We start from the raw sequence: 57671 nt of genomic DNA on the forward strand, positions 1-57671 counted from the left end.
GATGCGCAGGGCATCCAGCTCCGGACCGTCCTGCAGACCCTCGGCCGGGCCGAAGGAGCGCTCGGTGAGCTCCGGAACGTGCCAGGCCACGCTCAGCCCCAGCCCGGCCGCGATCAGGTCGGCGGTCTCCGCCGCACGGCTCAGCGGCGATGAGACGATCGCGTCCCACGTGTCGCGGGACAGGGCGGCGGCAGCCTCCCGCGCCTGGCTGCGGCCGACGTCGTTCAGCGGAATGTCGGTGGATCCCTGCAGCCGGCGCTGCGCGTTCCAGTCGGTCTGGCCATGGCGTATGAGCGCAAAAGTTGTCAGGGGCATGGTTCCATTGTGCCCTGAGCCGGTGTGGACCCGGTTCCGCGGGCCGAAGGTTCCTCAGCTGCGGCTGGCCAGGACAGCCTGCAATTCTCGAAGAACTCGGTCCATCCGTTGCGGTTGGATGGGTGTCTCGTACTTCTGTTCTGACTGGCGTCAGTGGGCTCGCACTCAGCCGTTGCTGCCGGCTTGTGATGGCCGCAGCGGTCGTCTCTTCCGGGATGACTGGGCACTTCTTCAGTAGCGGCTATTGACACCGGATCCCCCCGGCGGTTAGCTTAGCTCTACTTCTTATCGATCAGATAAAAAAGTATCTCCCAACATTGAGGACCGGCAGGCAAGTGCTCGTAGGAATCGACATTGGCGGCACCAAGACCCACATCCTCGTGGCAGCGCCGGGTATCGAGGACGTGCACATCGTGGTGCCCACTGCCGAGTGGCAGCGCAGCTATCTTCTGGGGGACAGTGCCAACGCCGAACGCCTTGTTGCCCTTTACGCCAGGCACATTGGTGCCCGTTCCGGAGTTCCGCTGGCAGTGGGGGCGCACGGGTGCGACACGGCAGCCCAGTGCGAGGCTTTCCGCGCCCAGCTGGAACTGGTGCACCCCGGCCCGGTGGAGGTGGTCAACGATGCAGAACTGCTTGGCCCCGCCGCCGGCACGCAGGACCCGGTCCTGGCCGTGATAGTCGGGACGGGGTCCATCGTGGTGGGAACAACGGCCGATGGCGGCAAGGTCACCGCAGGCGGCCATGGCTGGCTTCTCGGCGACCCGGGAAGTGCTCCCGGGCTCGCCCGTGAGGCGGTCCGCGCCGTCCTGCAGGCCCGTGACGAGGGCATGGAGAGGGAAATTCTGGCAGAACGGCTCCTGGCCCACTGCCAGGCCGCCGATGAGACGGAGCTTTCCTACTTTTTCGCCAGCGACCTGCGGATCACCCGGTGGGGGAGTATGGCGTCACTCATCTTCGAATGTGCCAAGGAAGGCTCGCCCCTGGCGATGGCCGTCGTCGATGCCGCAGCCGTGGCTTTGGCCGCCGACGTGGGGCGGGTCCGGAAGCGGGGCGCCCGAGGAGGCACTGTGGTCATGGCCGGGGGCGTTGCTGTGAACCAGCCGCTCCTGGTCCAAGCGTTTGAACGCCACGTCGCGGCAGACCACCCCGAACTCAACGTGGAACTACTGACTATTCCTCCTGTTTGGGGTGCCCTACAGCGCGCCAAACACCTGACAGAGACGTCACCAATAAGAATGAAGGAGAGCAATGAACATCACCAGCCTATTGGTTAGGAAACCGCTGGCCATCGGGGCCGGCCTGCTCGCGGGGGCGTTGGCGCTCGCGGGATGCAGCGTGACCGGCGCCGGACCGTCCGGTGGGGCCACCGGCAAGGGCACCGGAACTGTACATGCCCTGTTCATGAAGCAGGCCGGCTACTCCGAGGACGACGTCGCCAAAATGGTCGGCGAGTTCGAAAAGAAGAACCCGGACATCGATGTGGAGCCCACGTTCGTGTCCTACGAAGCACTCCACGACAAGATCGTCACGGCCGCCCCGGCCGGCACCTATGACGTGTTCCTGACAGACGTCATCTGGCCTGCCGAGTTCGCCTCCAAGGGAATCGCGGCAGACCTCACCGGCCGCATCCCTGGGAGCTGGAAGACGGATGTTTTGGGCGGCGCCCTCGACACGGCGAAGTACGAGGACAAGTACTACGGTGTTCCCCTGTTCCCCTCCACCAAGCTCTTTTACTACAACAAGGACCTCGTAGCGAGCGTCGGAGCGAGCGAAAAGGACTTGCAGACCTGGGACGGAGTCCTCAAGGTTGCCGAGAAGATCAAGGCTAAGGGCAAGGTCGAATTCCCGCTGTCTTGGAGCTGGTCCCAGGCAGAGGCGCTGGTCTGTGACTACGCCCAGCTGCTGGGCGCTTTCGGAGGCCGTTTCACCGCCGACGACGGCAAGCTTGCCGTCAACAGCCCCGAAGGCGTTGCAGCGCTGCAGTGGATGATGGACAGCGTCCACGGCGGACTGAGCAACCCGTCCTCCACGACGTTCCTCGAGGACGACGTCACCAAGTCCCTCGCACAGGGACAGACTGCCTTTGCGCTGAACTGGGAATCGACCCTTCGGGACCTCGATGACCCGAGCATCTCAAAGGTGGTGGGCAAGATCGGCGTCATGCAGACTCCGGCTGGCCCCTCGGGCGACCGTCCCGGTGTCAACGGATCCATGGCACTGTCTATCGGCTCGCACTCAAAGAACCAGGATGCGGCCTGGAAGTTCATCGAATTCATGAGCAGCCAGGAAAACCAGGAAAAGTATGCTGCGAGCTCCATGCCGAGCTGGAAATCGAGCTACGACAAGCCCGAGGTCACCAAGACGAACCCTGAGGTATTCAAGGCCGCCGGCGCGCAGTTCGATAACCTCATCTCCCGCCCTGCCATGAAGGACTACAACCGTGCTTCGCAGGCGCTCCAGGTCGAACTCCAGAACGCCCTGCTCGGCAAGAAATCTGCCCAGCAGGCAATGGACGACGCCGTAGCCGCTGCAAACAAGGAATAGAACGGTGTCAACTGCCACGAAAACACCCGTGCCCGCCGTCGCCGCTCCGCCAGTGCGCAGGAGGCGACTTGAGAATCACGGAAAACTGGCCTTTTGGCTGCTGCTGCCGGCTGCCGTCGCGGTTTTCGGGGTAATTGTCTACCCGATCCTCCGGACCCTGCTGATCTCGTTTTTCCAGGTGGACTCGGTCTTGGCAGTTGACACCCCCTTCGTGGGGCTTGGAAACTACGCCTCGGCACTGGCAAGCCCGGGCTTCTGGGCTTCGATGGGGCGCACCCTGTACTTCACGCTGACATCGACGGCGCTGGAGTTGGTCCTGGGCCTTGGGCTCGCTGCGCTGCTCAATGCGCCCATGAAGTTCCGCTGGCTCTTCCGTGCTGTTGTCGTTGTCCCGTGGGCAGTTCCGACGATTGTGAACGCCGCCATGTGGAAAGGCATCTTCAACGCAGAGTACGGGGCCTTCAACGCGGTTCTCCTGCAGCTGGGCCTGATTGACCACTACCAGGCCTGGCTGGGGGATCCGTTCACCTCATTGAACATGGTCATCGTTGCCGATGTGTGGAAGACGACGCCCCTGGTGGCTTTCTTCCTGCTGGCAGGCCTGACGTCCATTCCCAAGGAGCTTTACGAGGCGGCACGCCTGGACCGGGCCGGCTGGCCGCGGATGTTCCGGTCCATCGTCCTGCCCCTGCTGGTGCCCTCAATCTCCATCGTCGTCGTCCTGAGGACAGTAGAAGCTTTCAAAGTCTTCGACATCATCTACGGCATGACGCGAGGCGGGCCGGCAAACGGTACCCAGACCATTGCCTACTACACCTATGTCACCGCCTTCTCCGACCAAAATTACGGCGTCGGATCCGCGCTGTCCTACCTCATTGTGATGGTGATCCTCATCTTGTCCACTATTTATCTCCGCGTTCTGCGGCGGTCCGGAATGAGCCTGGTATGAGAAACGGGCGCCGCAACTCCGTCCTGATCCACCTGGCTGCCATCGTGGTGGGGCTTGCCATCATCGCGCCCTTCGCGCTCATGGTGATCGCCAGCATTTCACCCCAGAGCAACCTCATTTCGCGCCCGCTGCAATGGATACCATCCACGCTCTATCTGGACCGCTACCAGGAAATATTCACCGGCGGGGCAAACAGCGTCGGCTCCGCATTCCGGAGCGCCTTCGCCAACACGGTGATCGTTGCCAGCGGAACTGTAGCCATCTCCATGGTCGTGTCCATCCTCGGCGCCTATGCCTTCGCCCGGTTGCGGTTCCGTTTCCGCGGAACCGTGCTGATGATCTTCCTGGCAACCTATATGCTGCCGCAGATCGCGTTGCTGATCCCGCTGTACCTGGCTCTGAGCGCCCTGCAGCTGCTGGACACGAAACTCGGACTGATCATCGTGGACTGTTCGCTTGTCATCCCGTTCACGCTGTGGATCCTGAGCAACTACTTCGTCACGATTCCCGAAGAGCTGGAAGAAGCTGCCCTGATCGATGGGTGCGGCCGCATGGGGGCACTCTTCCGGGTGGTGCTGCCAAGCGCGAAGCCCGGTATTTTCGCCGCACTGATGTTCTCTTTCCTGCTGGCCTGGGACGAGTTCATGTATGCGCTGATCTTCACGTCGTCGGATGCGTCCAAGACCCTGACAGTCGCGATTTCCGAGTTTGCGGGCCGATACACCACGGACTTCGGACTGGTAGCAGCCGGAGGCATACTCGCCGCCCTGCCGCCCGTCATCATTGCCGTCATTTTCCAGCGATACATCGTCAGCGGCATGGCCGCCGGCGCAGTGAAAGGTTAATACAGTTGAGAAAGATTTCGTACGCGGATGCTGTGTCTTCGCAGCCTGAAAACCTTCGGCGTTCACTCTCCGGCCAGCTGGAGGTCCTTGCCGGCCTCGACCAGCGCTGGCTCCCCGGTGATACTGTGGGCGTCGTCGCCATGGGGGCCTCCACCCATTCAGGCCAAGCGCTCTTGACCGCACTCGGCCAAGCAGGTCTCCGGGGAGTGAACATCACGGCATCGGACCTGGCGCTTATGCGTGAAGGGTTTGAGCCTGCCGACCACTACGTGGTGGTCTCCGAATCGGGACTCAGTCCTGAACCGATCAGCGCGGCGGAAAAACTGGCCCCCGGCCGCAGGATTGGCATCACGAATGTTCCCGATGCGCCGCTTTCCGCAGTCGTGGACCATGTCCTTCCCCTTGGCGGATTCGATGATTCGGCTGTCTACACCATCGGGTACACGGCTACGCTGCTGGCCTATTCCCGACTGCTGCGCGCACTTACAGCTGGCGATGAAGGCCAGCCGGGATTCTTCGACAGCGAACGCATTCCGGCGCTGGTGTCCGAGGTCCTCGCCAACTACTCCGGTGCCGGGCCGAAGGCCGCCGAACATCTGCGCGAGGCACGGACGGTGGATTTTGTGGGCCGCGGGTACTCCTTGGCATCGGCGGGGGAAGGGGCCCTGATGTTCCGCGAAGCCCTTCAACTACCAACGGCATCCTTCGATACCTACCAGTACCTGCACGGCCCCATGGAACCCCTGGGACCCTCTTCCGGGCTGGTGATCTTCGGTGACGGACGGGAACTTTCCCTGGCAGACTCCGTCCTCGACGCCGGCGTCAAGGTCGTCTTGATTACGGCGGCGCCAGGGGAGGCCATCGCCCGGCCTGAACACCCCAACCTGATGGTCGTCGAGATTCCGGCTGAAGCAACGGACTTCGCGCGCGCTATTGTCGAAGCAGTTATCGTGCACCTTATTGTCGGTGCCGTCGCGGAAAACACTGGCCTGGCCATCCAAGGCTTCCGGTACCACCAGGACGATACGAAGCTGCAACCCGTCAACCGGACCGCTTAGGACAGATCGGAAAGTGTCGAGAGCCAACGGGAGCACCGCAACCACAAGTACGGTCTCCAAAGTCAACCGCACGGCCATCATTGAGACCCTCAAAGCCCATGGTCCGCTCTCGCGCGCCGGGATAGGTGAACTTACGGGGCTAAGCCCGGCAACGGTCAACCGGTTGACCGGGAACCTCATCAAGGAGCGCCTGGTCGAGGTCGAGGGCCAGAAGGAATCGACTGGCGGCCGCCCTCCCCTCATCATCCGCTACACGGGGCGGGCCAGGCTCGTGGCGGCGATCCAGCTGGCCACCGATAAAGCGACCGGAATCCTGGTGGACTTCGACGGCGAAGTGGTGGAACGGCACCAAGCGGAGTTTGGAAGTGAGGAACTGGGCGGTGCTAGCGCGGAAGGCGGCGCCGGGGGAGCGCGCCTGACCGTGACGCTCGGACTTCTCGATGCCCTGCTCGCTGCCGCCGAGGCGCAAGGCAGGCCATGCCTCGGCGTCGGCGTCTCAGTCCCCGGCGTGGTGAGCGGGCCTGATGGCGTCGTTAACAGCATCCCCGAACTGGGGTGGTCCAAGCTGCCGTTGGGAAAGATCCTGCGGGAGCGGACAAGCGTTCCGGTCTTCCTGGAAAACGATGCGAATGCCATGGCCTACGGCGAACTCCAACGCGGTGCGGGGCAGCACACCTCCAACTTGGTGGCACTGCTGCTGGGCAACGGCCTGGGTGCCGGTATTGTGACGGACGGCGTACTGCACCGCGGTGCGCGGTCCGCCGCCGGTGAAGTCGGCTACATGCTGATGGAACGGTCCTCGCTCCGGCGTTCGTACGGTGAGCTTGGCGACCTGGAAGACAGAGTGGGCTCCCAGGCCCTGACCCGCGAGGCCAGGAAAAAGGGCATCAACGTTCCTGCCGGCACACTTCTTACGGCCCATGACATCCTCCTGCTTGCGGCCCAAGGGTCCGAACCTGCGGCGAGCGAATTGGCGGACGGGATCCTGGACATGATCTCTATGGCGATTGCAGCCATGGCGATCATCCTCGACCCCGAAGTGATCGTGGTGGGCAGTGGCCTTGCCACCAACTCAGACCTGATCATTCCGGGCATACGGGAGCGCCTGGAGGGGAGAATCCTCGAGGTGCCCCACCTGGTGCCGCCCGCCTTGGGCGCCGACGCCGTGATCATGGGCGCCGCTGAACTGGCCATGAACTCCGTGAGCGGTTTGACCTACTTGGCACACCACGGCGGGTAAGCCGCCCGGAACCACAATCTTAGCGAGGCGCAATACAGTGCAAATCATTCTGTGCAAATCAACCCATGATGTAGGCCGTCGCGCCGCGGACATCATTGAGGCCCGGCTCCGGCAAGGGCCAACCGTGTTGGGACTGGCCACAGGCGGCTCTCCCGCCCTCACCTACCAGGAGCTGATTCGTCGGCACCGCGAAGAAGGCCTGAGTTTTAGCCGCGTCAGCGCATTTACGCTCGACGAATACGCAGGGTTGCCGCCCGCCCATGTCCAGTCCTACTACTCCACAATCCGGAGAGAATTTGTGGACCACGTCGATATGCCGCTGGAGCGGCTCTACACGCCTCAGGGCGACGCCGCTGATTTGAACGACGAGGCCGCCCGGTATGACCGGGCCATCAGTGCCGCGGGCGGAGTGGACGTACAGGTACTCGGTATCGGCACGAATGGGCATATCGGGTTCAACGAGCCGACATCATCACTTCAGTCCCGGACGCGGGTCAAAATGCTGGCAAGCCGGACACGCGCCGACAACGCGCGTTTCTTCGAGGACGAGGCAGAAGACGTACCCCGTTTGTGCCTGACCCAGGGCCTGGGAACCATAGGGGAGGCGCGGCAAGTGGTGCTCGTGGCCCTTGGAAGCAACAAGGCGGAGGCCGTCCGGGCCATGGTTGAAGGCCCCATCAGTGCTTTCTGTCCGGCATCAGCCCTCCAACTGCATCCCAATGCCACGGTGGTGCTGGATCCGGCGGCAGCGGCGGACCTGGCGTTGGCCGACTACTACCGTGAGGCGCAGGAGCTGCACGAACAACTGTTGTGAGCGGGGCGGCGCTGCGCCAGGTGTTGGCGGAGCTTGACGGGGTGTAGAGTCCGCGGACCGTATGTGTGGAATCGACCGTGTTGCCCTTCGCAAGGGAGACGGTGAGCGCGTGTGAATCCAAAGGTGTGAATCCACGGTGCCGACGGCATCCCCAACAGAAGTACGAGACAACCGTCCAACATCCCGAACAACCGGCCCGGTTTAGGAGACACGCCCTAGCCTCCAGCGTGATACTCCCGCAGGAGGTCAGACCGTGATGGGTCCTTGAGCTTCGCCATCGCTGCGAGCTCGATCTGGCGGGTGCGTTCGCGGGTCATGCCGCAGGCTTTCGCGACCGCGTCCAAGCGTTTGCCTCCGCCGCCGGTCAGGCCGAAGCGCAGCGCAATGATCCGGGCCTCCCGTGTCTCGAGCGTGTCCAGTGCGGCCTGCACCTGCGCCTGCATTTGTTGGTGGAAGAGCTGATCGGCTGCATCGGGGTCCGAGGGATCCAGCAGCTGTTCGGCCAGGACTTCGGTTCCGCCCCGGCCATCGGGGACCTCGGCGTCCAACGACTCGACGGGCTGACCGACGGTCAGCAGGCATTCAATCTTGCCGATCGCGTTGCCGGTCATCCGGCTGAGATCTTCGGCGCGGCAGACCGCGCCCGTCAGGGCGGCCGACCGTTGTGCCGACCGCAGTTGCTGCAGCTGTTCGACGACGTTAGTCGGCAGCCGGATGAGCCTAGCCTCGCCTGCCAGCGCCCGGGTGACGGCGGCCCGGATGCTCCAGGCGGCGTGGGTGGAGAACCGGAAACCCAAGGTGAAATCGAAGGTGCGGACGGCCCGGTGCAGTCCCAGGTTTCCTTCCTGGATCAAGTCCTCAAAGTCGAGGCCGCGCCGGGTGTAGCGCTTGGCGACTGACACTACGAGGCGGAGGTTGGCGTGAAACAGCGCGTCGAAGGCACGCCGGCCCAGCAGGACGATCGTCGTAAGCTCTTCCTCGTCCTGACCGGACCGCACTGTGCCGTCCGCCAGGAGCTGTTCCGCGAAAATACCTGCCTCGATCTCCCGCGCCCGGTCCACCTCTTGCTCGGCGGTGAGCGGGCCGTAGCGGCTCAGCCGGCGCAGATAGTCCGCGACGCCGTCGTCGTTAACCAGGTCAGCCATGTCATCCCCTGCCGGACGGTGCAAGCTTCTAACGGCAGATTAGGGGGCCGGTGTGACATTACTTGCGGCCTCAACCGGCGGCATCTTGACTCCCGAGACGCCCGGGTTTAGCTTCAGCCTTAACGAGGCGATTCGCCCCTTCTCCACTACTTAGGCACAGGTTTTCCCGGTGCCGCGCGCCAGCCCTCCAACGATGGCTGCGGCGGGTTGGCGGGCCATTCCGGGCAACATGCCTGGGGGATCTAATTCGGTCTCTCGCCTACAAGGAGCAGGAAATGTCGGACGGTATTGGACTGATAGAGCGGTTTTACAGGGACGTCGTGGAGAGCGGAAATCTTGCCCTCATTGATGAGCTGGCGACGGACGGCTACGTCGATCACGAGGAAGGCCTTCCCGGGCAGCCTGCCGGCAAAGAGGGCGTGAAATTTTTCGTGAACACCATGCGGTCGGCCTTCCCGGACATCAAGGTCAAATCATTTGAGCCGTCGATGGTCGCGGGCAGCATGGAGGCGTGCCACGTCGTCCTTGCCGGGACCCACCGCGGGGACATGGCCGGCGTCCCGGCCACGGGCAACAGCGTCGAGTTCGACTGCACAGACATCATCCGGGTCGAGGACGGCAAGGTGGCCGAACATTGGGGCACCACCAACAACCTGAGCCTGATGCAGCAGATCGGCGCGGTGCCTGTCGGCTGAGCGGCGCACCTAGACGGCGGCGGGGGCCAGCGGCTCGCCGTTGAGGTACTCGAGCCGCCAGCCATCGACGGCGTGGTGGTGCGCCAGGTTCAGCACGGCGTTCTCGATGCTGGGCAGCGGGCGGCCGGCCACCCGGCTGAGGCTCACCCGCAGCAGCGAACCGTGCGCCACCACCAGGACGCGGCCGCCGCCGAACTCCTCCGCCAGCGCCTCCAGCGCGGCCAGGCCGCGGTCCGCGGTGGCGTCCTCGCTTTCGGCGCCGCGGAAACCGCCGGCGATGCGCAGCGCGTCGAGTTCGGGGCCGTCCTGCAGGCCTTCGGCGGGGCCGTAGGACCGTTCGGCCAGTTCCGGCACGCGCCGGGCCACGCTGAGCCCGAGCCCGGCGGCGATCAGGTCCGCGGTCTCCGCAGCACGGCTCAGCGGCGAGGAGACGACCGCGTCCCATTCGGTCCCGGACAGGGCGGCGACGGCGTCCCGCGCCTGGCCGCGGCCGACGTCGTTCAGCGGGACATCGGTCGATCCCTGCAGCCGGCGCTGCGCATTCCCGTCGGTCTGGCCATGGCGGATGAGCGCAAAAGTTGTCAAGGGCATGCTTCCATTGTGCCCTGAGCTGGTCTGGACCCTGTTCCGCGGGCCGAAGGTGCCTCAGCTGCGGCCGGCCAGGACAGCCTGCAATTTCTCGAATGACTCGGTCCAGCCCTCGCGGTGCAGGGCCAGCCGTTCCTCCGTCACGAACGGTCCCTGCGAAAGGACGAGGTGCGTGCCGTCGCCGGCGCTCAGAAGCGAGAGGTCTGCGACGGTTTCCCGGTCGTCGGGCGCCGGTTCCCCCCACCTGAAGGTGTAGACCAAGCGCCAGGGAGGGTCGATCTCCAGGTATTCGCCGGAGAGGTGGAAGGGTTCGCCGTCCGGTGGCGTCATGCGGAACCGGTACCGGCCGCCTACGGTCAGGTTCAGTTCCGCCGCCGGAATGGTGAAGCCGTCCGGACCCCACCACGTCTTCAGTTCCGCCGGGTCGGTCAGCATCCTGAAGGCTTCCGCCGGGCTGGCGTCGAGCATGCACTCCAAGTTCAGGACCAGCCCGCCGGGTTGCGCACTGCCGGTTTCGCCGTTCATCGTCCCCACTCTGGCATCCTGTGCGTGCCAGCGGAAGCGGCGCGGGCTGGAAAGAGGGCTGACGGCGCGAGCTGGGGGCGATGAGTGGTAGGCGGCTCGCTTTGGCCGCAGCGATGGATACACGTCGGATATCTGACATCCTCTTGACAGGAGGAGAGGCGGAGTGTCCTATTGGATAGGCCAGTCAGCCTGTGACTCAGAACACGCCCGTTGGGCAGCGTCGAGCCCACTGAACATGGCCTTCGTTTTTCCATATGTCTAGTGACTGCCGGATAGACGCTCGGACGCCGGAGTCTGCCGTCCCCGTCATCCACGGTCAGCCGCAAATGAGGAGTAGCTATGTCAACTGTGCCGCAGCAGGCCCTACCCGGAGCTAAGAGTTCCCAGGTTCGTCGAAGAAACCTTATCCAGCGATTCACTGACCTTTGTGTACGGTACGTTGAGCGTTTCATGCCGGATCCGTACCTTTTCGCCGTCATCCTGACGCTTGTTGTGGTGGTCATGATTCTGCTCTGGGTGCCGAATTCCTCCGGCTCCGGAATCATTCAAAGCTGGTACCAGGGTGTCTGGGGAACCAACAACATCTTCACCTTCGCTCTTCAGATGGTGCTCATTCTGGTCAGCGGCTACACGCTCGCAGAGGCGCCCGTGGTTAAGAAGGGCCTCAACTGGCTTGCTTCCAAGCCTCGGAACCAAGTCGAAGGGGCCTTGCTGTGTTTCGGGGCCGCCGCCGCCGCCAACCTGCTCAACTGGGGCCTTGGCCTTGTAGTCGGTGCGCTGCTGGGACGGCGCATCTTTGCCAGGCTTTCCAACGCAAACTTTGGCTACATGATCGCCGCCGGCTACATGGGCTACATGTTGTGGACCAATGGGCTCTCCAGCTCGATCGCTTTGGCCAACACAGATTCAACAAGCAAGCTGAACGTCATTTACACGCTCACCCACCAATTGGTGCCGTTGGACCTGACGATCCTCCAGCCGTACAGCTACGTGACCGTCCTTGTCGCGATCGCCGCCCTGGCGCTGCTCATCTGGAAGATGGCCCCGCACGAGACCGACGAGGTCGACCGTGACGCGCTGCTCGCTGCCGAGCCTGCTGAGGCTCCCCGCGACGACCGCCCGCGGACTTTCGCTGACCGCCTTGAGGGGCTGTGGATCCTGAACGTCGGCCTCTTCCTGGCCGGGGCAGCGTATTTCGTGATCAGCGGCTTCGCGCTTAACATCTCATCGATGGTCATGCTCTTCACCATTTTGGCGGCCGCCCTGCACGGCACTCCAATCCGTTTCATCCGCGCCTTTACCGAAGCGGCCAAGACCTGCGGCCCGCTTCTGCTGCAGTACCCGCTCTACGGCGGCATCGTGGGGCTTCTGGCCTACGCACCGGACGCCCACACAAGCCCCCTCCAGGTAGTTATCTCCTCGGCCATTGTTGCCGGGGCCTCGGTGGCGACCCTTCCGTTCCTGAATTTCCTCGGCTCCATCCTTATTTCGCTCTTTATCCCCTCCGGAGGCGGGCACTGGGCGGTTCAGGGACCGATCGCCGTCGAAACTGCCCTGCAGTTGGGCCAGTCATCGCCGGCCTACCTCGGGAAGATCTCCATGTCGGTCGCGGCCGGTGAAGCTGTCGCCAACATGATCCAGCCTTTCTGGCTGCTTCCGGTCCTGGCCATCGCCAAGCTGAACGTTCGCAAGGTCATGGGGTACACGGTGGCCGCTTTCCTCGTCGGGTTCGTGATCTTCGGTATTGCGATGTTGGTGCTGCCGTATGTCTAACCTGAAGCCGCCCCAGACCAACCTCGCGGAGGCCCCCGGCCTCGCCATCCTCGCTGACGTTGCCGCGGGCCGAAAAGCGGTCTCGGAGACGGCCCGAGACTTCCTGGACACCATTCTTGTCCGGGAGCCCGAAATCAAAGCCTTCGCGCACCTGGACCCGGAGGCCGTGCGGGCGGCTGCAGCTGAACTGGATCGAATCGCTCCGGGCGACCCGGGGAAACCCCTTCTCGGGCTGCCGGTCGGAGTCAAGGACCTCATCGACACGGAAGACCAGCCCACGGAATACGGTTCTCGGTTGTTTGAAGGCAACCGCCCCGGCCGTGATGCGGCCGTGGTCCGTACGCTGCGGGAGGCGGGTGCGCTGCTGACCGGCAAAACCGTTACGACGGAATTCGCCCTCTTCAGCCCTGGTCCAACGAGGAACCCCTGGGACCTGCAGCGCACGCCGGGGGGATCCTCGAGCGGCTCGGCGGCGGCCGTGGCAGCGGGGATGCTTCCCGTCGCCCTCGGAACCCAGACGGCAGGCTCCGTCATCAGGCCCGCCTCATTCTGCGGAATCGTGGGGTTCAAACCGACGTTCGGCGCGATTGACCGGGACGGGGTTTTCCCAATTAGCCCAACCTTGGACACGGTGGGGCTTCTCAGCCGCAGCGTTGCCGACACAGTGGCGGTCTTCGATGTTGTTCGGACCAGTTCCTCCAGGCGCGGCGCGCGGCGTGCCCCGGATTCGGACCGCGGGGTCGAGGCGGCCAAGGGGCCGATTCGAGTCGGTTTCGCCCGGCCCGTCGAATGGGAACAGGCCGACCCTTCGACACGGTCAAGTATCGACGCGTTGAAGCTTCAGTTGATGGGCAGCGATATCGAAGTTGTGGAAACGATACTTCCCGCCGATTTCGACGGGCTGACCGCCGCCCAGTGCCTCATTATGGATTACGAAGTCAGTGAAGCGCTCCGGAGCCGCTGCGAAGAGAACCCTTCCCTGGTGAGCAGCAGCCTGATGGAAGTGATAAAGCGAGGTGCAGCCATCTCGGCAGCTGACTACTCCGGGGCCCTGAACCTGGCCGCCCGATGCAGGCCCATGCTTCCCGAGGTATTCGACGGCATCGACGCCCTTCTGGTTCCGGCGGTCATCGGTGAAGCACCGCTGGGCACGCAGGCAACCGGGAACCCGCTGTTCTGCCGTTCCTGGACCCTGCTCCACTGCCCGGCCATATCTCTACCCCTACTGCAAGGACCCAACGGGCTGCCTGTCGGGATCCAGCTGATCGGCAACCTGCACCGGGACGACGAACTGCTCGAAACAGCCCAGGCTTTGATGGACTGGAACCAAGCATCGGCCTCGTAACCAAAGCACAACGACGGCGGCCTGACCGGCCGCCGTCGTTGTGCTTGCGCGTACGCCGCGACAAAGGCTGCCCTTAGGCCTTGGGCGCGTACGCCTTCGGGAGCTTCAGCCCGCGCTCGTCCATCACGGTGCGCAGCCGTGTTGGGTAGTCGGTGATGATGCCGTCCACGCCCAGGTCCATCAGCCGGTTCATGTCCGCGGTGGTGTTGACGGTCCACGGGATTACCGGCAGGCCGAGTTCGTGGGCGTCGGCGATCATTCCCGGGGTGACGGAGCGGAAGGTGGGGGAGATGGCGTCGTAGCCCCGGGCGGCCGCGGCCTTGGCGAGAGATCCGCCGTAGGTGTCGATATCGATCCCGCCGAGGTTGGGGCTTGCGCCGGGCTGGCCGACCTCAAGCCAGGCGTCACCGCTGGAGAGGGCAACCAGTGGTAGCTCCGGGGCGAGCTGCTTGGTCAGGTTCAGCGAGGACCAGTCGAACGACTGCACAGTGGAGCGCTCCGCCATGCCCGAGGCCTGGATCTCGGCGACCACGGCCTTGGTCAAAGCCACCATGCCCGGGCCGCCGGACTTGCCGTCCTCGACCTTGGTCTCGATGTTGAAGCGGACCTTTTTGGCCTCGGCGTCGCGCGCCAGCTGGAAGACGTCCGTGAGCTCCGCGATCCGGTTCCCTTCGATCACGTCCTGCTCGGAGAAGCCTTTCAGCTGGGTGAAACCGCAGTCGAGCGTCTTGATCTGGGCCAGCGACAGGTCCGCCACCCGGTCCCCGACATACGGGAAGGCGGGATCGCCCGGGGCGGCCGGCGCGGTGTCCTGGCACTTGTCGGCCTGGATGGTGTCGTCGTGCCAGACGATGATCTTGCCGTCGGTGGTCAGGTGGGTGTCCAGTTCCAGAGTGCTCACGCCCAGCTTCAGTGAGTTGGCGAAGGCAGCCAAGGATTCCTCGGTCCACTCACCGCGGCCTCCGCGGTGCGCCTGCAGGTCGAAGGAACCGTTGCGCTCGTTGGTCTTGATGCTGGATGTTGCGGTTCCCGCGGCGTTCGACGCGGCGTTCGACGCGGCGTTCGACGACGGCGCGGAGCCGGCGTCGGTGTTGGAGGCGGCGACAGCGGGGCTGGCGAGGGCGGCGACGAGCGCGGCGGCCGCGGCAGCAGTCAGGACTGTACGCATGGTGATGGTTCCTTCCGGGGTACGGATACCGGCGTTGAGCCGAAGACCCGACCACGCTAGGGAACGCAGGTGGAGCGCCGTGTTCCGTGAGCTGGACTCCGGGTGAACTGTGGGCGCCGAGTGGCAGCCGAAGGCCCGGTTCCTCACGTGGCTAGATGCCGGTGGCGCCCGTGTCGGTTCCACTCAGGGTGTCGATGTAATCCAGCGTTTTTGGACTGACGTGCCGCACCGCCGCGAGGGCCTCACGGACAACGGTTCTTCTGGCCGGGTCCTCCAGGGCGTCCCGGAGTTCCATTACCGTGTCGATGCCCTGGCGCTCGAACACGCACGTGATTTCCTCCATCTGGGCCAGACGGCCCGGAGAGGGCCAGTCGATGACGTCGGAGAGCTTCCCGTTATCGAGGTGCTGGCGGAATCCGCTGGTCGTGGCGGCATCAGGCCAGGCCGCAATGAGAGCGTCGACCCGCGGTTTGACGGTCTCGTGGTAGTTCTGCCGCCGCTGCAACGTGGCATCGACAATGATGGCCCCGATGTGGTCCCAGCCGCGACTGACGTCGGTCGAGGCGTCGCTGCCGGGTGAGGCGGCTGGCGCCGGAAGGTTGGCGGGATCATTGTCGATAGTCATAAGTGAATACTTCCACGTGCCGGTGATGAGTGTGTGTTCGCGTCAGCCGGGACCGGGTTTCTCGGTGGCGAGCCCCGCCTCGATCGCGTCCAGGTCCCGGACGGCGTAGCGGAGGTGCTCCCATTCCTCGTTGAGGATGGTGTGCAGGCAGGAGCGGACAGTCACCGGTTGGTCGGGGGCCCACGGATTTCGGCGGGTCGAGGACAGGTCCGCCGCGGTGACGGTGGCGAGGTAGCCCCACACCATGGCTGCCCTCTCTGCCCGGACCTCAAGCACCTCGGCATAGGACGGTGCGACTGCCGAGAAGACAGCCAGGTCGTACCCGTCGGTTTCGTACTCCGCGTTGGGTTGACCGAAAGGGTGGTACGGCTGCTCCAGTTCGAGGATTCCCCGGCCCAGCCAGGTGTCCGTGGCCATGACCAGGTGGCGCAGCGTCTGGGCGAAGGACCACTCGCCGTCCACGGAGATATCAACCGTGCCGGCAGGCATCGCCGCAACCCGGTCCAGCGTCGCCTGCCAGGTCCGCTCCAGCACGGCCCAGGCGGCACGTAGCCCCTCCGGGTTGCCGGCGCGCCTCTCGGCGCGGCCGGGGAAGCGGCGGTTGAGTTCCGCCTCGACGAAGGGGACGACGTCGACGCCGTTAATGCGCAGGGTGTTCCCGCCGTCGAACAGCCACGGGGCGTCAATGTCCGCCCCGGCAGCGTCGGCCGCCCGCATCACCGCCCCGGAAAGGTCCGAGCGGATGAACCGGGCGCCCCGCAGGTTCACGTCGGTGAAGTGGGCGCCCTGGAGGTCGTCGGACTGGGTGAAAGCTGCCATGCCAGCACTCTGCCACGGCTGCGTCAGCCGCGCAGCACCCGGGCGGGGTTACGTGGCTGCAGCCAGCGGTCCTCGGATTCAACCGGACACCAAGCCCCTATTTTCCGCAGGACCGGATCGGTCCATAATGGCCACATAAGCTTCGGGGACCCCTTGCACTGGTGATGGGTGGCGCGGCGATGAAGAGTCCCAGGTGGCCGCCCCGTTTCGGCGCGAGGGGCGGTCACGGGCTCCGGGCACAGATTCCGGGGACCGAAACCGGGGGGAGCAACGCCATCACTGCGGTCATCAACGCACAGATTGGAATCATCATGCTCAGCAACTCAAGCATCATGGCTGTCCTGCCGGCGAAGGACATTAACCGGGCGAAGGATTTCTACCGGGACAAGCTGGGAATCGAGCCCTCCGAGTCCATGGAGGAGGGCACCGTGATGTACAACTGCGGCCAGGGGACCCGGTTCCTGCTGTACCAAACAGAGAATGCAGGGACAGCCAAGAACACCCAGCTGGGCTGGGAAACAGACAACCTCGAAGCCGAGATGGAGGAAATGCGGGGCCGCGGCGTCGTCTTTGAAGACTACGATTTTCCCGGCCTGAAGACGGAAAATGGCGTCGCCACCGCCGACTGGGGGAAGGCGGCCTGGTTCCTGGACAGCGAGGGCAACATCCTCAACATCGCCCAGCGCTCGTAGTTCGGCGTCTGGCAAGCGGCAACGAGCAACGAGGCAAAGCAGCGCTGCCGCCGCCAAGGAATCCGAACGGAACTGGCTCCCTGCGCTAAGCCGCCAGCCCGCTCGGCAGTTCCGCTGCGTGCTGTGGGGCCCGGGTGGCGGCGAGCTGCTTCGCCAGGTATTTGGCGTCCCGGCACACGCCGGGGAGGGTTTCCGATGCTTCGGCGAAGATGAGCTCCTGACCCAGCAGGTACAGGCCCGGCAGGGCGTCCACGATCCCGCGGTGCTGCTGCTCCCGCCAGTTCGCGGGCAGCGCCGGGATGTCCAGCCAGGGGTAGGCCTCGGTGAAGCCGGTGCACCAGATGACATTTGCCACCGGCAGGCGCTGGCCGCCGTCGAGCATTACTTCGCCGTCCTCAACTCCGGTGACCCTCGGCACCAGGTGGACCCCGGCGGCACGTAGGTCCGCGAGCTTGGTGCGGATCAGCGGCCTGGCCATGGCGGCGATCTTGGGCAGCATCTTGCGTCCGACCGGCGTGCTGGTGGTCAGTACGTGCAGCCCGGCGAAGCGGACCACCGGGAAGAAGAAGCGGGCCGCGGTCCGGCCGTGCCGGAACGGGATCTCGCCGCTCGGCTTGCCGGCCAGCCAGGTTTCGTGGCTGCGGCTGGTCTCTAGGGCGATCTCCGCCCCGGAGTTGCCGACCCCCACCACCAGGACGGGGCCGGGCTTGAGCTGGGCCGGGTTCTTGTAGTTGTGGGAGTGGAGTTGCACGACGTCGGACGGCAGTTCCGCCGCAAAGCCCGGCGTCCTGGGCAGCTGGCAGGCGCCGGTGGCGAGGACGACGTTTGCCGCCGTCCAGCGTTGCGTCCCGGCCGTGACATGGAACCGCTGCCCGTCGTGGCTCAGCCGGGTGACGGCTGTGTTGGGCCGAATGGGCAGGTGGAACCGGGAGGCGTAGTCCTCCAGATAGTCCGCCTGCTCGTCCTTGGTGGGGAAGGCCAGCGGATCGCCTGGGAAGGGCCGGCCGGGCAGGCCGTTGTACTTGGCGGGGGTGAACAGCCGCAGCGAGTCCCAGCGGCTCCGCCACGCGTCGCCAACCCGTGTGCCGGCGTCGAGAATGACAAAGTCCCGGCGCTGCTGCGCCAGGTGGTAGCCCAGCGCCAGACCGGACTGTCCGGCGCCGATGATGACGGTGTCGACGGCGCCAATGCTGACTTTGCCAGGGCCGGCTTTGCCAGTGCCGACGACGCCGCCGGTGTCAGCTGCTGGGGTGGTGTTCATAGTGGGTGCCTCCTTGGTGTTGCATGTTCAGTGGGTTGGTAATGAACGCTGTGCCTGCTGGGGCGCCGGGTGGCCTGCGGGTCCGGACCGGAAGCGCAGGTACCAGATGAGCAGCAGCGCGGAGGCGACGACGTAGAAGGCATGCAGCAGCCAGATCGGCCCCAGCGGGAGGCTGAAGACGTAGACGGAGTGCACAGCGTTGGCGACGTTGCTCAGCGCGAGGTAGCCGAGGCTGTAGGAGTCAAGGTTCTTCGTGTGGAGGGCCTTGAGCAGCATGGGCAGGTAGCTCACGGCGAAGAGGCCGGTGGAAACCATTCCTGCGAGCACTGAAACGTTCATGCATTAACGCTATTTTTCGTTGCGCCGCGGCGAATCGGGCGAATCACCCATTTCCCGTGGGCCGGGGAGAAGCTGGGAATGGGTAGTTTTATGCAGGGCGGGAGGTCAGAGCGAGGCCGTGCTGGTAGGCGTAGGCCGTGACCGCGGCCCGGGAGGTCAGGCCCAGCTTGATGAAGATATTGCTCAGGTGCCGGGCCACGGTTTTTTCGCTGATGAACAGCTCGGCGGCGATGTTTCGGTTGCTCAGCCCGGCGGAGACCAGCCGGACCACCTCGGTTTCCCGGGCGGTGAGCGGCCCGGCGTCGGCGGCGTGACGGGCGTCGTCCCGGGTGGTTGACGCCGGGGCTGTGCGGACGTCCGGGGCTCTTGGCACCGATTGCCCAAGCCCCGCCAGTTCAAGCCCGGCCAGCGCCGGCGCGGCGCCCAGCTCGGAAAAGACTGCCCGGGCCGCCTCACGCTCCAGCCGGGCGGATTCCGCATCGCCGAGCTCGGCGCACAGTCTGGCCAGGAGGGCGCGGCAGCGGGCCGCTTCGAACGGTGCGTCGAGGCTGAGCCAGCGGGTCCATGCGCGGCGCAGCGGGACCAGGGCAGCCCCGGGGTCTCCGTCGTGGAACAGGACAGCGGCTTGGGACTGGTCGGCGAGGGCGTGCAGCAGGGGCATGTCGATCGAGGCGCACAGCGAGTCCAGCTCCTCGGCGGCGGCCCGTGCTGCCGGTGCGTCGCCTGCCGCCAGTTCGATCTCCACCCGGGCGGCGAGCATCAGGCGCCGGTAGGCGGGGTCGATGCCGGCCATGGCCTGCCGGAGCATGGACTGAGCCTGGTCCGGCCTGCCTTGGGCCAGGCGCAGGAGGGCCAGCCCGGGCTGCGCCGGGAAGCCGGTGTCCTGGGCGTGCAGGTAGGAGGCCTCGGCGTCGTCGAAGTCGCCCCGGAGCCGGTGAATTTCGGCCTGTTCGTAGAATCCGCCGTAGGTGGCCATCCGGTCGCCGCGGACGGCGAGGTCCTGCGCCGTTCTGGCCGCGTCGATCGCCTCGGTCCAGGCGCCGTGCAGCCGGTACAGCTCGGCCCGGTGCATCTGGCACTGGCCGCTGAAGACCACCAGGTTCTGTTGCGCCTCGCACCACCGGTCCAGCGCCCGTGTCCACTCGTGCGCGCGCTGCAGGTCGAAGGCCAGACGGCAGGTCTCGATCACCGCGCAGTAGATGATCCCGGCGGGGATCGGGGAGATTTCGCCGACGGTGACGGCCACCATGGCCTCGTCGAGCAGGGCGAGACCGTCGTCGAGTTCCCCCAGCATGATCTTTGCCTGTCCGAGGCCCAGCGTGCCGAGGGCCGCCGAGTCAGCGTCGCCGCGTGCCCGTCCGAGGTCCGCGGCCCGGGTGAATGCTTCCGAGGCGGTGGCGCCGTCGCCCTGGTAGAGGGCGCCCAGCCCGACAGGGACGGACAGCAGGCCCTCGAAGGGGCAGGGCTCAGGCAGGTCCTCGACGATCCGGCGGGCCCGGGCCAGCCACCCGGCGCTACGGGCCGGTTCGCCCAGCAGGATGAGGTTCATCCCGGTCCAGACGGCGCAACGGGCGGCGGCGGCGTAGTCGCCGTCGGCGAGGTATTTCAGGTGCGCCCGGGACAGGATGTCCACTCCTTCGGCGCCCCGGCCGGTGAGGATGACGGAGATGGCCAGCTGTTCCAGATCGCCGGCCGGAAGTTCGGCGTCGTGGTCGGCGGCGGTGTACTGCCCGACGGCGTCCGGCCAGCGCCGTGCGGCGTAGGCTTCCCGGCCGCGTGCGAGTGTCGACATCGCGCCTCCCCGTTCCCGGTGGCGGGTCTGAGCCTGTGGGCGCTGCCCGGCCGGCCCTCCCGGAACCGGTGGTGGGCGGCGTGGCCCGTCATCTGCTTTTCAGGCTACCGCCGGGGTTGAGGGGCGGCAAGGTGCGGGCGGGGCGCTCGCTGGCCCGCCCATTCACCACGACGGCGGCGCCCGGGTTGGTCACATGTCTAGGGCTGGTTAGCGTCGGGTTTCCTGCCCCGCAGGTGTCGGTGGTGTAGCTCGTAGCTGTCGAACACGTCAGACGAAGTGGTTCCGGAATGGCCGAACTTGCCGCGAAGAACGTCCGCGAGTCCATCGAGCGCGGCGTGGAGCATCCGTCCGGCGAACTGGAGTTCAGGGTTGTCGCTGCGTTGGGCCTGGGATGCCAGTTCCTGGGCGTAGGCGACTGTGGCCGGCAAGGAGCCGCGCTGCTCGACCTCACGGAAATAGTAGGTTTCATGGAACGCAAGCAGATCGATGCTCACCAGAGCTACGTTTCCGGCCATTGACTCCAGCAGCCCGGCGGCCTGCCTGGGTTCCACGGACAGTACACCTGCAGGACCTGCAGCCTCCCTGAACAAGTTCAGCTCGTGAGCAAGGGCACGGCGGCGGTTAAGGGCCGGGTACATCTGCAGGATCCAGGTGACCGTTGCCGTCAGCAAACCGAAACCGGTGACGGCCTGAAGTGCCACAACCAGCCTGAGCAGCGAATGCGTAGCCACGATATCGCCAAACCCCACGGTGGAAAGAGTGACCAGGGAGATATAGAGGGCTTCGGCGAAGTCGGCCCGCAGGGGAACCCCGGCTCCGTAAACAAAACCGTCCGTCAGATGCGGCAGGTACAGCAGGGCCCAGCCGATGGCCGCGAGGCCCGCCCAGGCGCCAATGACAGCCGCCATGGCCAACGGCGCTGCAATGAAGGAGCCCCGGCCCCGCAGTTTTCTTGACGCCAGCCAGAACCCGCGCATGATCGCCCGGCCCACGGGACCGGAACCGTGGGGATAAAGCAGCGTTCGAAAGACGTCAACGAGCATCAGCAGAACCAGCCCGGCCCCCAAAACCGTCCAGAGCGCGTCCTCTAAGTCCATGCCTCATCTTATGGGCGGTGCCCCGGGAGCAATGACAAACAAAGGGACCCCGTAGTGCCGAGTACGACGGCGGCACCGGGTCTTAGGTGCCGGCGTCGCCTGTGCGGCGGGCAGTGGCACCACCTTGCCACGCTCGCGTCAGCCCCGCAGCACCCACGCGGCGTTGTTCGGCTGCAGCCAGCCGTCCTGCTCCAGCGCTTCGGCGCTGAGCAGCACCGTCCCGTCCGGGAGCCGCACGGGTTTATCGCCCATCGCGACGGCGATGAGGAAGTGTTCGTTGCGTCCGCAGATCAGCAGGTTCCCGCCCTCGACCCGCCAGATGCCGCCGTCGTTTGCGGTGAACACCTCGCTCTTCCACAGCTCCCGGCGCAGCGCTAACGCCGATTTGGCCAGGTTCAGGACGGACTCGGCGTCCTGCTCCTGCCGTTCGACGGCGTGCCTGCCCCAGCCTGCGGGGACCGGAAGCCAGGGCTCGGAGGGTGGTCCTTCAGCGGTGCCGAGTGTGAAGCCGTGGTGCAGCGCGGGATCGTCGGTCCATGGCAGCGGCACGCGGGCGCCGTCGCGGCAGACGCCGCCGCGGGCCCACATCGGGTCCACCCGGGCCTCCAGCGGGACGTCGACCTCGGGCAGCCCCAGCTCCTGCCCCTGGTACAGGTACGCCGGTCCCGGCAACCCCAGCAGGGCCACCAGCGCCGCGCGGGCCCGCAGGGAACCGAGCTCGCCGCCGCGGAAGCGGGTGGCGGCGCGGACGATGTCGTGGTTCTCCAGCGCCCACGTCGGCGTGGCACCGTGCACCAGGCGGGCAGCCTCAAGCTCATTGCCGACGGCGGCCCACGCCTCCGGGTCCCAGCCCAGCTTCACGAACGCGAACGCGAAGGCCTGCTGCATCTCGTCCGACCGGGTGTAGCGGGCGGCGCGGGCCGGTTCCAGGTTCACCTCGCCCACCAGCAGGCGGTGCGGCTGGTACTGCTCGGCCAGGGTGCGCCAGCGGCGGTAGACCTCGTGGACCTCCTCCTGGTCGGAGACCTGCGGGTTGGACCGCAGCCCGTCCACCACGCCGCCCTCCGACGGCGAATCCGGCAGTCCCTCGGCCTTAAACAAGGCATGGGCGACGTCGATCCGCAGCCCGTCCACGCCCTTGTCGAACCAGAACCGCAGCACGCCGTCGAAGTAGTCGCCGACGGCAGGGTTGCGCCAGTTCCAGTCTGGCTGCCCGGCGGAGAAGAGGTGAAGGTACCACTCGAGATCCGTCCCGGACGACTGGTTAGCGCGGCTCCAGGCCCGGCCGCCAAAGACGCTCTGCCAGTTGTTCGGAGGAGTGTCGCCCGCCGGACCTTGGACGAAGTGGAACAGCTCCCGCTCCGGCGAGCCCGGCCCGGCCGCCAGCGCCGCCTGGAACAGCGGGTGCTCGGAGGAGCAGTGGTTCGGAACGACGTCGAGCAGGACCTTCAGGCCCAACGCGTGCGCCCGCTCCAGCAGCACCTCGAACTCCTCCAGGGTTCCGAACAGCGGGTCCACGCCGCAGTAGTCGGACACGTCGTAGCCCTGGTCCACCTGCGGGGAGGGCTGGAACGGGGTCATCCAGATCCCGTCGACGCCGAGGGCTGCGATGTACGGCAGCCGCGCGGTAAGCCCGGCGAGGTCGCCCACACCGTCGCCGTCGCCGTCCGCGAACGAGCGCGGGTAAACCTGGTAGATGACCGCCGACTCCCACCACTGCACGTCCGGCGTGAGAGCGGTTTCCTCCGCAGCAGGGAGAGCGGCGGGGGAGACGTCGGCGAACTTGGCGACATTGCGGATGGTGACCACTGCTTCTCCTCCCTGAGTGTGCCTGCGGGTGCTGTGCGAACGCACTACGGAAGCCTAGCGGAAACGGTTTACGCAAACGGTTTCGTTGGCTGCACCAACACTAAGGGAAGAGGCGGCTAGGGCGTGACTGTTTAGGAAACAACGCCCTCAGGAGGGTGTGCTGGCGCCCGGTCCGTCGAACGATGCGCTCGTGCTGCTCTGGGGCACCACCACGTGGACGGCGTTGCGCTGCACGGTGAGGTCGGTGGGCGTGGTGGTGGCGATCTCGCCGTCGAGGTTCACCGGCAGCGGCTGGTCGGTGACCAGCCGGACCCGCCTGGTGGTGAGGTGGTACACCCGGTCGTGTTTGATGAAGCTTCCGTCCTTGAGCAGCCGTGCGATGCTCACGTGCTCCCGCAGATGCCCCGCCAGGATGGCGTAAATGTCAAGGGTGTGGTCATCGATCCCTGCGGTGGGGGAGACCGTGTTGCCGCCGCCGTAATGCCGGCCGTTGCCGACCGCCACCTGCAGCAGATCCTCGAGCTTCAGCGGCTCGTGGTCGCCGTCCGGGAACTCGAGGCGGGCCCGGAACGGCTTGTGCCGGGCATAAGCCCGAAGCGTGGCGATGCTGTAGGCCAGTGGCCCGATGTACCGCTTCAAGCGGGGGCTAAGCGCTTCGGTAACCGCCACCGAGAGGCCCACGGAGGCGACGTTGAGGAACGGCTCACCGTTGGCCCGGCCGAGGTCGATGTCCACCACCTTGCCGTCGGCGACGGTGGCGCAAGCCTCGGCGAGGTTGTTTGGTATCTCCAGCGTGCGGGCGAAGTCGTTGGCGGTGCCCAGTGGGAGGACGCCGAGCACCACTTTGGTGCCGGCCACCCGGCCGGCGGCGTAGGAGACGGTCCCGTCGCCGCCACCGACTACAACCAGGTCATGCCCGTCCGCAAGCACCCGGTCAAGCGTCGCGGCCAGGTCCGCCCCGGACCGCACACGGTGCACGGAAGAGACGGGCACGCCTGCCGCGCGCATCGCGTCCACGGCCTGCTCGGACGCCGCCCCGCGGCGTGATCCAGCGTTGATCACCACGGCGGCGGAGCGTGCGTCCCGGGCTGCCTTCATGGGGATCAGGGTAGCCCGCGGACCTGTGAATTCCGTCAGCCGGCCACCGGCGCCTTTCTCGCGGCCCGCGAGGCTTCCATCCACTCGCTCAACCACGGGGCCCGGACGCTCGAGGTGATCCGGCAGTCGGCCACGAAGGTTCCCCTGGCGCCGGCGTCGATCCAGTCGGTGAGCGCGGAAAGGTCCTCCAGCGAGCGGATGATCGCCGATTCGGCACCGAGGGCCCGGGCGACGCCGCTGAAGTCCACCTCGGGGATCAGCATGGGCTTCTCGGTCAGGCCCTGGGACCCGTACTGGTGGATTTCGGCTCCGTAGGCGGCGTCGTTGTAGATCACGACGACGGCGCTGCGGGCGGCGCCGATCAGCGATTCGAGGTCGGACAGGCCCATCAGGAAACCGCCGTCGCCGGAGGCCAGCACCAGGGTGCGGTCCTCCTCCACCGCACGGGCTGCCCCGACGGCGCTGGCCAGGCCCAGCCCGATGGTCTGGTAAGCGGTCCCGACCATGACCAGGTCCTGTGGCCGCGGGATGCGCCAGTACATGGGTGCCCAGCCGACGAAGTGCCCTCCGTCCTGGACCACCGTGCGGCGCTCGGGCAGCACCGCGTCCAGCGCCTTCGCGAGGGAGCGCGGGTCCAGCCGGCCGCCCGGGGTCTCCGCTGCGCCGGGGTGGTGGGCCGGTCCCTCGGCCAGGCGTTTGCGGGCTTCCGCGCGCCAGGCTTCGGAGGGGCGCGCGGCCGGCGCGGCCGGGTCATCCAGCAGCGTCAGGAGGCGTTCCGCAGCGGACTTCACGTCCCCGCTGACGAACGTGTCCACCCGGGGGTGCGTCGGCTGCAGGGCGGCGTCGATCTGGATGACCGTGCTGTCCGGGCCGAGCAGGTGACCGAACCGCATGGTGAAGGGGCTCAGGCTCGCGCCCGCCACGAGGACGACGTCGGCCTCGCCCATGAGCCCGGCCGCGGTGTCAGTGCCGAAGCCGCCCGCGACGCCGAGGTAGCCGTCGCCCTCGAGGAGGTTGAGGGCCAGCGCGGTTCCGGCGGTCAGCGCGGCGAGACGGTCGGCGAGCTTCCGGAGTTCGGGTCCGGCGCCGGCCAGATGCGCGCCGCGGCCGGCGAGGATCAGCGGCCGCTTCGCCCCGGCGAGAAGGCGGGCCACCTGCTCCAGGCCGCCGTCGACGTCGTCGCTTCCGGCCGGCGCCAGGGCCGCCGGAAGCTCTTCATCCGCAGCCGGGAGTGCGGCAAGGTCGTAGGGGATGGCAATCACGACGGCGGTGCGCTTGGTGAGTGCGAACTCCACCGCCTGCTGCGTGATGGAACCCGCGGCCTCGCGGGTGACGGTGAAGGTGGCGGCGCCCAGGCCCGCGGCGATGGCCGCCTGGTCCACGTCCTGGGGGCGGGCGCCGGTGGTGGGGGCGTCCCCGGTGACCAGCACGACGGGGATTTGCGCCTGGACTGCTTCGGCCAGCGCGGTGAGCGCGTTGGTGTAGCCGGGGCCGTAGGTGGTGGTGCCCGCTGCGAGACGTCCCGAGGCCCGGTAGTAGGCGTCGGCTGCGGCGATGGCGGCGCCCTCATGGCGGACCGCGGAGAAGCGAAGACCCAGCTTCTCCGCGGCGTCCAGGAAGTAGACGTTTCCGTTGCCCATGACACCAAACAGGTCGGTGAGATAGCTGCTGAGAACCTGTGCCACGCGGCCGGAAACGGTGAGGGAAGTCATGCAGGAAGCATGTGGGCTGGGTCACGAATGGGCAAGAGCCTCGACTTTGGATGGGACTTTTGGCAGTCAGGCCCCGGTTGAGGTGAAAATATGCACACTCAGGACGGGGTGCGCCTCGGGCCCTACTCGGCGGGGCGCGACTCCTGCTCCGAGAGCCGGGCCAGCAGGCCGTCGTAGCGCGGGGGCAGGAGCTCCAGCACGGAGATGGCGGTGCTGGTCCGCTGGATGCCGTCGATTTCCAGGATCTGGTTGGTGATGCGGTAGAGGTCGGCCGTGCCGCGGGCCACCACCTTGGCCATGAGGTCCGCATCCCCGGTGGTGGCGTGCACCTCGATCACCTCGGGGATCGCGGCGAGCCCGTCCTCCACCGCCCCGGTGCGCGTCTGGCTGATGGACAGGGAGAGGAAGGCCATAAGCTCATACCCCAGCGCGGCGGGGTCCAGCCTGCGGCTGAAGGACCGGAGGGCGCCGCTGCGCTCCAGCCGCGCCAGGCGGGCGTGGACGGTGTTCCGGGCGACGTTGAGCGTCCGCGAGAGTGCCAGAGCGCTGGCTTCGGGATCCTTGTCCATGGCCAGGATGATCCTGCCGTCGAGGGAATCCAGGGTGCGAGGCTGTGGGTTGGTCATATTTTCACCGCAGTCAGTAGAAGTTGAGCAGAAGTCCCAATGGCATGAGGTTATCTTGCATTGTGTGGCGGGTCACAATCATGATCGGTCCTCATGACCTCTGATCAGCTCCTGACCGCACCGGCCACAGCACTTCCCGCGCTTCGTGGCGCCGTGGCCGGACTTCCGTCGTACGTCCCGGGACGGCGGAGTGCCGGCCTGGACATCGCGGCCCTCGCCAGCAACGAAAGCCACTACGAGCCCCTCCCCGCGGCGGCCGCAGCGGTGACCGAAGCGGCCGGCACCATGAACCGCTACCCGGACAGCGCCGCCGTCGAACTCCGCGAACGGCTGGCCCGGCACCTGGGCGTCACCGCCGGGGAAATCGCGGTGGGACCCGGCAGCGTGGGGGTCCTCCAGCAGATCATCACCGGACTGTGCGACGCCGGCGATGAAGTGATCTTCGCCTGGCGCTCCTTCGAGGCGTATCCCATCCTGGTTGAGCTGGCCGGCGCCCGGCCGGTCCGCATCCCGCTGGACGACGCCGAGGGCCACGACCTGGAGGCCATGGCCGCAGCCGTCACCGACCGCACCAAGGTGATCCTGCTCTGCACCCCCAACAACCCCACCGGCGTGCCGATCAGCCACGAGCGCATCGAGGCGTTCCTGCGGTCCGTCCGCTCCGACATCCTCGTGGTGGTCGACGAGGCCTACGTTGAGTACGCCGACACGGGCAGTGGCCCCGATTCCCTGGCGCTTTACCGCCGGTACCCGAACGTCTGCATCCTGCGCACCTTCTCGAAGGCCTACGGACTCGCCGGCCTGCGCGTGGGCTACGCCGTGGCGGCGCCGGCCATCGCCGAGGGACTGCGCCGCACCGCGCTTCCCTTCTCGGTGAGCGCGCTGGCCCAGATGGCTGCGATCGCGTCGCTGGATGCCGGGGACGAGATGGAATCCCGGGTAGCGGCCGTCAAGCAGGAGCGCGCTCGGATGGCTGCCGAGCTGGAAGCGCAGGGCTGGAATCTGCAGCCCAGCCAGGGCAATTTCCTGTGGATCCGGGCCGGTGACACCCTCCGGGAGGCGCTGGTCGACGCGTTTGACCGCGCCGACATCCTGGTGTGCGGGTACCAGGGCGACGGCGTGCGCATCACCGTGGCCGACCCCGCCGCCAACGACCGCGTGCTCCGGCTCCTGGCCACCCACGCTGGCTGACAACTGACTTACCCCATCCCCTAACTCCGTTCCGCCTACGACCAGAGGAATCCCCATGGAACAACAGACAAAGACGTCTGCCCGCGCGCTCGGCGCGGCCCTAAAACCCCGGCAGCTCACCATGATGGGCCTGGGCAGCGCGATCGGCGCGGGCCTGTTCATCGGCTCCGGCGCCGGCATCCAGGCCGCCGGCCCGGCGGTGCTGATTTCCTACCTCGTCGCCGGCACCCTGATCATCCTGGTGATGTGGGCGCTCGGCGAGATGGCCGCCGCCAACCCGGACAGCGGCGCCTTCTCTGTCTACACCGCCAAGGCCTACGGGCCGGTGGCCGGCGCCACCGTCGGCTGGCTGTGGTGGATCCAGCTGGTGGTGGTCATCGCGGCCGAGGGGCTCGGTGCCGCCGGCCTCCTGGCCACCATCTTCCCGGCCCTCCCGGTGTGGCTGATGGCGTTTATTTTCATTGTGGTGCTCACGGCCGTGAACCTGACCAGTGTGAAGAACTTCGGGGAGTTCGAGTTCTGGTTCGCCCTGCTCAAGGTGGCGGCGATCGTCGGGTTCCTGCTGGTGGGCTTTGCGCTGCTCTTCGGCTGGCTGCCGGGCGTGCAGTCGCCGGGCCTGTCCAACTTCATGGGGGAGGGCTTCGCGCCCAGCGGCTTTGCCGGGATTGCGACGGCGCTGTTCGTGGTGGCCTTTGCGTTCGGCGGCACCGAGATTGTTTCCGTGGCTGCCGCCGAGACGGCCGAGCCTGCCCGCAGCGTGAAGAAGGCAGTCCGGACCGTGCTGTGGCGCATCCTGGTGTTCTACATCGGCGCCATCTTCATTATCGCGGCCGTGGTCCCCGTGGGGTCGGACGGGCTGAAGAGCCCGTTCGCCGCGGTGCTGGACGCCGCCGGCATGCCCGGTGCCGCCACCGCGATCACCCTGGTGGCCGTCGCCGCGCTGCTCTCGGCGCTGAACGCCAACCTCTACGGTGCGTCCCGGATGGCGTACTCCCTCGCGGAGCGCGGCGAAGCGCCGCGCCTGCTGGCCGCGGTGTCCAAGGCACGGGTTCCGGTGGTTGCCGTCCTGGCCAGCGTTGCCTTCGGCATCGTCACGGTGGTGCTGGAGCTGGCCTTCCCGGAGATGGTCCTTCCCGTCCTGCTGAACATTGTGGGTTCGACCTGCCTGCTGGTGTGGACCTCCGCCCTCCTGGCCCAGCTCGCCCTGCGCCTCCGCGCCGACCGTGCGGGCACGGAGCTTCCCCTGCGGATGCCCGGTTTCCCGGCGCTGACGGTGTTTGGCCTGGTGATCCTCGCGGCGATCTTCACGGTGGGCTTCATCGGCGAGGATTCCCGTCCCCAGCTCCTGAGCACGTTCGCCCTCGTGGCGCTTCTTGCGGTGGGTTGCTGGCTGAACCAGCGGAACCGTAAGGTCGCGCCGGTTGCGGAATCCTCGGAGCGTGCCAAGGAACCGGCGCTGATCGACTAGACCACGTGCCGCGGACTCGCATCGCGGGGCCGATGAGTGCGGAGGGCGCGTCCGGCTTTGGCCGGGCGCGCCCTTCGGTTTTGGTTTGCCCGGTTGTTCATGCTGATGGTCTCCGGCGTGATCATGGCGGAGATGAGGACGACGCCGGCGGCCCGGAAGGTGCGCCGGGTTGGGCGTATGCGGCGATGCAGGCAGACCTGGCTCTAGTGCGGCAGAGCAGGACGGCGTAGCGGCGTTGCGGGTTTCCTCGGGGCAGTCCCCATTCATCGTCGGCTCGGGCGTACCGTTGACGCCGAGGAGTTCTGCAATGGCAGGGACCCGGGACTGAAAGACGTTACCCTTATCTCTTTTGGCTGCTACTTTCGCGGCCTTGAAGTCCCGAGCGCTCGCTTTGCTGTCTAGGTCAGGTCAGCGCGGTCATGGCGTTCCAGCCGCTGCCGATTCGTGCCCGGGTGAGGAAGGCCCCTTTGCCGTTGCCGGGGTAGAACCACAGGATTCCGGTGTTGTCCCTGGCCAGCAGGTCGGCCCGTCCGTCACCGTTGAGGTCTCCGGTGCCGGTAATGGATGTCATGGCGTTCCAGCCGCTGCCGATTCGTGCCCGGGTGAGGAAGGCTCCTTTGCCGTTGCCGGGGTAGAACCACAGGACTCCGGTGTTGTCCCTGGCCAGCAGGTCGGCCCGTCCGTCACCGTTGAGGTCTCCGGTGCCGGTAATGGATGTCATGGCGTTCCAGCCGCTGCCGATTCGTGCCCGGGTGAGGAAGGCTCCTTTGCCGTTGCCGGGGTAGAACCACAGGACTCCGGTGTTGTCCCTGGCCAGCAGGTCGGCCCGTCCGTCACCGTTGAGGTCTCCGGTGCCGGTAATGGATGTCATGGCGTTCCAGCCGCTGCCGATTCGTGCCCGGGTGAGGAAGGCTCCTTTGCCGTTGCCGGGGTAGAACCACAGGACTCCGGTGTTGTCCCTGGCCAGCAGGTCGGCCCGTCCGTCACCGTTGAGGTCTCCGGTGCCGGTAATGGATGTCATGGCGTTCCAGCCGCTGCCGATTCGTGCCCGGGTGAGGAAGGCTCCTTTGCCGTTGCCGGGGTAGAACCACAGGACTCCGGTGTTGTCCCTGGCCAGCAGGTCGGCCCGTCCGTCACCGTTTAGATCTTTCGACCCCTTAGCTGATACAGCAGTCGTTTTGAAGGTTGCGGCCCAGGACGCGGTGGCGCCGGGGGTGAGGATGTAACCGGTCTTGGTTTTCGCGGTGACGGTCACGGTTCCGGTGGCGGGGTAGGTCCCGGCCGGCTTAGTGGTTGCGCCGACGAGGTAGTCAATGCCGGTGGTTGCCGGGATCGTGTAGGTGTCGGCGGCGGTGCCGTCCTTGTCGGTGAAGACCACGGCGGCGGGGGTGACCTGGAAGGGGGTGGTTTTGAAGGTTGCGGCCCAGGACGCGGTGGCGCCGGGGGTGAGGATGTAACCGGTCTTGGTTTTCGCGGTGACGGTCACGGTTCCGGTGGCGGGGTAGGTCCCGGCCGGCTTAGTGGTTGCGCCGACGAGGTAGTCAATGCCGGTGGTTGCCGGGATCGTGTAGGTGTCGGCGGCGGTGCCGTCCTTGTCGGTGAAGACCACGGCGGCGGGGGTGACCTGGAAGGGGGTGGTTTTGAAGGTTGCGGCCCAGGACGCGGTGGCGCCGGGGGTGAGGATGTAACCGGTCTTGGTTTTCGCGGTGACGGTCACGGTTCCGGTGGCGGGGTAGGTCCCGGCCGGCTTAGTGGTTGCGCCGACGAGGTAGTCAATGCCGGTGGTTGCCGGGATCGTGTAGGTGTCGGCGGCGGTGCCGTCCTTGTCGGTGAAGACCACGGCGGCGGGGGTGACCTGGAAGGGGGTGGTTTTGAAGGTTGCGGCCCAGGACGCGGTGGCGCCGGGGGTGAGGATGTAACCGGTCTTGGTTTTCGCGGTGACGGTCACGGTTCCGGTGGCGGGGTAGGTCCCGGCCGGCTTAGTGGTTGCGCCGACGAGGTAGTCAATGCCGGTGGTTGCCGGGATCGTGTAGGTGTCGGCGGCGGTGCCGTCCTTGTCGGTGAAGACCACGGCGGCGGGGGTGACCTGGAAGGGGGTGGTTTTGAAGGTTGCGGCCCAGGACGCGGTGGCGCCGGGGGTGAGGATGTAACCGGTCTTGGTTTTCGCGGTGACGGTCACGGTTCCGGTGGCGGGGTAGGTCCCGGCCGGCTTAGTGGTTGCGCCGACGAGGTAGTCAATGCCGGTGGTTGCCGGGATCGTGTAAGTGTCGGCGGCGGTGCCGTCCTTGTCGGTGAAGACCACGGCGGCGGGGGTGACCGGAGTGAGTGGCACAGCAGCGTTCAAGAATGTGAAATCCATGCTGGCCATTTCTGGGAGCGTCTGACCTGACGTGTCGCGGGCGTAGTTTGCCCAGACCTCGCCGGAAGCCAAAAACTCGATGTACCCGCGGGGGCTACTGAGGCTCACCCTCGTAAGTTTGTAATCGTTCGACTTCTGCCACTCATTCAACGTCCCCGTGGCGGTGCCGGTAAAGCTATCGGAGCCCCTCCAGGACGCACTGGTCGACGCCCCGTTAGGTCCCTCGAAGATGAAAACAGCTTCTTGGATCGCAAGGTCCTTGACCTGCCAATCAATGGAGATCGTCTCGTTCGGCCCGATCACGTCAGGCGACGTCCGAGTCATGCTAACGAGCCAAGGAATTAGGGAGTTCGTCCCGGGGTTTAGAAAGGTGAAATCCATGCTGGCCATTTCTGGGAGCGTCTGACCTGACGTGTCGCGGGCGTAGTTTGCCCAGACCTCGCCGGAAGCCAAAAACTCGATGTACCCGCGGGGGCTACTGAGGCTCACCCTCGTAAGTTTGTAATCGTTCGACTTCTGCCACTCATTCAACGTCCCCGTGGCGGTGCCGGTAAAGCTATCGGTGCCCCTCCAGGACGCACTGGTCGACGCCCCGTTAGGTCCCTCGAAGATGAAAACAGCTTCTTGGATCGCAAGGTCCTTGACCTGCCAATCAATGGAGATCGTCTCGTTCGGCCCGATCACGTCAGGCGACGTCCGAGTCATACTGACGAGCCAAGGAATTAGGGAGTTCGTCCCGGGGTTTAGAAAGGTGAAATCCATGCTGGCCATTTCTGGGAGCGTCTGACCTGACGTGTCGCGGGCGTAGTTTGCCCAGACCTCGCCGGAAGCCAAAAACTCGATGTACCCGCGGGGGCTACTGAGGCTCACCCTCGTAAGTTTGTAATCGTTCGACTTCTGCCACTCATTCAACGTCCCCGTGGCGGTGCCGGTAAAGCTATCGGAGCCCCTCCAGGACGCACTGGTCGACGCCCCGTTAGGTCCCTCGAAGATGAAAACAGCTTCTTGGATCGCAAGGTCCTTGACCTGCCAATCAATGGAGATCGTCTCGTTCGGCCCGATCACGTCAGGCGACGTCCGAGTCATACTAACGAGCCATGGAACCAGGGCGCCAGAGGTCGCAGAGTCGGCCGCCAAGACGGGCGGGGCAACTGATCCCAGGATAAGGAGGATTGTTAGGAACCCACACCACATCGATCGTGTTCTGCCAATACAATGCGGAGTGTAAGCACGACGTTTCTGTCTCATCTTCAAGTCCCCCAATGGCGCCGACCAGGCAATATTCAGTCATGCCTAGCGCAGACTCTCTAGATTGTAGCTCCAATCCAAAAGCAATTTAGTACAGAAACAAGGGAACGATTGACCGATGTTGGGTCCTCCGCGCTTAGATTTTCCAGGCTACTGGTATGAAGAAAGTTGACTCAGGGCGACGAACCATTCAGCGGCGCTGAACCGTCGAAGCAGGTTCTCGCATCGACCCGCTAGGTATCGCCTTCCTTCGGCCCGAAGACCGCGTCCTTCCACAGCTTCCGGCGCAAGGCCCGTTCATCCGTGGTCAGGGTCCAGCGAGGACACGACGCCCTGCTGTAGCTCGACGGTGTGGCTGCCCCAGCCGGAGATCGGGGTCATCGCTACTCAGAAGGCTGCTGCGCCCGGTTCGAGAACCGTTAGTCCTCGAACCTCCCCCGAAATTTCTACGATGCCTTGATGAAGGTCGGCCTGGAGATTTTCAAGTAGGAAGGCGTAGAAGTTGGGCGTTTCCTCGCTCTCCTCCAAATACCGATTGCAGGATCGCACCATTCGTGAAAGAGCCTCTGCAGTCGGTGAGTCTTGCCGGACTTGGTCGCGAGCTCGACGGATGTGATCGCGAATGTCGAGCACACTCAGTCCCGCGCGTTGGAAGTCTGCCCTTTCTTTAGCATCCAAGATTTCTTGGGGAGCCGTGATGGAAAGAGCGCGACGGTGGTAGAGGTCGTTTACGAGTCCCCGTAACGCTTGATTCTCCTGCCGTCGCTGTTGAACGAGGAATGTACCGTAGGCAGTGCCCACCGTCAGAAATGCGCCGATAACCGCAACTAGAACGTCCGGCCAAAAGGTGTCCCACATGAGAAGAGTGTCTTACTGGTGCTACTAAAGTGCCCGCACCGACACGGCCGGCCTTGGAACGATGAGCGTATACCTTTGTTGCACGCCACGGCATTCCGACGGTTAGCGTTTTACAGCGCTACGAAATACCCTTGCGCAGTGACTAGCTATATTGGGGGAGTGGCAGCGTACCAGTTGTTCGAGGGCCTGTACGAACTCCTTAACACGGATGCCCTTGGTGAGCGCCTGAGCCAAGAGCAAGAACTCCAACCGGTCTTTGCGGACATTGAGGACGAAGACTCCCCGGACATCCTCTCCCGCCATGTTGGAGACGCCGTCCGGCGGGCTCTGAGCGCCGCCAATCCAACCGAACGCGTCGCGCTAGCGAACAAGCTTCTCGAGGAACTGAACACGGAAGACCGGATCGCACCCGGCCCCACCCAACTCCAGTCCCTCCACCGCCCTGACAACCTCAAACGCCGCAATCTCCGCCGACCCACCACCAAGCTGAGCGACTCCGCACTGCATACCAACAGCAAGGACGACCCCAACCTCGCCGCGGAACTCAGGACCGAGATCGAGTCGGCCAACACTGTGGACCTGCTCTGCGCATTCGTCCGCTGGACCGGGTTGAGGCTGCTCGAACCAGCGCTGCAACAGCTCAAGGAGCGGGGCGCTAAACTCCGGGTCATCACCACCACCTACATGGGCGCCACCGAGCGCCGCGCCATCGACGAACTCGTCCACCGCTACGGCGCCGAAGTGAAGATCAATTACGAAACCCAAGCCACCCGCCTGCACGCCAAGGCCTGGCTGTTCCGTCGTCACTCCGGTTTCGACACCGCCTATGTCGGCAGTTCAAACCTCAGCCAGGCCGCGCTTCTGGACGGCCTGGAATGGAACGTGCGGCTCAGCTCCGTCGGCACGCCCACCTTGCTGCAGAAGTTCGAGGTCACGTTCGACAGTTACTGGGAGCAGCGCGCGTTCCAAAGCTACGATCCGGAACGCGACGGCGAGAAGCTGGACGCCGCCCTGGAACGCAACGGCGGCCGGCGGACAGCGGTACCCGGGGCAGCCACCGGCCTCGAACTCCAGCCCTTCCTCCACCAGGAAGAGATGCTGGAGGACCTGGAAGCCGAGCGGCTCAAGGGCTTCAACCACAACCTCCTGGTCGCCGCCACCGGCACCGGCAAGACCGTCATCGCGGCACTGGACTACAAGCGTCTCTGCGAAGCGGCCGGCAAGGACCTGAAGCTGCTCTTCGTCGCCCACCGCCAGGAAATCCTCAAGCAGGCCATGCGCACCTACCGCGACGTGATGCAGGACGGCGCCTTCGGTGAACTCTACGTCGGGGAGCACAAACCCCGTCAGTGGAAGCACATTTTCGCCTCGGTCCAGTCCCTCTCGTCCCTTGGCATCGACACGCTGGAACCGGACTTCTTCGACGTCCTCGTCATCGATGAATTCCACCACGCCATGGCACCCACCTACCGCCGGCTGTTGGACCACCTGCAGCCGCAGCAGCTCCTCGGGCTCACCGCGACGCCGGAACGCGGCGACGGCGTCGACGTCGCCCAGCAGTTCTTCGACGGCCGCACCGCCAGCGAACTGCGCCTCTGGGACGCCCTGGACGCCGATCTGCTGGTGCCGTTCCACTACTTCGGCGTCTCGGACGACGTCGACCTCAGCCAGCTGGAATGGAAGCGCGGCAACTACGACACCGCCCAGCTGAGCAACCTCTACACCGGCAACGACGCCCGCGCCGCGAAGGTGATCCGCGAACTCCGCGACAAGGTCACCAGCACCGAGCAGATGCGGGCCATCGGCTTCTGCGTCTCGGTCCAGCACGCTCACTACATGGCCGAGGTCTTCAACCGCGCAGGGATCGCCTCCGTCGCTGTCGACGGCAGCACGGACGACGCCGACCGTGCGGCGGCCTTGAAACGGCTCGCCGCGCGGGAGATCAACTGTATCTTCGCCGTCGACCTCTTCAACGAGGGTCTGGACCTGCCTCAGGTGGACACCATCCTGATGCTCCGGCCCACGCAGAGCGCCATGATCTTCCTCCAGCAACTGGGACGCGGGCTGCGCCGCGCCGAGGGCAAAGCGGTGCTGACCGTCCTGGACTTCATCGGCCAGCAGCGCCGTGAGTTCCGCTTCGACCTGCGCTACCGGGCGCTCACCGGCTACGGGCGCAAGGAGCTGGAAAAGGCTGTCGAGGACGAGTTCCCCTACCTGCCGTCGGGCTCGCAGATTGTGCTGGACCGGGTGGCGCAGAAAGTAGTGCTGGACAACATCAGGGCGCAGCTGCGGTTCAACCGTGCCCAGCTGGTCCGGGACATCGCCTCGTACGCCGAGACGGGACTGGAGGCCTACCTGCAGCGGTCCGGGAACGACGTGAAGTCAATCTACCGTTCCACCAAGGATTCGTGGACCGGCTACCTTCGCCAGGCCGGGCTGATCGAGGGGTTCTCGCCGTTGGAGACCGTCCTCCGCGGCAAAATCGACGACCTCTCCGACGCCGACGAAAAGAAGCTCCTCGGCCGGATGGCCGCGCTGATCCACGTGGACGATCCGGAACGCGCCGAGGCATACTCAATGCTCGTCGGCCCCGACGCGCCCCGCTACGCCGAACTCGGCATGCGTGAGCAGACGTTCGCCCGCATGCTCTTCTACACGCTCTGGGACGACGGCGGCGGTTTTCAGTCGTACGACGCCGGCCTGGATTACCTGCGGGGCTACCAGTTCGTCTGCAGCGAGATCCGCCAGGTCGTGAAGCTCGGTGTGGCCGCGTCCAAGCATTCCGCAAAGGGTTTGAGTGCGGGGCTGCAGCACGTTCCGCTGCTCTCGCACGCGACCTACCGGCGTGAGGAGGTCCTCGCGGCACTCCAATATGGGTCGCTGGAGCTCGGCAAAAACGTCCAGCACCGCGAGGGTGTCGCCTGGTGCCCGGCAACGTCCACGGACGCCTTCTTCGTCACGCTCAACAAGGACGACAAGAAGCACTCGGCCACGACCATGTACAAGGACTACGCCATCAGCCCGGAGTTGTTCCACTGGGAGTCGCAGAACGCGACCTCGCCCGTAAGTCCGACGGGCAAGCGTTACCTGGATCGGGACTCGCACGGCTCGAAGGTCCTGATCCTCACGCGGGACACCTCCGAGGATGAGACCGGACTGACCGTGCCGTACACGTGCCTGGGCCAGGTGGACCACGTGCAGCACTCAGGGGAGAAGCCGATTGCGATTACTTGGAAGCTGCACCGGCCGATGCCGGCGGATGTGTTTGCGACGGCTGCTGCCGTGGCGCAGTAAGAATGTCGTTAGGCGCCGCTAGTATTTCCGACATGGGGGACAACAGTGGCTTGGGCATAACCGTGTCGATTGACGATTTCATCGGCGGCTCGCCTGACCTATGCCTGGAACTTGCCAGGAATCTTCCACTCGGAACACGTTCGGGCGTCCCGGGCCTGACCCGACGTCGCCGTTCCTGCGCCACGATCGTGGGGGCAAGATGAGCCGGCTTTCGAAGGTCTTGAGAGGGTCCGCGTTCACACGGTGATCGACTTGAGGCGGTCGGCCGGTTGTGCCGAGCTGCCGGTGACCTGAAGCGGGCAGGCTTAATAAATCGTCAACTTCGGGTCTACGATCCAACACTATTGAAAGGTACCAATGACTAGCATCGTCACCGCCGTCGCCAATAAGACGAAGGCCCTCAGCCCGCTGGCCGAGCTCATCAATAAGAAGTGCACGGCCATTGGTGGAATCTATCGCCTGGACTACTCCCAAGCAGTAGTCCTCACGGACGATTTCCGGAAGCACGAAGCCGGTGGCGTGCCACTCGGGGGATACCTCCTCGCGGCAGCTGGAAATCAGACTGATGCAGGCTTCCTCCTTGATGATGAAGAACTCATCCTTCTCCGCGTTCGAGGCACTGCCTCCTTGCCGAACGAGGCTGATCTGGTCCAGACGCGCCTGGCCGTCGTGCGAGACGCAACAACTAGCGGGAGGTCCTTCGATGAGGTCACGGACACGCTTACTCGGGACGAACTGCAGCAGTCAGCATTTGACTGCGAAGTGATTGGGACCTTCTATGCGATGGAGCAAGGAAGCTCAACGCTAGAATTCGGGGCCGACATCGATAACGTCGTCTCGTCTGCGAAATACCAAGTTTTCCTCCCTTCCCCGGAAGTTCTCTCGTGGCTCGCCTCATTTCCTGAGTCCGGTCAGGACAACACCTTGCCGCTGGGAACCGTGCGTTTTGCATCCACGACGCGCCGCGCCCGCATGGCGGGTACAGCCGACGCCGAGGTTCGTGTTCACGTGTCAGACTTCATCTCACGCAAGACCGCCGTGTTCGGTATGACGCGTACAGGTAAGTCGAACACCATCAAGACTCTGGTGACTGCGGTGTTCCAGCACGGTGTAGCTCGGGGAGATCGAATTGGTCAGCTCATCTTCGATCCCCAGGGCGAATACGCAAATGTCAACGAGCAAGATGGCACTGGTTTGCGCCTCCTCGGGGACACTGCGGACGAAGTTCGCGTCTACAAAGAAAAGCCTGATCCTGCGAAGCATGTCGAACGACCGCTGCGAATCAACTTCCTCGATTCAGCTAGCCTGCAGACTGTGTGGCACATGGTTCAGCAAGAGGTGGCCACATCGGGATCGGCCGGCTCGCAGTACATGGCGGGCTTCCGTGCCATCAGCATGGCGGAGCCTCCCTTGACTGATTACTCGGCCCTCAACCATTTCGAGCGAAACAGGCTGGCGTTCTACGCCCTGCTTCATCGCGCCGGTGTCTCCGGCAACCTTTCCAATGTGCGGGTGACCCTCAGCAAAGATCTTGTCAAAGAGCTGACAGAGCCGAACGCGAAATTCACAGGCGTGACCGGACGGGACAAGTACGCTTGGATTGGCTCGACCCACGCGGCGAAGGAACTGCTCGAATGGCTCCGTGGGAAGAATGGCGCCGGTGCGCTGTCTGACTCGTGGAAGTCTGCCTTCGACAGTGGCGAGCTTGGCGACATCCTCAAGGCAATGGAGGGCCGGGCTGGTGACGCCGCGATAAAGCGGCTGAAACCATTCCACGATCCAGCGGCCGTCGGTGACATCGGGGAGCTTGTATGGGGTGATATGCAGGCTGGTCGGCTAGTCATCATCGATCTGTCGCAAGGAAACGGTAGCGTTGTAAAGACTTTGTCCGAGCGTATTGTCACCGCCCTCCTGGACTATGCGAGGGATGATTTCTCCGCAGGTAAGGACCCCTGCCCATTCCAAATCGTCGTAGAGGAGGCACATAACCTTTTCGAACGGGGAAAACGAGAAACGGACTCTGATCCGTGGGTGCGGCTGTCGAAGGAAGCCGCGAAGTACAAGGTCGGCATGATGTATGCCACACAGGAGGTGTCTAGCGTCGACCAGCGCGTCCTTTCGAATACGTCAAACTGGTTGGTCGCGCACTTGAATTCGGACAATGAGACACGGGAGCTCTCGCACTACTACGATTTCAAGACTTGGGCGGACAGTCTTCGCCGCTGCGAGGACATCGGATTCGTGCGTATGAAAACCTATTCCGGGAAGTACATCGTCCCGGTGCAAATCGCCAAGTTCGACCACAACATGATCAACGAGGCACGCATTACGGCCGGTCTCCTGCCCTTGGTGCTTGACAACACGGAGAGTTACTGACGATGCCGTACTCCAATGAGCGGGCCTCTCGACTTGGTCACGTACCGACGGTCAGTAATCAGGCAGTTCAGGACGCCTTCGCACGATGGGAAGTTGCGCAGGCGAAGCCGGAAGACAGCGATCGCGTGACTTCGTTGTGCGTCCCTATCGACTCCCTCTCGACGGCCTGGCCCTCCACTGAAGTCAAGTTCGCCATTACCGTCGATGGGTCCGATTCGGAGGTGGAAGTCACGCGTCACCATCCGACAATCAAGGTCGGATACCTCCGCATAGCCGGCTCCTTCCTGGATCTCGACAAGATTTCCGAGGCCGGGAATGGACCCTTCGTGAATCCGCTTCGGATCCGCGAAGCTCATTCGGAAGCGGCATTTGACGCCGCGCTCCCTGGATCGGGGTTGGTCCGTCCGGGCACCAGCGGGCGCGACACCTGGCGTCAGGAGGTGGATCACTTCCTTCGCAACAGCCGTTTCGACCAGGACTCGACCAGTACTCTGGCGGACGCCCTGTTAGCCATGCACGGAACCCCCGGGAACCCGGCTGCTGATGTGCCAATTCGCACTTGCCCAAGTTGCGGCTTCAAATTCTCTTCTGGTGACGAACCACGGGTTACATCCACGGGCGGTACGTGTTCGCGATGTAGGGCGCCTCTCTATCTTGCTGACGTGCTTCGCACCCACGATGAATACTCGGAGGAAGGGTCGAACCAAACCGCGATCACAAGAGTGATGCTAGTCGCCGAGCGGCTGATGACACTCAGCTACCTGGAGCACTTCTACTCGAAGCTCGATGCTCCCGAGGACGTCTTGCGCCACACTATGTTCATCACGGATGGTCCCCTGGCACTTTTTGGGGCGGTAGCTCCTCTGAAGCGCCGTCTTCAGTCCTATCATGACGCGCTCCAGGAGTGGGGGGATACAAAAGGCATCGCCGCGCCGTTACTCGTAGGGATTGAGAAGTCGGGGCGGTTTGTCGAACACGCCGAGCTCATTTCGGACCTTATTCCAAAGGGCAGTGTCATGCGTTTGACAACGGACTACATCAACCGCATGACTGGTCGCCCGGCAGGACATCAGTACGGTCGCGACGAGTTCTATGGACGAAGGTTCATCTTCCGAACTACGTCGGGGGACCCACTGGTGATCACGGTTCCCCCGAAATCTGGTGTCCTCCCGTACGAAGGTGCCGTGTCCGAGGAGTTCGATAGCTATCCGACGCTTCGTGTTGTGTGTGAAGTGCTCGATGGTGTCCGTACCCGCCTATACGCGAACGCTGTCATCCCTGTAGCCCTCGCGCATAACGCTGCTTCGCTTCCCCTCGGCGTCGGTCACTCGGTATTGCGGGCGATGGCCCAGAACGGGATGAACTTGCATAACGATTCTCAGATCCGATACCGGTCCCCGTTCAAGTGAACGAAGTCAGCTGTGCAACGCTTCCCGGTTCATGGGTGCCATCCGAGACGTCCGGGGGCGTCCAATCTACAAGCGCTGCTTCGACGTGCGCGCCGCATTGTCGAGCCCCGACCTTCCTCGTAGTTGGCACAAATGCGCAGAAGGATGCGTCCGCGCGAGTCATTCACTTAGAAATGAATTAGCTGCCAGGCGACTGTCACCTGTGAGTGTGGCACACCAATTCAACTTGAAAACGTGGACTTGGTTCTGGATGTTCTACAGCTTGTCGATCCAGGTGTCTTCCTCGCGCGTATCCCATGCTGAACCAACAGCTGGGCTCTTGTTGCTCATTCGATCCTGGATGCGGCGCAGAATTGGTCGGACGTCTTTCGCATGGAGCTCGCGGATGTTCTCCACCGAACGGGGGAAAGTGCACGACTCGATGATGTCCTTGCGATCTTTCATGGAGTCGACGCCAGCGGCGGCGAAGGCGTCTCGCAAAGATCGGATCTGAGCCTCGGTGACGGACGGTATCGAAAGTGGAGCCTGCTTCGTTGGCAGTTGGAGGTCGAACAGACCATTGGAATCTGATTGCATCGTACAATGTTCGCAGATCGAGAAGCTGGCCATCTAAGAGACATCGTAAGTCATCGTAGGCTGCATCGAGACGGGCCGTAGAAGCGCATGAGAGAGCCTTGTTCGTACGAAATTTGTCAGCTTGAGGCGGGTAGGGGGACTCTGCCAGCGGTGGTGGCACTCTAGCGCTAGTTTCGATGTGGGGCCTCGCGCCGGCCCTGTGTACTGAGCAGACTGATGTTCACGCTTGGAGCGGACCCCAAGAGGCATGACATGGTGAGTTATGCCCAGCGATTCTGAGTGTCTTCTTGGGCTTCAAGTGCCGCAGTATGGCAGATTATTCAAGAGACACTGCCGAAGATTGGGTATTCTGCTGAAGATCGTAGGGGACGGAGCTGAGCAACATGACTAATAACCAGGACCGAGCGGCTCTGGCGGAGCAGACCGCCGCCTGAAGACTATCTAGAATTCGTCGCGCGCTAGACCACAGAATGTTCATGGGCGCGTCGCAGCTCCACGAGAGCAGTAAAAACCACCGGACACACGAATCGGCAACGAGACAGGGCCACAGAATGACTGAGACACGACTTGTATCCGAGCTCAAACTAGATCCTCGGAATCCTCGTCTTCCGGATGAGTTGTTTGAGAGCGAAGAAGCGACAATCGCTGAGCTCGTGGCGAGTGCGGACCTTGACGAACTAGTTCAGTCCATAGGAAACGCTGGATGGCTCGATTTCGAGCCACCCATTGTTGAGCAAGACACCAACGTTGTGGTGGAGGGCAATCGGCGGCTAGCTGCGCTCCGAGTACTTGCTGATGGTGACCTTGCCAGGAGGGTAGGGGTGGCCCTACCCTCACCATTACATGACAATGCGTGCCCAGACAAGATTGAGGTTAACCTTGTTGTTGATCGACGGGCGGCTCGCGACTTCATTGGGTTCAAGCACGTAAATGGCGCTCAGAGATGGGACTCCTATGCAAAAGCCCGCTTCGCGACCGAATGGCTAGATGAAGGCGATGAGATTTCTGATATCAGCCGTCGTCTCGGTGACAATCACAACACAGTTGGTCGTCTGGTGAATGGTATTCGAATTCTTGATCAAGCCGAGAAGGCTAATCGGTTTCATCGGTCCAAAATGCCGAAACAGCGTTTTTACTTTTCGCACCTATACACCGCACTTCATACTGCTCCCGCCCGAGAATTCCTAGGACTCGACGAGCCTAGTGACCAAGTTCTGGGCCATAGCCCCGTTCCGAAGGAAAACCTTCCTCGGCTTGAGGAACTCCTGACCTGGATCTACGGGCAGGAGGACTCACCGGCGCTTGTGAGGACTCAGAACCCAGATCTGGGACGATTGGTAAAGGTTCTCGCGAGTGAAAAGGGGGTCAGGCAGCTTCGGGTCACGGAAAGCCTCGATCGTGCCTTCGAAGAGATCGAAGACAAGGCCAAAGTCTTCCGTGAGGCTTTCTACAGGACGCAGGATGCTGTCGCTCGCGTCGTCCGGCTGGGCGGACGCTACGACCCCACTGATGAGCTGTTAGATGACGCTACCGAGCTCCTGCATCAAATGCGGTCCCTCGTGGCTTCCATGAAGGCTATGCATTCGGAGGACATCTAGTGATAAGTGGTTTTCGTCATGGGGCGACGAGAGCTGAAGAGGCCGACTGGATTGAGCTGACGGCCTTAAGTAGGCGCGGACCCGTCTACGAAAGCGAGTTCCTTGGACTCTTTCGTGACCTCAATGAGGATGAGAAGGGAACGTTCCGTGACCCAGTAAGCCTAGATGAAGTTGAAGCTGAAATACTCGAACCAAAGCAGGAAGCGGCAACGCAGAGGGCCGTTGAGGAACTTGCCTTTCGACAAAGTGTCCTTGGCGACTGCTATCCCTTTGAATTCATCGAAAAACGGACCCGCTGGGAGTTGCGTCCCCGGGTCGCTTCGAACGCGGACACGAAGCTCGCGCATTCGATCTACATAACGGCTTTGATAATTTCTGGTTGCCGAACGCGGCTGCTGCAACCAGGGAAAGAGGAAGCGCTGTCGACGCAGATCGACAGAGTTATGCAGATTATGGCATATCTTATTGCCCCTGAAATCGTCTCGGGCGAAGCATTCTGGTTCGGCCACCCCCGTCCCGAGCAAACCGGAATGCTCGATGCAGTGAAGTCCCTGGCTACCAAAATGGGATTTGGACAGGCCTACGACGAACGCCCACCCGGGGTTGCGAAGATGGCAAAGGATGGAACAGTAGATCTAATTGCGTGGCGTCCCTTCGCGGATCTTCGTTACGGCGCCCTCGTGCTCTACGGGCAAGTGGCATCAGGGAAGAACTGGCCCGAAAAGCCTATCGCCTCATATCTGGAGAGTAGGTTCTTAGCGTGGTTCGAGCATCCTCCAGCAAACCGAAAACACTTGGAAGCAATCTTCATCCCCTTCATGCAGCACCATGAAACGGAAGAGGACAGCAAATACTCGTTTCGGGAGAATTCGCTCGCTGAGTCCAGAGACCGGAGCAGAGATTATGGCATGATTGTTGATCGGCTAAGGCTTACAGAGCTCGGCCAAGCGATGCACAAGCGTGCAGCCGTTCTGCCAGAAAGCGGGCTTGAATACTGCCGCGAAGTTATCCGCTTTAGAAGGGCGGGGGAAGAATTCAGCCGACAGGTTAGTGTTCCAGGCCGTTCCTGAGTGAATCACTACATATGAGCAGCTCGCGGGCTTTTCCACTCCGATGTGCCGAGTAATTCAGCGAGAAGGTGCCCTGGAAGCGGTCTGGATAGAGGGCAACGATCTCAGGTGCGTTGTCATAGCTCAGCAGCCAATTGCCCTCGGGGTTGGCGTTCAGAACAGCTGCGAGCGACTCGTGGTCATTGGCCCCAAAGGCGTTGAGGTAGAGAAAGCTTCCTTTGTCGAAATACGGAGGGTCGGCGTAGATGAATGAAGAGGAATTTTCGATGTAGTCGCCGATGGCTTCAAGACCGTCCCTGTTCGTTACCTCGATCTTGTGGGCCTGTTCGCCGATTTCCTGAATCCTGGCTGTCAGCGCGGCTTTGTTGTACCGAGCGCCAATTTTGTATGTTCCGGCTTGCGCGCGTCCCCCGATCACTCCGGCGTTGAGTACACCCGAGCGATTCGTTCTGTTCAGGAAAAATGTGGCAAATCCCAATGCGAGAATTCCGGCATCTGTTCCTGCCTTGTAAACCATTTTTTGCTTATCCCATTCAGCTAGGGTTACAGGTGTTTCCCTAACAAGCTTGAGAAAAGAGTCCGTGTTGTTAACGATGGAATCCCAGACGGCGAAAATGGCTGGGTCCAGATCGTTTATGACGATTCGCGCCACGTCGCCACGGTCGAGTAACGCGAGAGCCGCGCCCGCCCCGCCAGCGTAGGGTTCCACATAGGTCCGATTGTGCAAACCCAGACGTGACATGGTCGAAGCCAGGAAGTCAGTCATAGCGGATTTGCCGCCAGGGTAGCGCAGCGGGCTGGCGCCCTTCACCTGCCGGATGGCAATGTCCAGCACTATTTCCTCCGGTTGGTTTTGCGTCCAAGAATCGTCCCAAGTATACGCAGGAGGTCTGACGGAACGCTCGGACGGGCGTCTGTCTGCGAATGATCCCGGCAGACGCATCGATCCGTTCACATATCTTCCTTGAAGATCCATCGACAACTTGCGCGCAGCCGGTTGTCCGGGGCCTGATGCTATTCCAGGCACCAGCGGCCTACTCGCCGCGTGGAAGTAGAATGAACAAGTGTTGCTCCACGCCGGCGAGCCAGTAACTACGGTCAGCCCAGACTGCCCGCCCGACTTGAAGGAATGGCCTCGCGCTGAAGCGGCGGCGCTGGTCGGCACCTTAAGCGCTGCAGGGCCGGTTCCCCCAAAGTGCGGAACAAGGGAGGTCCCGACCACGAAAACGGGTCGCCTTGATTAGTCTCAAACACGATGCGGACGGCTTCGCCCGGCTGACCCCATGGGACTGAGCGGCGCCGGCGCCGGCCATCTCGAATCGCTGCTGTATCCGTGGGACCCGCCCGTGGCCTCCGGCGTCACGGACGGCAATGAAGTCCGGCCCCTTGAAGCCCTCGCGCAAGCGGGAGCGGCACCGCTGGAAGCCCGTTCCCTGGTGGTCTCCATCGCTCGAATTCAAGCGCCGACGTGATGCGGCGGAGATTCGCCAACTACCACCAGCCCGTCAGCGCGGTCCTGCCGCTGGTCCGAGGGCGGCTCCCCAACATCGCCGTTGGCCACTCCGCCCACGTAGGCAAGGCCGGCTACATCGCCGCCGCGCCGTATCCGCTGATGGAAGCGTGCAAAACGGTCTGACTTCCTGGTTGGACGGTGTCCAGCTGATGGCCCTCGACGAAACCGAGCCCAACTACCGGCGGATCCGGCTCGACTCCTAAGCCTGCGCGCTCGTAGCGGACTACGGGGAACATCCGGAGGAGTTTTCGCTGTTCACGTCGCGCTGGGGCGTGCTGACCGACGGCGATGGCGGGAAGCTTCCCTTCCTCGACCAGCCTGCCCTCTTCGGGCTCCTCACCGGCAGCGCCACCGGGGACCTGCTGGAGGAGGGGAAGTCCGTATTCGACGGGCCGCCGGAGCTTGTCGCGCAACTCGCGATGCCCTCGGTCCAGGCCTGGGCCAGGGAATGGTTCAGCTCGTGCTGCGCAATGTACTCGGCATCGCGGCCCACGCCCACCACGATGGCCGAGCCGTGCCCGGTCGGCCAGGGCAACCCGACGGTGTACAGGCCCGGGTGTTCGGTGACGCCGCGGTGGTGCCGGGGGTAGTTCCATTCGTCCAGCACCGGGATGTCCAGGATGCTGAAGTCCAGCCGGTAGCCCGTGGCCCAGAGGACCGACGTGACGTTGGCGGCTTCGAGGTTCAGCCGCGCCGGCGCCGAGGGAAGCCAATCGTCCTTGCGCGGCGGTTCCGGCTCCGGTGCCGACATGCCGGCGGCGGCAATATAGCTGCCGAACATCGGCTTCATCCGCTGATAGAAGGCCGTCTCCACCTGGCCCAGGCGTTCCGGAAGGCCATCACTGAAGACGAGCTCGCCGTCGTCGGCTGCTTCCAAATGGCCGTGCAGCCGGACGCCGCGGCGGCCGAGGTTCCGCAGGTGGATGCCGTGGCCGCCGTCGGCGCCGGACACCAGCGGGTTGCAGGCGAACCTCGCCGCGGGGGAGGGCAGCTGCCCCACGGTGAGGCCGTTCAGTCCGTAGCCGGGGCTGAATTGTGCGAGCTGCATCATTCAATAGGGGAGGTCCTGGCCGCGGTACCGGCGCGGTGCTTCCGGGCAAGTGGACACGGCCAGGTGGATTCGCGGCCGACGGCGAGCAGTTCCTCGGCGATCTGGCCGCCGGACTGGCCGGTGCCGACGATGAGCAAGGTACCGTCGGGCAGTTGGCCCGGGTTGCGGTAGCTGTCGGCGTGAAGTTGCAGGAGGTGGCTGGGCAGTTGCGCCGACAGCGCGGGGATTTTCGGCGTCTGGTAGCCGCCGGTGGCGAGCACCACGTTCCTGGCCCGCCAGCTGCCCACGGTTGTGGCCACGTTGAAGCCGCCGCCGTCCGCGGGCGCGATCCGCGTGACATCCGCACTGTGACTCCCCTACCAGCAAGCTCCAATCAATGGAAGCGGGAGCGAAGGTAACCCTCCTGCTCGGGTGTGAGAGGGCCCCAGCGATCGCCCTCAAACGGCAGCTTGCCGTACCTGTCTCGGAGTGCCTGCCGGATCGTCTTAGGGCTCTTGCCGATCTCGCGTGCTAGCTCGACCGGTGTGAGTCCACGTGCTCCTGCGGCGCGGGCCTTGGCAGACTGGCGAGGCAGGGGCGTGGAGGCCCCGACCGTGGACGCCTCCCCGACTTGCGAGCCTGATGCCTCCCGGGTCATCGCCTCGCGCGCACGGCGCAGCCGAGGGTTGTGCATAATGTTCAGTGGCGGTATCCAGCGGTGGATGACTGCGACCTCAACCTCTGCGAGTGCCTGCGCGAGCAATGGGGGTCTCTCCCACACTGCGAGCGATAGGCGCTCGTGCATCCAGGCCGTGAGCCGGGTATCTCCAGCGGGCGTGAGCCCGTAGTTCGAAAAGTGGTTTGGCTTATCGGGGTTGCGGGGAACCGCGTGAAGGTCGAGAGCGTCGCGCAGCAGTGCGGCGAACGACCGCCGTACCGTCGAACTGCCCGTACGCGGCTTCTTGGTCGGGCTGGCCGCGAAGTGGGTGTCGAGTTCCCGGCTCACAAGGTCATCCTCGCTCTTGCCGACGTACAGCGCGGAGCCAGGCTTCGGGTCGAGGCCCAGGGCGGCCCATGCCTCGGCGTCGCCATAAATGGCGTACAGGCCGGGAACGGGTCGCACGCGGCCCTTCGCCTGTGCAACGGGCCAACGCTCCCCTGACAGAGCGGCGATGGCCGCTTCCACTTGCGGCGAGACCTCGGGTGGGATCATGAGGGGGATACTAACAGGTGCTCCGCGTCCTCCTCAGTCGCGGTGGCCCGGCGCATGCGAGCGTGTGGCCGCCGGAGCCGAAGATGGTCGACTTGCTGAAGCGCGAGAGCCATTTCTGCGCTGGGTGCCTGTCGATGCATGATGCAGTCGCATGATGCGACAGGTTTACAGGACTCGCGCGTCCGCGGCGGCTGAGACCGACGCTAGCCCGTTGGTCGAATTTAGGACTGCAGCGACTTCATCGGCCCCATCTGGCTGCGGCTGATCTGGCACTCGCCGGACCCCAGGATCCGGCCGGACCGGGAGTTGGTTTGTGTCCTTCAGATGATGGAGCCGCACCTGAACGGGACCGGTGGGGTGCCAAATCTGCTCGCATCACAACAAACCAAAAGGCAGGCCGGCTGTGCAAAAAGTGAACTGGTCCCCGAAAGTTGGACTGGCTAAATAAGATCCTAAGCCGCGAGGGCCTGGGCCCGGTATTGCACCGGGCTCAGGCCCTTTAGCTTTGTCGAGATACGTTCGTTGTTGTACCAGCGGATGTACTCGTTTAGTTGCGCGGCCAGGGCCTCGGTGCTGATGAAGCGGACCCGGTGGAAGAGCTCTTCCTTGAGGTGGCCGAAGAAATTCTCCATCACCGCGTTGTCATGGCAGTTGGCCTTGCGGGACATTGACTGCACGGCGCCAGCGCCCTCGAGTAGCCTGCGCCAGGAGACGTGCTGGTACTGGAATCCCTGATCCGAATGCACCAGCGGCTGCTGGCCAGGTTGAAGACAGGTCAGGGCCCGCTCCAGCGAAGAGTTGGTGAGGGAGAGATTTGGGGACGTCCCGATGGAATAGGAAATGATCTGCCGGTCGAAGAGATCCATGACCGGTGAGAGGTAGAGCTTGCGGTCTCCAACGCTGAACTCGGTAACGTCCGTGACCCACTTCTGGTTCGGTGCAGCGTCCTCGAACTCGCGGTTCAGGAGGTTCGGGGCAATCCTGCCCTGTTCACCTTTGTAGGAGTTGTAGCGCTTCTTCCGCCGGACCTTGCAGACCAGCGCGAGGACACGCATCACCTTCAACACGGTCTTCTTCGCAACCGTCCAGCCTTGCTTAAGCAACTCACTGTGGATGCGGCGGTGCCCATATCTGCCGTGGTTCTTCTTGAAGATGTCCGTGATATCGGCCTTGAGCTGCTCCTGGGGATCAGGTGCTTGCAGACGGGCTTGGTGATAGAAGAACGTTGACCGGGCCAGCCCGGCAACATCCAGAAGCAGCTCGAGGCGGTGTTCGGCCTTGAGGGCGATGACGGCGCGGACCTTTACCGCCGCTCCTCGTCCCTCAAGGCCTGTACTTTTCCCAGGAAGGCAACCTCTGCGCGCAGACGCTCGTTTTCACGGCGCAGGCGCTGAAGCTCCGATTCGGGTTTGCCCGCGGCGCCCGGACTTTCCTTCGGGCGGCCCTTGGCCCGCGGACGAAGCCCGTCTTCGCCCTGGTCCCGGTAAAGCTGCGTCCACTTACGAATCAGCTCCGGGGAAGATAACCCCAATTCCTTCGCGAGAGCCACCCGGTTCTCTCCGGCCAGATACCGCCGAACAACATCGAGCTTGAACTCGAACGAAAACACCCGCTTCGTGGGTTTATACACCAGCGTCGATCCTCCACGCACTCGCCAGCGGTCATGCAAACGACTGACTGGCTTTCTGCTAACTCCAAGGCGGTTCGCCACGGCCCTGTCGCCCCAGCCCGCCTCAAACAACGCTACCGCGGCCTCGCGCTGGGCCTCAGATAATGAACTGCTCTTAAACATGTACTGCTCCCCGAAAGTCAGAACTGAATTCTCAGTCCAACTTTCGGGGAGCAGTTCACAAGCCGGCCTGCCTCTTGCGCCGTCGGAGCGAGCCTACATAACCCCGGTCGGCACCAGCAACACCCAGGCCAGTGCGGGGGCCACGAGGACCACGCCGCCGGCGTACATCATGAGCTGGCGGTAGACGCGCTGGCGGTCGTTGTCGCGGGCGTTGGCCACTACCAGGGCGCCGTCGGTGGAGAAGGGGGAGACGTCCACCACGGTGGCCGCGATGGCCAGGGCCGCGACGGTGCCGGAGGCGCTGAGCGAGCTGGTGGCCAGCAGCGGGCCGGCCATCGGGATGAACGCGGTGAGCAGCGCCGTCGAGGATGCAAACGCGGAGCCGACGCCGATCACGTAGCAGAGCACCAGGGCGATCAGCAGCGGCGCTCCTAGAGCGAGGGCCATCTCGGCGAGGGTGTCGATGACGCCCACGTGCTGGAGCAGCGAGACGTAGGTGATCATGCCCGCCACCAGCAGGACGGTGGACCAGGACACGCCCCCGATGAAGGTCTTGTGTTCCTTGATGTTGACGAACGCCAGCAGCAGGCCGGCGGAGAGGGCCACGAAGCCGATCGGCATGTGGAAGCCCAGCGTGCAGACCAGGATCGCGGCGATGAGGACCAGGGTAAAGAGCTGCTGTCCGCTCGGGCGGCCGGTGCGGGGCGTCTCCAGCCCGGCGTATTCGTTGGCGTGCTTGTCGCGCAGCTTGCCCAGCAGGCCGAACAGCACGATGGTCAGCGCGGAGAGGATGAAGTTCAGCGCGAAGCTGGCCAGGAAGAGCGAGCCCTGCGAGATGGGGAAGCCGTTCTTCAGGGCGATGTCGTGCACCAGGACACCGGCGACGGACAGCGGGGAGAAGCCGCCGGCGTGGGCGCCGTTGATCACGAAGGCGCCCATCAGCACCGGGTGGATCCGCGATTCGTACGCCAGACCCAGGGCCGCCGGAGCCAGCAGCGCCACCGCGGCGGGGGAGAAGGTGCCCAGCGCCGTCAGCGCCGCGGCCAGCAGGAAGAACACCCAGGGCAGCAGCATGGTCTTGCCCCGGACCAGTCGCACGCAGGTCTGGACGATGATGTCGATGGACCCGTTCCGCTGCGCCATGCTGAAGAAGTAGGTCACGCCGATGATCGTCAGGACGATGCTGGCCGGGAATTCCTCCAGGATTTCCTTGTCGCTCATGCCGAGCATGAAGTAGCCGACGCCGAAGGACGCCACCAGCCCCATGACGCCGATGTTCAGCGGCCATTTGGTGGCGACGACAAACATCACCACAAGGATGACGAGCGGGATGATCTGGGTGGCGGTCATGGTCGGCTCCGATTCAGGGGCGGCCGCGGGGTTGAACAGGCCACCTCCAAACAGGATGGCGACCAGGCCCAGGACAGCGATCGCGGCCACCGTCACCAGCAGGATACGGCGGCGCCGGTCCGGACGCCGGGAGGGCTCGACGCGGGTGTCGCCGGGTGGGGCCGGTTGCGGTGCCTTTTCAACGGTTTCTTCTGCAGTCTTTTCTGCGATGTTAGTCATGATGCTTTCTCCTCATCGAGTAGCGCTGGCAAAGGAGGCGTCGACGGCGGCGCCGAGGGCCTCGGGAAGGTGGATGGTGGTGGTGGCGATGGTGCGGGCGGTGCGGTCGACGCCGACCAGCAGTTGCCCGTCCCGTTCCTCGCTCCAGGTTTCGATCACCCCGGCCGGGGTGCGCAGCCGCAGCGTGGGGCCTGCGGTGCCGCCGGTGATCTCGGCCAGCAGGGTGCCCGGGGTGCTGGCCGCGAGGGTCAGGGCGATGCTTCCGGTGATGGCCAGGGCCGGGTGCGGCTTACCCATCGAGAGCATGACGACGGCGACGTCGGACTCGGCGTCGGAGCGCGCCGGGGCGGCGACGACGGCGACCTTGGGGACGGCGCGGGCCGCCTCGGCCGGGGTTGCCGCGAGCCCCATCCGCACGGCGGCCTGGCGGCGGATGTGGTCCAGGGTGTCCAGCTGCAGTTCCAGCCCGGCGGTCCAGCTGCTATGGCGCTCCGGGTCCAGGCCCAGGTCCTCCGCGCGCAGCATCACGACCGGTGCTCCGGCGTCGACCAGGGACACGGTCCAGCGGGTGCCGCCGGCGACGATGGTGTCCGTGGCGGATCCGGTGGGAAGCAGCCGGCCGGTGGTCTTGCCGGCCGGGTCGAGGAAGCCGAGCCCCACCCGGTAGCCGGGGAACGGGACGCCGGGCATCTGGGCCTGCGGGACGATCGGCAGGGCGCCGGCCGGCGTCGCCACCCGCTGGATGATGATCTGGCCGGTGTTGGTGTTGCGGGTGACGATCCGGGTGACGTCGCCGTCGGGGACCACCCAGCCCTTTTCGATCGCGTACAGGCCGACGACGGCGGAGCAGTTGCCGCAGTTGCTGCCCCAGTCCACGGCGGCTTCCTCGATGCCCACCTGGGCGAACGTGAATTCGACGTCGACGCCGGCGTCGGCGGGGCGGTGCAGGATCATCGCCTTGCTGGTTGTGGAGGTGGCGCCGCCGACGCCGTCGATCTGCCGGTGGTCGGGGCTGCCGAACAGCCGGGGCAGCAGCACGTCCGGGCTGGTCCCGGTCTCGTCCAGTTGGCCTGTTTCGAAGACCCAGCATTTGCTGGTGCCTCCGCGCATCCACTCCGCTTCGATCTTCATGGTCTGTTCCTTGCTTCGGTCCTGCCCCGAGGTGTTCAAGGGCTTGATTCGAGATTGATCCAGATCACAAATGAAGACAAGGTTAGATTTCTGCATAGGACTGTAGCGATGCTTCATTCAGTGGCGCGACAGCGTTCGGCCCCCGTCCATGGGCGTTCTGGCGTCGAGAATGGGGCGCTTAGCGGCGCTAGTTAGCGGGGGAGTGTGTAGAATTAACCGATTCAACAGAAGGGCAAAGCGTTGCTTAACGATGCTGACCAGGAATTGTTCGACATCCGGCGCCTCGCCCTGCTGGTGGAGGTGGTCGAACAGGGATCCATTACCGCCGCGGCCGAGTTGATGATGTACACGCCCTCCGCCGTCTCGCAGCAGCTGCGGAAACTCGAGCAGGAAGTCGGGCAGCCGCTCCTCAACCGCCGCTCCCGCGGGGTGGTGCCCACTGAGGCCGGGCAGGTCCTCGCCGGCCACGCGCGCAAGATCATCGGGCAGATGCGCGCAGCGCAGTCCGACCTGGACCAGATCGCCGGCCTCAAGCGCGGCTCCCTGACCGTCGGAACCTTCCCGACGCTCGCCGGGTCCTTCCTCCCGCTGGTCATCCGGGCGTTCAAGAAGCGGTACCCGGCCATCGGCCTGTCCCTGCGCAGCGCGCGCTTCGATGACCTGGTCAGCGACCTGCAGTCCGGGGTGACCGGGCTGTGCCTGCTCTGGGACTACCCGTGGAACCGGTTCCAGGACGATTCCATCCGGATCACGGAGGTGTTCCAGGAAAGCACGGTCCTGCTGGTCTCGCGCAGCCATCCGCTGGCCGACCGCGACGAGATCCGGATGGAGGAGCTCCGCAAGGAATCTTGGATTGTCCGGGCCGAGGCCCACCCCGTCGTCGAGGTGCTGCAGCGCTCCGCCCACGAGGCCGGGTTCGAACCGACCATCGGCTTCCTCGCCAACGACTACCAGGAGGCGCAGGCCATGGTCAGCGTCGGCATGGGCGTGGCCATGGTGCCCAAGACCGCCGTGGCCCTGCAGCACCCCGACGTCCGGGTGATCAGCCTCGGCTCCGCCGCGCCCCTGCGGCGCGTGCTGCTGGCCCAGCGCCAGGACAAGGTCTACGCCCCGGCGGAGGTCGCCTTCCACTCCACGCTGCTCGAAATCGCCCGGGAACGCGCCGGGGACTACCTGTAACGACGACGGCGGTGGCCAAGAGCTCGGGCGCATAGACTCACCCTTGTGATTGAACCGTGGGCCGACGCGCCGCTCAAAGATCCAAGCGACGACAAACTTGACCGCCAACCATTCGTCAAAACGGTGGCCGGTCTCATTAACAACCTTGCCGACAGCAATGACAGCACGGTTCTAGGGTTGGTGGGCCCCTGGGGCTCAGGCAAAACAACCGTCCTGCATTATGTCGCCCGAGAACTGAACAGTTCCGTCAAAGTCGTTAAGTTCAATCCATGGTCCTTTAATGATGACGCGGGCCTGCTATCGGAACTTTATGCGGCCATCCTTGAAGCGTTTCCCAAGGGGTCGCATCAAAATATTCGCACGAAGGCAACTGGATTGCTGAGCAGGAGTGCCCCTGCCCTGAAGGCCTTGCCGGATTTTGGCGGTGCCGCGTCTGAGGCCCTAACAGCGCTTCTGCCGAGCAAGTCTTGGGATTCAGATTTTAAGGCTCTCGCTAAGGCGATACGCCAGGCCAGCGTCAAGGTATTGGTCCTAGTGGACGATGTTGACCGTCTTCAGCCCAAGGAATTATTGCTCCTCATGAAGACAGTTCGGCTGTTAGGTCGCTTCCCGCGTGTCAACTACCTGCTTGCCTTCGACAGGAACTCAACTATTAACACCCTGCGCATTGCCCTAGGCACGGAGAGACCCGCAGCTGAGGACTACTTAGAGAAGATCGTTCAATATCCTCTTGATCTGCCAGCGCCCCAACAGGGTTTCCTGCAGGGCATTGTGTTCGGGCATTTGAATCCGATACTGGACGAGGCATCTGCTCACGTCTTCCAGGTGAACGCCCGGGAACGCTTCGAGTCTTTCTACAGGGACCACATGTGGACGACGCTGGTTACGCCCAGAGCCTGTCACCGGTATGCCCTTCAGGCCAAGACTTTCCTCACCCTTGCCGAGGGAAATGTCGATGCAGCCGATTTTCTTGCACTCACCTTCCTGCGGCTATTTTTCCCTGATTTGTACAACAAGCTTCCGCTTTGGAAAGACCGCCTTACGGTCAGACAGCATGGGGAGAAGACGACCCCAAGCGAGTGGTTGCGGCTAGTGGAGAACTGTGGCTACACGAAGGAGGTAGCGGGCGATCTGGTAGACATGATCTGGCACATTTTTCCGCGTTCCGTGCCTCGCGAGTTCGCCTCCTTCGGCCTGGGGGGCTCCTACCGCGCTTATGACCAGGAATACTTCGATCGTTATTTTAATTTCTCGCTGCCAGTGGGCGACGTTTCCGACATAGCCGTGAAAAAGGACCTCCACCGGATTATGGATGGCGCAGTTCCAGTTGGTGCGTCCTGCACCGAAACGTTCGACCATCCCTTCCCGGAGGTGCAGATGTTAGCCGTTCGAAAAGGCAAGCGCCATACACCGTACGAGACTGACACCAGTCGGTTGGTCCACTTCCTTAGCTCCGCCCTATCCGGAGATCCGCTTGACTACCACGCCGTAGCCGATCCAGCACACTTGAAACTCGCTTGGCTGGAGCAGCTTGTAGAACGGCAGCAGGTATGGGCGGAGGAAGACGTTGATGAACTCATTCAAAGAATTGAACGGCCCGCCGCCCTCGGGGTAGTGCTCACAAGAGTGGCAGCATTGAACTCGGACCACGCTCGAGAAGCGCAATTTTCAACGGCTCCAGAGGAGGCGTCCACCCCTGTCGCATCGTTCGCCGATGATCTTGCGAGCAGATGGACCCCCATTGCCGCCTCATGGCTTATATCAGAATGGCAGAGGGAGGATGCCGATACCTCCGACCAAGAAGTTCTCGACGTGTGGAATTCCATCTTGAGCCTGGAAGGTTTAGGTCACCTGCAAGAACAGACAGCTAAAGCGCTACAAAGTGGCGGCTTATCACTTTCCGCACTGGCTTCCAAGTTTGTTTTCCCAGCTCGGCTGGTCGCGGACTACAGGGCTCCAGCAACAGACCTATTCTTTGACATCGCGAAACTGGTGGCCAGTGTTCCCTTAGAAGTGTTGGTATCGGCGGACTTGGAAGGCCCGGGCATACGCCACGGATTGCCTGATGGAACAACCGCTTCCCGCCACGATCGCAGACGACTCGCTACCGAAGGACTTCTCAAGTGGCGAGCAGACCGTGCCGCAGAGGGACCGCAACAGGGTGTGTGACGAGCCTTAGAGACCTCCTCGGAACTGCAGCTCCTTCACGGGTCTGGACGAGCGCCGGACACTTGAAGTGGGACTTTTGCCCGCTCCCAGCTGCCAATCCCGGCCACCTAACCCAAAGGTTGCTCAGATCAACACTCTTTTTAAAGCCGAGTGTGTCGCGTGGGAACAACACCGAGGAGGCCAAACGTCCAAGGCCGCCCGGATTGAGGTCACAGCCATCAACCGCATCATGGAACTTGGCGATTGATGCGCCCAGCTCCGGCAGGGCGTGATCGAGGGGGCGACGGAACAAGGGCGCGTCAGATTGCCCGCATAAGCGGCGAGCTCTTCATGCCCCGCCCTTGCCCCACAATCGAAGACGTGTTGGGGGCGTTCCCTCCCGGCCGACCCCTGATGAGGAAGACCCAAAGGAGGACGAAGTTCGGGCGGCCTACCGGAGCGACCGTCTCACGACATTTACTCTTAAACAGCCTGTTCTTAAACAGAACGCTGCTGGTACTTCGGATGATCCGGGTATTCTTTTGCGAAGATAATGCCGGACTACCTTCCCCGGGCGGTGCTCACCGGTATAGCCGAGTTCCCGAGCGAGTTCGGCAGGTTCATATGTAGCCACAACTCTGAGTGTAGGCGTGACCTGACGACGTCAGAGGTGACCGTTGACCTTGAGTGCCCGTATTTGGATCCGTACACGGAGCGGCAAACCGGCCATTTCAAGCTGGGCTACCAGTGGGTCGTGCAGCGGGAATTTAGGAGGTCAAGAAAACTGATCATCACGCAATGGTTCCGGGCTTCGGCCCGTACCGCCGAGCCAGTACAGTGCGGTATCGACATCCCTCGCGGACCAAGTGTGCCCGTACCGGCTTGCCGTCGACCGCAGATCTTCGACCAGTTCCATGTATCGTCCATACCGCCCGCGGGCAGGGGAGAGCGAGAGGCCTAGGGTCTCCAGCCCGGTTTGGGCACGCTCGTCGTATATCGCCATTCGTTCGGGAGCCGCGGCTAGCAGAAGGGCTGAAGCGAGTGCATCTCCCGTTTTGAATCCAGGAAGAGGCGAGAGCGCTGCCCGGCCGGCAGAAGCCGCCTTAGGTACGGGTAGTGACACATCGGTGACGGCAGACACGGCCTTCTCCGTTATTTCCCTGACTTCATCTTCGGACTTGACCATCAGCTCGCGGACCCAGGGTGTATCCGCGCGCAGGCGTTTCCAGAACAGCAAGGCCCCGATGTCGGCCTTGCCGATGCTGGCCGTCGCGCGAATTCGGTCTGCGACCTCGGTGAGGACCTCGTCGTATGCCCGCGATGTGCCTGAGATGTAGGCGGCGTGGGAGTCTCGAAGTGTCTCCCATGCCTGCAGGCGGAGGACATGGGGTGTGTGGTCCGGTGCGTTCATGTTTTGACGATGCCACAGCTTCGCCCGTTCGCCGGCGGATCCTAAACAGTGTCGTGTTGCCGGAGCTCGACGGGCGTAGTCTCGCTCGGCCCCCACTGTGAGGTCTCCCGGCGTCGCGGTCATTTTGTCGGCGCCCTCGCCTAGTATCGGTCTGAGCAGAGTTTTGCACGTTCGGATCTTGATTTGGGGGACTGTGAAAGCACTTGAAGCCTGGCCGATACTTACACCGGAGGAGCGCTCCCTGTTGGGTCTTGCCCGGCGTGCTCCCAAACCCGAAGTTACTGTGGCGGCGAGGCACCAAGAAGTGTTGGACATGTGGGACGACGATAATCGGTTCGGGCCGCATGAAATTCCAGCCACG

At 64.0% G+C, this 57671-nt stretch carries 47 protein-coding genes and 1 pseudogene (1 of these 48 cut by a window edge); 22 read left to right on the forward strand and 26 right to left on the reverse strand.

Annotation, left to right across the window (positions count from 1 at the left end; all coding sequences use genetic code 11):
• Positions 1-315: the 5' portion of a histidine phosphatase family protein gene (locus AC1MBE_RS13640; RefSeq protein WP_479779047.1), read on the reverse strand. 270 nt of this gene lie to the left of the window's left edge; 315 of the gene's 585 nt are visible here — the first part of the coding sequence; it begins with the start codon at positions 313-315; the stop codon falls past the left edge of the window.
• Positions 316-650: 335 nt separating this feature from the next.
• Here AC1MBE_RS13640 and AC1MBE_RS13645 point away from each other — a divergent pair, with 335 nt between their 5' ends.
• From AC1MBE_RS13645 to nagB, 7 genes are all read left to right on the forward strand, one after another.
• Positions 651-1592, forward strand: a complete 942-nt coding sequence (locus AC1MBE_RS13645; protein ID WP_479779049.1) for a BadF/BadG/BcrA/BcrD ATPase family protein — start codon at positions 651-653, stop codon at positions 1590-1592.
• Positions 1567-2862, forward strand: coding sequence for an extracellular solute-binding protein (locus AC1MBE_RS13650; protein ID WP_479779051.1), 1296 nt, complete (start codon positions 1567-1569; stop codon positions 2860-2862). The genes AC1MBE_RS13645 and AC1MBE_RS13650 overlap by 26 nt, the downstream gene beginning before the upstream one ends.
• Positions 2863-3052: 190 nt before the next feature.
• Entirely contained in the window at positions 3053-3811 is a 759-nt protein-coding gene (locus AC1MBE_RS13655; RefSeq protein ID WP_479779053.1) for a carbohydrate ABC transporter permease, read from the forward strand.
• Positions 3808-4656, forward strand: coding sequence for a carbohydrate ABC transporter permease (locus AC1MBE_RS13660; protein ID WP_479779055.1), 849 nt, complete (start codon positions 3808-3810; stop codon positions 4654-4656). Before AC1MBE_RS13655 ends, AC1MBE_RS13660 begins: the two co-directional genes overlap by 4 nt.
• Positions 4657-4862: 206 nt before the next feature.
• Complete coding sequence (locus AC1MBE_RS13665) at positions 4863-5714, forward strand: SIS domain-containing protein (RefSeq protein ID WP_479779057.1); 852 nt, start codon at positions 4863-4865, stop codon at positions 5712-5714.
• 13 nt (positions 5715-5727) lie between these two features.
• The gene (locus AC1MBE_RS13670; RefSeq protein WP_479779058.1) at positions 5728-6954 is read left to right on the forward strand and encodes an ROK family transcriptional regulator; all 1227 of its coding nucleotides are present in this window, start codon (positions 5728-5730) and stop codon (positions 6952-6954) included.
• A 37-nt stretch (positions 6955-6991) separates the two neighbouring features.
• Complete coding sequence (nagB, locus tag AC1MBE_RS13675) at positions 6992-7768, forward strand: glucosamine-6-phosphate deaminase (protein ID WP_479779059.1); 777 nt, start codon at positions 6992-6994, stop codon at positions 7766-7768.
• Between the two features lie 215 nt (positions 7769-7983).
• Here nagB and AC1MBE_RS13680 read toward each other — a convergent pair whose 3' ends face one another.
• Positions 7984-8913, reverse strand: coding sequence for a sigma-70 family RNA polymerase sigma factor (locus tag AC1MBE_RS13680; protein ID WP_479779060.1), 930 nt, complete (start codon positions 8911-8913; stop codon positions 7984-7986).
• Positions 8914-9188: 275 nt separating this feature from the next.
• On the opposite strand from AC1MBE_RS13680, the gene AC1MBE_RS13685 reads away from it, so the two are divergent.
• A complete protein-coding gene (locus AC1MBE_RS13685; RefSeq protein WP_479779061.1) occupies positions 9189-9608 on the forward strand; it encodes an ester cyclase in 420 nt (139 codons plus the stop codon).
• Between the two features lie 9 nt (positions 9609-9617).
• Here AC1MBE_RS13685 and AC1MBE_RS13690 read toward each other — a convergent pair whose 3' ends face one another.
• Positions 9618-10199 (reverse strand): histidine phosphatase family protein, encoded by a 582-nt coding sequence (locus AC1MBE_RS13690; protein ID WP_479779062.1) that lies wholly within the window; start codon positions 10197-10199, stop codon positions 9618-9620.
• A 54-nt stretch (positions 10200-10253) separates the two neighbouring features.
• Positions 10254-10721, reverse strand: coding sequence for an SRPBCC family protein (locus AC1MBE_RS13695; protein WP_479779063.1), 468 nt, complete (start codon positions 10719-10721; stop codon positions 10254-10256).
• 339 nt (positions 10722-11060) lie between these two features.
• On the opposite strand from AC1MBE_RS13695, the gene AC1MBE_RS13700 reads away from it, so the two are divergent.
• A complete protein-coding gene (locus AC1MBE_RS13700) occupies positions 11061-12494 on the forward strand; it encodes a TIGR00366 family protein (RefSeq protein WP_479779064.1) in 1434 nt (477 codons plus the stop codon).
• Positions 12487-13839, forward strand: a complete 1353-nt coding sequence (locus AC1MBE_RS13705) for an amidase (protein WP_479779065.1) — start codon at positions 12487-12489, stop codon at positions 13837-13839. Before AC1MBE_RS13700 ends, AC1MBE_RS13705 begins: the two co-directional genes overlap by 8 nt.
• Before the next feature lie 73 nt (positions 13840-13912).
• Here the strand turns inward: AC1MBE_RS13705 and AC1MBE_RS13710 are convergent, their stop codons facing one another.
• The 3 genes from AC1MBE_RS13710 to AC1MBE_RS13720 form a co-directional block, all read right to left on the reverse strand.
• Positions 13913-15007, reverse strand: a complete 1095-nt coding sequence (locus AC1MBE_RS13710; protein WP_479779066.1) for a glycerophosphodiester phosphodiesterase family protein — start codon at positions 15005-15007, stop codon at positions 13913-13915.
• 151 nt (positions 15008-15158) lie between these two features.
• Positions 15159-15632 carry a hypothetical protein gene (locus AC1MBE_RS13715; RefSeq protein WP_479779067.1) on the reverse strand — a complete coding sequence of 158 codons (474 nt, stop codon included), beginning with the start codon at positions 15630-15632 and terminating at the stop codon, positions 15159-15161.
• A gap of 42 nt (positions 15633-15674) precedes the next feature.
• A complete protein-coding gene (locus tag AC1MBE_RS13720; RefSeq protein WP_479779068.1) occupies positions 15675-16451 on the reverse strand; it encodes a DinB family protein in 777 nt (258 codons plus the stop codon).
• 311 nt (positions 16452-16762) lie between these two features.
• Between AC1MBE_RS13720 and AC1MBE_RS13725 the strand changes: the two genes are divergently transcribed.
• Positions 16763-17143: a VOC family protein gene (locus AC1MBE_RS13725; protein WP_479779069.1), complete on the forward strand. Its 381-nt coding sequence runs from the start codon at positions 16763-16765 to the stop codon at positions 17141-17143.
• Positions 17144-17228: 85 nt separating this feature from the next.
• On the opposite strand, the gene AC1MBE_RS13730 is transcribed toward AC1MBE_RS13725, so the two are convergent.
• The 8 genes from AC1MBE_RS13730 to AC1MBE_RS13765 form a co-directional block, all read right to left on the reverse strand.
• On the reverse strand, positions 17229-18404 hold the full coding sequence (locus AC1MBE_RS13730) for a flavin-containing monooxygenase (protein WP_479779070.1): 1176 nt from the start codon (positions 18402-18404) through the stop codon (positions 17229-17231).
• Positions 18405-18431: 27 nt separating this feature from the next.
• Positions 18432-18743, reverse strand: a complete 312-nt coding sequence (locus AC1MBE_RS13735) for a hypothetical protein (RefSeq protein ID WP_479779071.1) — start codon at positions 18741-18743, stop codon at positions 18432-18434.
• Positions 18744-18831: 88 nt separating this feature from the next.
• A complete protein-coding gene (locus tag AC1MBE_RS13740; protein WP_479779072.1) occupies positions 18832-20535 on the reverse strand; it encodes a helix-turn-helix transcriptional regulator in 1704 nt (567 codons plus the stop codon).
• Between the two features lie 197 nt (positions 20536-20732).
• Entirely contained in the window at positions 20733-21632 is a 900-nt protein-coding gene (locus AC1MBE_RS13745) for a potassium channel family protein (RefSeq protein WP_479779073.1), read from the reverse strand.
• A 138-nt stretch (positions 21633-21770) separates the two neighbouring features.
• Positions 21771-23441: an alpha-amylase family glycosyl hydrolase gene (locus AC1MBE_RS13750; RefSeq protein WP_479779074.1), complete on the reverse strand. Its 1671-nt coding sequence runs from the start codon at positions 23439-23441 to the stop codon at positions 21771-21773.
• Positions 23442-23588: 147 nt separating this feature from the next.
• A complete protein-coding gene (locus AC1MBE_RS13755) occupies positions 23589-24539 on the reverse strand; it encodes a lipid kinase (RefSeq protein ID WP_479779075.1) in 951 nt (316 codons plus the stop codon).
• Between the two features lie 35 nt (positions 24540-24574).
• A complete protein-coding gene (locus tag AC1MBE_RS13760) occupies positions 24575-26251 on the reverse strand; it encodes a thiamine pyrophosphate-binding protein (protein ID WP_479779076.1) in 1677 nt (558 codons plus the stop codon).
• Between the two features lie 122 nt (positions 26252-26373).
• Positions 26374-26877, reverse strand: coding sequence for an Lrp/AsnC family transcriptional regulator (locus tag AC1MBE_RS13765; RefSeq protein WP_479779077.1), 504 nt, complete (start codon positions 26875-26877; stop codon positions 26374-26376).
• Between the two features lie 93 nt (positions 26878-26970).
• Between AC1MBE_RS13765 and hisC the strand changes: the two genes are divergently transcribed.
• Complete coding sequence (hisC, locus tag AC1MBE_RS13770) at positions 26971-28068, forward strand: histidinol-phosphate transaminase (protein ID WP_479779078.1); 1098 nt, start codon at positions 26971-26973, stop codon at positions 28066-28068.
• A 55-nt stretch (positions 28069-28123) separates the two neighbouring features.
• Positions 28124-29536: an amino acid permease gene (locus AC1MBE_RS13775; protein WP_479779079.1), complete on the forward strand. Its 1413-nt coding sequence runs from the start codon at positions 28124-28126 to the stop codon at positions 29534-29536.
• Between the two features lie 403 nt (positions 29537-29939).
• Here the strand turns inward: AC1MBE_RS13775 and AC1MBE_RS13780 are convergent, their stop codons facing one another.
• A complete protein-coding gene (locus AC1MBE_RS13780; RefSeq protein WP_479779080.1) occupies positions 29940-31868 on the reverse strand; it encodes an FG-GAP repeat domain-containing protein in 1929 nt (642 codons plus the stop codon).
• A 1662-nt stretch (positions 31869-33530) separates the two neighbouring features.
• Positions 33531-34001 carry a hypothetical protein gene (locus tag AC1MBE_RS13785; protein ID WP_479779081.1) on the reverse strand — a complete coding sequence of 157 codons (471 nt, stop codon included), beginning with the start codon at positions 33999-34001 and terminating at the stop codon, positions 33531-33533.
• Positions 34002-34139: 138 nt separating this feature from the next.
• On the opposite strand from AC1MBE_RS13785, the gene AC1MBE_RS13790 reads away from it, so the two are divergent.
• From AC1MBE_RS13790 to AC1MBE_RS13800, 3 genes are all read left to right on the forward strand, one after another.
• A complete protein-coding gene (locus AC1MBE_RS13790; protein WP_479779082.1) occupies positions 34140-37295 on the forward strand; it encodes a DEAD/DEAH box helicase in 3156 nt (1051 codons plus the stop codon).
• Positions 37296-37652: 357 nt separating this feature from the next.
• Complete coding sequence (locus tag AC1MBE_RS13795) at positions 37653-39671, forward strand: ATP-binding protein (protein ID WP_479779083.1); 2019 nt, start codon at positions 37653-37655, stop codon at positions 39669-39671.
• Positions 39672-39673: 2 nt separating this feature from the next.
• Positions 39674-41080, forward strand: coding sequence for a hypothetical protein (locus AC1MBE_RS13800; RefSeq protein WP_479779084.1), 1407 nt, complete (start codon positions 39674-39676; stop codon positions 41078-41080).
• Positions 41081-41335: 255 nt separating this feature from the next.
• Here AC1MBE_RS13800 and AC1MBE_RS13805 read toward each other — a convergent pair whose 3' ends face one another.
• The gene (locus tag AC1MBE_RS13805; RefSeq protein ID WP_479779085.1) at positions 41336-41689 is read right to left on the reverse strand and encodes a hypothetical protein; all 354 of its coding nucleotides are present in this window, start codon (positions 41687-41689) and stop codon (positions 41336-41338) included.
• Between the two features lie 518 nt (positions 41690-42207).
• On the opposite strand from AC1MBE_RS13805, the gene AC1MBE_RS13810 reads away from it, so the two are divergent.
• Positions 42208-43254, forward strand: a complete 1047-nt coding sequence (locus AC1MBE_RS13810) for a ParB N-terminal domain-containing protein (RefSeq protein WP_479779086.1) — start codon at positions 42208-42210, stop codon at positions 43252-43254.
• On the forward strand, positions 43254-44324 hold the full coding sequence (locus AC1MBE_RS13815; protein ID WP_479779087.1) for a hypothetical protein: 1071 nt from the start codon (positions 43254-43256) through the stop codon (positions 44322-44324). The genes AC1MBE_RS13810 and AC1MBE_RS13815 overlap by 1 nt, the downstream gene beginning before the upstream one ends.
• On the opposite strand, the gene AC1MBE_RS13820 is transcribed toward AC1MBE_RS13815, so the two are convergent.
• On the reverse strand, positions 44302-45159 hold the full coding sequence (locus tag AC1MBE_RS13820; RefSeq protein WP_479779088.1) for a DNA adenine methylase: 858 nt from the start codon (positions 45157-45159) through the stop codon (positions 44302-44304). The genes AC1MBE_RS13815 and AC1MBE_RS13820 overlap by 23 nt on opposite strands.
• Before the next feature lie 448 nt (positions 45160-45607).
• On the opposite strand from AC1MBE_RS13820, the gene AC1MBE_RS13825 reads away from it, so the two are divergent.
• Both AC1MBE_RS13825 and AC1MBE_RS13830 read left to right on the forward strand, forming a co-directional pair.
• On the forward strand, positions 45608-45796 hold the full coding sequence (locus AC1MBE_RS13825) for a hypothetical protein (RefSeq protein WP_479779089.1): 189 nt from the start codon (positions 45608-45610) through the stop codon (positions 45794-45796).
• Positions 45796-45960 carry a hypothetical protein gene (locus tag AC1MBE_RS13830; RefSeq protein ID WP_479779090.1) on the forward strand — a complete coding sequence of 55 codons (165 nt, stop codon included), beginning with the start codon at positions 45796-45798 and terminating at the stop codon, positions 45958-45960. Before AC1MBE_RS13825 ends, AC1MBE_RS13830 begins: the two co-directional genes overlap by 1 nt.
• A 337-nt stretch (positions 45961-46297) precedes the next feature.
• Here the strand turns inward: AC1MBE_RS13830 and AC1MBE_RS13835 are convergent.
• The 6 genes and pseudogenes from AC1MBE_RS13835 to AC1MBE_RS13860 form a co-directional block, all read right to left on the reverse strand.
• Positions 46298-47229: pseudogene (locus AC1MBE_RS13835) on the reverse strand (NAD(P)-binding domain-containing protein); the annotation flags it as partial.
• A gap of 32 nt (positions 47230-47261) precedes the next feature.
• Positions 47262-48080, reverse strand: a complete 819-nt coding sequence (locus AC1MBE_RS13840; protein WP_479779091.1) for a GIY-YIG nuclease family protein — start codon at positions 48078-48080, stop codon at positions 47262-47264.
• A 452-nt stretch (positions 48081-48532) separates the two neighbouring features.
• Positions 48533-49369, reverse strand: a complete 837-nt coding sequence (locus AC1MBE_RS13845; protein WP_479782609.1) for an IS3 family transposase — start codon at positions 49367-49369, stop codon at positions 48533-48535.
• A gap of 14 nt (positions 49370-49383) precedes the next feature.
• A complete protein-coding gene (locus tag AC1MBE_RS13850) occupies positions 49384-49872 on the reverse strand; it encodes a helix-turn-helix domain-containing protein (RefSeq protein ID WP_479779092.1) in 489 nt (162 codons plus the stop codon).
• A gap of 93 nt (positions 49873-49965) precedes the next feature.
• On the reverse strand, positions 49966-51222 hold the full coding sequence (locus AC1MBE_RS13855) for an SLC13 family permease (protein ID WP_479782611.1): 1257 nt from the start codon (positions 51220-51222) through the stop codon (positions 49966-49968).
• Between the two features lie 231 nt (positions 51223-51453).
• The gene (locus AC1MBE_RS13860; RefSeq protein WP_479779093.1) at positions 51454-52572 is read right to left on the reverse strand and encodes a PrpF domain-containing protein; all 1119 of its coding nucleotides are present in this window, start codon (positions 52570-52572) and stop codon (positions 51454-51456) included.
• A gap of 240 nt (positions 52573-52812) precedes the next feature.
• Here AC1MBE_RS13860 and AC1MBE_RS13865 point away from each other — a divergent pair, with 240 nt between their 5' ends.
• Both AC1MBE_RS13865 and AC1MBE_RS13870 read left to right on the forward strand, forming a co-directional pair.
• A complete protein-coding gene (locus AC1MBE_RS13865; protein ID WP_479779094.1) occupies positions 52813-53751 on the forward strand; it encodes a LysR substrate-binding domain-containing protein in 939 nt (312 codons plus the stop codon).
• 45 nt (positions 53752-53796) lie between these two features.
• Positions 53797-55920, forward strand: a complete 2124-nt coding sequence (locus AC1MBE_RS13870) for a KAP family P-loop NTPase fold protein (RefSeq protein ID WP_479779095.1) — start codon at positions 53797-53799, stop codon at positions 55918-55920.
• Positions 55921-56674: 754 nt separating this feature from the next.
• Here AC1MBE_RS13870 and AC1MBE_RS13875 read toward each other — a convergent pair.
• Positions 56675-57310 carry a hypothetical protein gene (locus AC1MBE_RS13875; protein WP_479779096.1) on the reverse strand — a complete coding sequence of 212 codons (636 nt, stop codon included), beginning with the start codon at positions 57308-57310 and terminating at the stop codon, positions 56675-56677.
• Positions 57311-57671 lie beyond the last annotated feature (361 nt).

It is taken from the genome of Arthrobacter sp. BG5, assembly GCF_056680155.1.

Coding starts and splice junctions, on each gene's coding strand:
- hisC (WP_479779078.1), top strand. CDS start 26,971: ATGACCTCTGATCAGCTCCTGACCGCACCGGCCACAGCACTTCCCGCG.
- AC1MBE_RS13715 (WP_479779067.1), bottom strand. CDS start 15,632: ATGACTATCGACAATGATCCCGCCAACCTTCCGGCGCCAGCCGCCTCA.
- AC1MBE_RS13660 (WP_479779055.1), top strand. CDS start 3,808: ATGAGAAACGGGCGCCGCAACTCCGTCCTGATCCACCTGGCTGCCATC.
- AC1MBE_RS13800 (WP_479779084.1), top strand. CDS start 39,674: ATGCCGTACTCCAATGAGCGGGCCTCTCGACTTGGTCACGTACCGACG.
- AC1MBE_RS13720 (WP_479779068.1), bottom strand. CDS start 16,451: ATGGCAGCTTTCACCCAGTCCGACGACCTCCAGGGCGCCCACTTCACC.
- AC1MBE_RS13730 (WP_479779070.1), bottom strand. CDS start 18,404: ATGAACACCACCCCAGCAGCTGACACCGGCGGCGTCGTCGGCACTGGC.
- AC1MBE_RS13735 (WP_479779071.1), bottom strand. CDS start 18,743: ATGAACGTTTCAGTGCTCGCAGGAATGGTTTCCACCGGCCTCTTCGCC.
- AC1MBE_RS13805 (WP_479779085.1), bottom strand. CDS start 41,689: ATGGCCAGCTTCTCGATCTGCGAACATTGTACGATGCAATCAGATTCC.
- AC1MBE_RS13810 (WP_479779086.1), top strand. CDS start 42,208: ATGACTGAGACACGACTTGTATCCGAGCTCAAACTAGATCCTCGGAAT.
- AC1MBE_RS13760 (WP_479779076.1), bottom strand. CDS start 26,251: ATGACTTCCCTCACCGTTTCCGGCCGCGTGGCACAGGTTCTCAGCAGC.
- AC1MBE_RS13745 (WP_479779073.1), bottom strand. CDS start 21,632: ATGGACTTAGAGGACGCGCTCTGGACGGTTTTGGGGGCCGGGCTGGTT.
- AC1MBE_RS13755 (WP_479779075.1), bottom strand. CDS start 24,539: ATGAAGGCAGCCCGGGACGCACGCTCCGCCGCCGTGGTGATCAACGCT.
- AC1MBE_RS13740 (WP_479779072.1), bottom strand. CDS start 20,535: ATGTCGACACTCGCACGCGGCCGGGAAGCCTACGCCGCACGGCGCTGG.
- AC1MBE_RS13700 (WP_479779064.1), top strand. CDS start 11,061: ATGTCAACTGTGCCGCAGCAGGCCCTACCCGGAGCTAAGAGTTCCCAG.
- AC1MBE_RS13650 (WP_479779051.1), top strand. CDS start 1,567: ATGAACATCACCAGCCTATTGGTTAGGAAACCGCTGGCCATCGGGGCC.
- AC1MBE_RS13795 (WP_479779083.1), top strand. CDS start 37,653: ATGACTAGCATCGTCACCGCCGTCGCCAATAAGACGAAGGCCCTCAGC.
- AC1MBE_RS13860 (WP_479779093.1), bottom strand. CDS start 52,572: ATGAAGATCGAAGCGGAGTGGATGCGCGGAGGCACCAGCAAATGCTGG.
- AC1MBE_RS13725 (WP_479779069.1), top strand. CDS start 16,763: ATGCTCAGCAACTCAAGCATCATGGCTGTCCTGCCGGCGAAGGACATT.
- AC1MBE_RS13855 (WP_479782611.1), bottom strand. CDS start 51,222: ATGACCGCCACCCAGATCATCCCGCTCGTCATCCTTGTGGTGATGTTT.
- AC1MBE_RS13695 (WP_479779063.1), bottom strand. CDS start 10,721: ATGAACGGCGAAACCGGCAGTGCGCAACCCGGCGGGCTGGTCCTGAAC.
- AC1MBE_RS13690 (WP_479779062.1), bottom strand. CDS start 10,199: ATGCCCTTGACAACTTTTGCGCTCATCCGCCATGGCCAGACCGACGGG.
- AC1MBE_RS13680 (WP_479779060.1), bottom strand. CDS start 8,913: ATGGCTGACCTGGTTAACGACGACGGCGTCGCGGACTATCTGCGCCGG.
- AC1MBE_RS13705 (WP_479779065.1), top strand. CDS start 12,487: ATGTCTAACCTGAAGCCGCCCCAGACCAACCTCGCGGAGGCCCCCGGC.
- AC1MBE_RS13840 (WP_479779091.1), bottom strand. CDS start 48,080: ATGATCCCACCCGAGGTCTCGCCGCAAGTGGAAGCGGCCATCGCCGCT.
- AC1MBE_RS13785 (WP_479779081.1), bottom strand. CDS start 34,001: ATGTGGGACACCTTTTGGCCGGACGTTCTAGTTGCGGTTATCGGCGCA.
- AC1MBE_RS13825 (WP_479779089.1), top strand. CDS start 45,608: ATGGGACTGAGCGGCGCCGGCGCCGGCCATCTCGAATCGCTGCTGTAT.
- AC1MBE_RS13875 (WP_479779096.1), bottom strand. CDS start 57,310: ATGAACGCACCGGACCACACACCCCATGTCCTCCGCCTGCAGGCATGG.
- AC1MBE_RS13830 (WP_479779090.1), top strand. CDS start 45,796: ATGCGGCGGAGATTCGCCAACTACCACCAGCCCGTCAGCGCGGTCCTG.
- AC1MBE_RS13710 (WP_479779066.1), bottom strand. CDS start 15,007: ATGCGTACAGTCCTGACTGCTGCCGCGGCCGCCGCGCTCGTCGCCGCC.
- AC1MBE_RS13850 (WP_479779092.1), bottom strand. CDS start 49,872: ATGTTTAAGAGCAGTTCATTATCTGAGGCCCAGCGCGAGGCCGCGGTA.
- AC1MBE_RS13775 (WP_479779079.1), top strand. CDS start 28,124: ATGGAACAACAGACAAAGACGTCTGCCCGCGCGCTCGGCGCGGCCCTA.
- AC1MBE_RS13685 (WP_479779061.1), top strand. CDS start 9,189: ATGTCGGACGGTATTGGACTGATAGAGCGGTTTTACAGGGACGTCGTG.
- AC1MBE_RS13765 (WP_479779077.1), bottom strand. CDS start 26,877: ATGACCAACCCACAGCCTCGCACCCTGGATTCCCTCGACGGCAGGATC.